This window comes from Nocardia sp. NPDC004604 (genome assembly GCF_040609795.1).
Lineage (GTDB): Bacteria > Actinomycetota > Actinomycetes > Mycobacteriales > Mycobacteriaceae > Nocardia.
Window position 1 is genome coordinate 1 of the sequence record NZ_JBEXLC010000065.1, and the last position, 48,507, is coordinate 48,507.

The 48,507-nt window shown below is 65.8% G+C and carries 46 protein-coding genes, 1 tRNA gene, 1 rRNA gene and 6 pseudogenes; 34 read left to right on the forward strand and 20 right to left on the reverse strand.

Features of this window, described 5'->3' with window-relative positions; translation table 11 throughout:
• Together rrf and ABZW16_RS23200 are read left to right on the forward strand one after the other, a co-directional pair.
• Positions 1–88 (forward strand): 5S ribosomal RNA (gene rrf, locus ABZW16_RS23195); the annotation flags it as partial.
• A gap of 812 nt (positions 89–900) precedes the next feature.
• Positions 901–1,890: pseudogene (locus ABZW16_RS23200) on the forward strand (hypothetical protein); the annotation flags it as partial.
• A 233-nt stretch (positions 1,891–2,123) separates the two neighbouring features.
• On the opposite strand, the gene ABZW16_RS23205 reads toward ABZW16_RS23200, so the two are convergent.
• Positions 2,124–2,558 (reverse strand): hypothetical protein, encoded by a 435-nt coding sequence (locus ABZW16_RS23205; protein ID WP_354958058.1) that lies wholly within the window; start codon positions 2,556–2,558, stop codon positions 2,124–2,126.
• Positions 2,559–3,279: 721 nt separating this feature from the next.
• Between ABZW16_RS23205 and ABZW16_RS23210 the strand changes: the two genes are divergently transcribed.
• From ABZW16_RS23210 to recN, 5 genes are read left to right on the forward strand one after another with little or no spacing between them, the layout of a single operon-like run.
• On the forward strand, positions 3,280–4,176 hold the full coding sequence (locus tag ABZW16_RS23210; protein ID WP_354958098.1) for an HAD-IIA family hydrolase: 897 nt from the start codon (positions 3,280–3,282) through the stop codon (positions 4,174–4,176).
• Between the two features lie 13 nt (positions 4,177–4,189).
• Positions 4,190–4,534: a hypothetical protein gene (locus tag ABZW16_RS23215; RefSeq protein WP_354958059.1), complete on the forward strand. Its 345-nt coding sequence runs from the start codon at positions 4,190–4,192 to the stop codon at positions 4,532–4,534.
• A 1-nt stretch (position 4,535) separates the two neighbouring features.
• The gene (locus ABZW16_RS23220) at positions 4,536–5,357 is read left to right on the forward strand and encodes a TlyA family RNA methyltransferase (RefSeq protein ID WP_354958060.1); all 822 of its coding nucleotides are present in this window, start codon (positions 4,536–4,538) and stop codon (positions 5,355–5,357) included.
• Positions 5,354–6,343, forward strand: a complete 990-nt coding sequence (locus ABZW16_RS23225) for an NAD kinase (protein ID WP_354958061.1) — start codon at positions 5,354–5,356, stop codon at positions 6,341–6,343. The genes ABZW16_RS23220 and ABZW16_RS23225 overlap by 4 nt, the downstream gene beginning before the upstream one ends.
• Complete coding sequence (recN, locus tag ABZW16_RS23230; RefSeq protein ID WP_354958062.1) at positions 6,321–8,090, forward strand: DNA repair protein RecN; 1,770 nt, start codon at positions 6,321–6,323, stop codon at positions 8,088–8,090. Before ABZW16_RS23225 ends, recN begins: the two co-directional genes overlap by 23 nt.
• A gap of 7 nt (positions 8,091–8,097) precedes the next feature.
• Here the strand turns inward: recN and ABZW16_RS23235 are convergent, their stop codons facing one another.
• Positions 8,098–8,517, reverse strand: coding sequence for an SRPBCC family protein (locus tag ABZW16_RS23235; RefSeq protein ID WP_354958063.1), 420 nt, complete (start codon positions 8,515–8,517; stop codon positions 8,098–8,100).
• 110 nt (positions 8,518–8,627) lie between these two features.
• On the reverse strand, positions 8,628–9,044 hold the full coding sequence (locus ABZW16_RS23240) for a hypothetical protein (protein WP_354958064.1): 417 nt from the start codon (positions 9,042–9,044) through the stop codon (positions 8,628–8,630).
• On the opposite strand from ABZW16_RS23240, the gene steA reads away from it, so the two are divergent.
• The 8 genes from steA (at position 9,013) to scpB (ending at position 18,451) form a co-directional block, all read left to right on the forward strand.
• Entirely contained in the window at positions 9,013–10,227 is a 1,215-nt protein-coding gene (steA, locus tag ABZW16_RS23245) for a putative cytokinetic ring protein SteA (protein ID WP_354958065.1), read from the forward strand. The genes ABZW16_RS23240 and steA overlap by 32 nt on opposite strands.
• Positions 10,224–11,171 carry a copper transporter gene (locus tag ABZW16_RS23250; protein ID WP_354958066.1) on the forward strand — a complete coding sequence of 316 codons (948 nt, stop codon included), beginning with the start codon at positions 10,224–10,226 and terminating at the stop codon, positions 11,169–11,171. Before steA ends, ABZW16_RS23250 begins: the two co-directional genes overlap by 4 nt.
• Positions 11,172–11,437: 266 nt before the next feature.
• Entirely contained in the window at positions 11,438–13,159 is a 1,722-nt protein-coding gene (locus ABZW16_RS23255; protein WP_354958067.1) for a CTP synthase, read from the forward strand.
• Positions 13,160–13,822: an NUDIX hydrolase gene (locus ABZW16_RS23260; protein WP_354958068.1), complete on the forward strand. Its 663-nt coding sequence runs from the start codon at positions 13,160–13,162 to the stop codon at positions 13,820–13,822.
• Between the two features lie 5 nt (positions 13,823–13,827).
• Entirely contained in the window at positions 13,828–14,784 is a 957-nt protein-coding gene (xerD, locus tag ABZW16_RS23265; RefSeq protein WP_354958069.1) for a site-specific tyrosine recombinase XerD, read from the forward strand.
• A 397-nt stretch (positions 14,785–15,181) separates the two neighbouring features.
• Complete coding sequence (locus ABZW16_RS23270) at positions 15,182–16,090, forward strand: ParA family protein (protein WP_354958099.1); 909 nt, start codon at positions 15,182–15,184, stop codon at positions 16,088–16,090.
• Between the two features lie 527 nt (positions 16,091–16,617).
• Positions 16,618–17,424, forward strand: a complete 807-nt coding sequence (locus ABZW16_RS23275) for a segregation/condensation protein A (protein WP_354958100.1) — start codon at positions 16,618–16,620, stop codon at positions 17,422–17,424.
• 379 nt (positions 17,425–17,803) lie between these two features.
• Positions 17,804–18,451 (forward strand): SMC-Scp complex subunit ScpB, encoded by a 648-nt coding sequence (gene scpB, locus ABZW16_RS23280; protein ID WP_354958101.1) that lies wholly within the window; start codon positions 17,804–17,806, stop codon positions 18,449–18,451.
• 186 nt (positions 18,452–18,637) lie between these two features.
• On the opposite strand, the gene ABZW16_RS23285 is transcribed toward scpB, so the two are convergent.
• On the reverse strand, positions 18,638–19,039 hold the full coding sequence (locus tag ABZW16_RS23285) for a hypothetical protein (protein WP_354958070.1): 402 nt from the start codon (positions 19,037–19,039) through the stop codon (positions 18,638–18,640).
• A gap of 168 nt (positions 19,040–19,207) precedes the next feature.
• Between ABZW16_RS23285 and ABZW16_RS23290 the strand changes: the two are divergent.
• The 5 genes and pseudogenes from ABZW16_RS23290 to ABZW16_RS23310 all read left to right on the forward strand — a co-directional run.
• Positions 19,208–20,071 (forward strand): annotated as a pseudogene (locus ABZW16_RS23290) (pseudouridine synthase); the annotation flags it as partial.
• A gap of 32 nt (positions 20,072–20,103) precedes the next feature.
• A complete protein-coding gene (gene cmk, locus ABZW16_RS23295; RefSeq protein ID WP_354958071.1) occupies positions 20,104–20,814 on the forward strand; it encodes a (d)CMP kinase in 711 nt (236 codons plus the stop codon).
• A complete protein-coding gene (gene der, locus ABZW16_RS23300; protein ID WP_354958072.1) occupies positions 20,811–22,223 on the forward strand; it encodes a ribosome biogenesis GTPase Der in 1,413 nt (470 codons plus the stop codon). Before cmk ends, der begins: the two co-directional genes overlap by 4 nt.
• 321 nt (positions 22,224–22,544) lie before the next feature.
• The gene (gene sigK / locus ABZW16_RS23305; RefSeq protein ID WP_354958073.1) at positions 22,545–23,204 is read left to right on the forward strand and encodes an ECF RNA polymerase sigma factor SigK; all 660 of its coding nucleotides are present in this window, start codon (positions 22,545–22,547) and stop codon (positions 23,202–23,204) included.
• Entirely contained in the window at positions 23,204–23,926 is a 723-nt protein-coding gene (locus ABZW16_RS23310) for an anti-sigma factor (protein WP_354958074.1), read from the forward strand. Before sigK ends, ABZW16_RS23310 begins: the two co-directional genes overlap by 1 nt.
• Positions 23,927–23,960: 34 nt before the next feature.
• Here the strand turns inward: ABZW16_RS23310 and ABZW16_RS23315 are convergent, their stop codons facing one another.
• Complete coding sequence (locus tag ABZW16_RS23315) at positions 23,961–24,791, reverse strand: NAD(P)H-binding protein (RefSeq protein ID WP_354958075.1); 831 nt, start codon at positions 24,789–24,791, stop codon at positions 23,961–23,963.
• 81 nt (positions 24,792–24,872) lie between these two features.
• Between ABZW16_RS23315 and ABZW16_RS23320 the strand changes: the two genes are divergently transcribed.
• The 3 genes from ABZW16_RS23320 to ABZW16_RS23330 all read left to right on the forward strand — a co-directional run bounded on the left by ABZW16_RS23320 (position 24,873) and on the right by ABZW16_RS23330 (position 27,234).
• Positions 24,873–25,826, forward strand: a complete 954-nt coding sequence (locus ABZW16_RS23320; protein ID WP_354958076.1) for an Lrp/AsnC family transcriptional regulator — start codon at positions 24,873–24,875, stop codon at positions 25,824–25,826.
• Between the two features lie 85 nt (positions 25,827–25,911).
• Positions 25,912–26,205 (forward strand): metalloregulator ArsR/SmtB family transcription factor, encoded by a 294-nt coding sequence (locus ABZW16_RS23325; RefSeq protein ID WP_354958077.1) that lies wholly within the window; start codon positions 25,912–25,914, stop codon positions 26,203–26,205.
• Positions 26,206–26,226: 21 nt separating this feature from the next.
• Positions 26,227–27,234 (forward strand): LLM class flavin-dependent oxidoreductase, encoded by a 1,008-nt coding sequence (locus ABZW16_RS23330; protein ID WP_354958078.1) that lies wholly within the window; start codon positions 26,227–26,229, stop codon positions 27,232–27,234.
• 7 nt (positions 27,235–27,241) lie between these two features.
• Here ABZW16_RS23330 and ABZW16_RS23335 read toward each other — a convergent pair whose 3' ends face one another.
• On the reverse strand, positions 27,242–27,739 hold the full coding sequence (locus tag ABZW16_RS23335) for a hypothetical protein (protein WP_354958079.1): 498 nt from the start codon (positions 27,737–27,739) through the stop codon (positions 27,242–27,244).
• Between the two features lie 137 nt (positions 27,740–27,876).
• Between ABZW16_RS23335 and ABZW16_RS23340 the strand changes: the two genes are divergently transcribed.
• The 6 genes from ABZW16_RS23340 to ABZW16_RS23365 all read left to right on the forward strand — a co-directional run bounded on the left by ABZW16_RS23340 (position 27,877) and on the right by ABZW16_RS23365 (position 31,469).
• Positions 27,877–28,629, forward strand: a complete 753-nt coding sequence (locus ABZW16_RS23340; protein ID WP_354958081.1) for an acyl-ACP thioesterase domain-containing protein — start codon at positions 27,877–27,879, stop codon at positions 28,627–28,629.
• A 94-nt stretch (positions 28,630–28,723) separates the two neighbouring features.
• Positions 28,724–28,800: transfer RNA gene (locus ABZW16_RS23345), tRNA-Pro, on the forward strand.
• Positions 28,801–28,988: 188 nt separating this feature from the next.
• Positions 28,989–29,156: a hypothetical protein gene (locus ABZW16_RS23350; RefSeq protein WP_354958082.1), complete on the forward strand. Its 168-nt coding sequence runs from the start codon at positions 28,989–28,991 to the stop codon at positions 29,154–29,156.
• A 328-nt stretch (positions 29,157–29,484) separates the two neighbouring features.
• Positions 29,485–29,895: a hypothetical protein gene (locus ABZW16_RS23355; RefSeq protein ID WP_122192048.1), complete on the forward strand. Its 411-nt coding sequence runs from the start codon at positions 29,485–29,487 to the stop codon at positions 29,893–29,895.
• Positions 29,896–29,910: 15 nt separating this feature from the next.
• Positions 29,911–30,279, forward strand: coding sequence for a YciI family protein (locus ABZW16_RS23360; protein WP_354958083.1), 369 nt, complete (start codon positions 29,911–29,913; stop codon positions 30,277–30,279).
• Complete coding sequence (locus tag ABZW16_RS23365) at positions 30,276–31,469, forward strand: DUF6596 domain-containing protein (RefSeq protein ID WP_213555476.1); 1,194 nt, start codon at positions 30,276–30,278, stop codon at positions 31,467–31,469. The genes ABZW16_RS23360 and ABZW16_RS23365 overlap by 4 nt, the downstream gene beginning before the upstream one ends.
• A gap of 118 nt (positions 31,470–31,587) precedes the next feature.
• Here the strand turns inward: ABZW16_RS23365 and ABZW16_RS23370 are convergent, their stop codons facing one another.
• From ABZW16_RS23370 to ABZW16_RS23390, 5 genes and pseudogenes are all read right to left on the reverse strand, one after another.
• Positions 31,588–32,868, reverse strand: a complete 1,281-nt coding sequence (locus ABZW16_RS23370) for an IS256 family transposase (RefSeq protein WP_354958084.1) — start codon at positions 32,866–32,868, stop codon at positions 31,588–31,590.
• Positions 32,869–33,533: 665 nt separating this feature from the next.
• Complete coding sequence (locus ABZW16_RS23375; protein ID WP_354958085.1) at positions 33,534–33,893, reverse strand: hypothetical protein; 360 nt, start codon at positions 33,891–33,893, stop codon at positions 33,534–33,536.
• A gap of 253 nt (positions 33,894–34,146) precedes the next feature.
• Positions 34,147–34,347: pseudogene (locus ABZW16_RS23380) on the reverse strand (TerD family protein); the annotation flags it as partial.
• Between the two features lie 517 nt (positions 34,348–34,864).
• On the reverse strand, positions 34,865–35,944 hold the full coding sequence (locus tag ABZW16_RS23385; protein ID WP_354958086.1) for a ParB/Srx family N-terminal domain-containing protein: 1,080 nt from the start codon (positions 35,942–35,944) through the stop codon (positions 34,865–34,867).
• A gap of 143 nt (positions 35,945–36,087) precedes the next feature.
• On the reverse strand, positions 36,088–36,336 hold the full coding sequence (locus tag ABZW16_RS23390; RefSeq protein ID WP_354958087.1) for a universal stress protein: 249 nt from the start codon (positions 36,334–36,336) through the stop codon (positions 36,088–36,090).
• Between ABZW16_RS23390 and ABZW16_RS23395 the strand changes: the two genes are divergently transcribed.
• Positions 36,275–36,472, forward strand: coding sequence for a histidine phosphatase family protein (locus ABZW16_RS23395; protein ID WP_354958088.1), 198 nt, complete (start codon positions 36,275–36,277; stop codon positions 36,470–36,472). The two genes, ABZW16_RS23390 and ABZW16_RS23395, sit on opposite strands and share 62 nt — an antisense overlap.
• The gene (locus tag ABZW16_RS23400; protein WP_354958089.1) at positions 36,459–36,668 is read left to right on the forward strand and encodes a histidine phosphatase family protein; all 210 of its coding nucleotides are present in this window, start codon (positions 36,459–36,461) and stop codon (positions 36,666–36,668) included. The genes ABZW16_RS23395 and ABZW16_RS23400 overlap by 14 nt, the downstream gene beginning before the upstream one ends.
• Here ABZW16_RS23400 and ABZW16_RS23405 read toward each other — a convergent pair.
• Entirely contained in the window at positions 36,665–37,366 is a 702-nt protein-coding gene (locus tag ABZW16_RS23405; protein ID WP_354958102.1) for an alpha/beta hydrolase, read from the reverse strand. The genes ABZW16_RS23400 and ABZW16_RS23405 overlap by 4 nt on opposite strands.
• A gap of 50 nt (positions 37,367–37,416) precedes the next feature.
• Positions 37,417–37,605, reverse strand: a complete 189-nt coding sequence (locus ABZW16_RS23410; protein ID WP_354958090.1) for a hypothetical protein — start codon at positions 37,603–37,605, stop codon at positions 37,417–37,419.
• Between the two features lie 189 nt (positions 37,606–37,794).
• Between ABZW16_RS23410 and ABZW16_RS23415 the strand changes: the two genes are divergently transcribed.
• Positions 37,795–39,045 (forward strand): cytochrome P450, encoded by a 1,251-nt coding sequence (locus ABZW16_RS23415; RefSeq protein ID WP_354958091.1) that lies wholly within the window; start codon positions 37,795–37,797, stop codon positions 39,043–39,045.
• A 13-nt stretch (positions 39,046–39,058) separates the two neighbouring features.
• Here the strand turns inward: ABZW16_RS23415 and ABZW16_RS23420 are convergent, their stop codons facing one another.
• Positions 39,059–40,171 (reverse strand): styrene monooxygenase/indole monooxygenase family protein, encoded by a 1,113-nt coding sequence (locus ABZW16_RS23420; RefSeq protein WP_354958093.1) that lies wholly within the window; start codon positions 40,169–40,171, stop codon positions 39,059–39,061.
• Between the two features lie 216 nt (positions 40,172–40,387).
• Between ABZW16_RS23420 and ABZW16_RS23425 the strand changes: the two genes are divergently transcribed.
• Positions 40,388–42,988 (forward strand): AAA family ATPase, encoded by a 2,601-nt coding sequence (locus tag ABZW16_RS23425; protein ID WP_354958094.1) that lies wholly within the window; start codon positions 40,388–40,390, stop codon positions 42,986–42,988.
• A 42-nt stretch (positions 42,989–43,030) separates the two neighbouring features.
• On the opposite strand, the pseudogene ABZW16_RS23430 reads toward ABZW16_RS23425, so the two are convergent.
• The 3 genes and pseudogenes from ABZW16_RS23430 to ABZW16_RS23440 all read right to left on the reverse strand — a co-directional run.
• Positions 43,031–43,219, reverse strand: a pseudogene (locus ABZW16_RS23430) (IS3 family transposase); the annotation flags it as partial.
• A 671-nt stretch (positions 43,220–43,890) separates the two neighbouring features.
• Positions 43,891–45,027, reverse strand: coding sequence for an IS701 family transposase (locus tag ABZW16_RS23435; protein WP_354958103.1), 1,137 nt, complete (start codon positions 45,025–45,027; stop codon positions 43,891–43,893).
• A 117-nt stretch (positions 45,028–45,144) separates the two neighbouring features.
• Positions 45,145–46,017 (reverse strand): IS982 family transposase, encoded by an 873-nt coding sequence (locus tag ABZW16_RS23440; RefSeq protein WP_354958095.1) that lies wholly within the window; start codon positions 46,015–46,017, stop codon positions 45,145–45,147.
• Positions 46,018–46,956: 939 nt separating this feature from the next.
• On the opposite strand from ABZW16_RS23440, the pseudogene ABZW16_RS23445 reads away from it, so the two are divergent.
• Positions 46,957–47,195: pseudogene (locus ABZW16_RS23445) on the forward strand (GntR family transcriptional regulator); the annotation flags it as partial.
• 63 nt (positions 47,196–47,258) lie between these two features.
• Here the strand turns inward: ABZW16_RS23445 and ABZW16_RS23450 are convergent.
• From ABZW16_RS23450 to ABZW16_RS23460, 3 genes and pseudogenes are all read right to left on the reverse strand, one after another.
• Positions 47,259–47,639, reverse strand: a complete 381-nt coding sequence (locus ABZW16_RS23450) for a phage tail protein (protein WP_354958096.1) — start codon at positions 47,637–47,639, stop codon at positions 47,259–47,261.
• Between the two features lie 253 nt (positions 47,640–47,892).
• Positions 47,893–48,420: a lipase family protein gene (locus tag ABZW16_RS23455; protein WP_354958097.1), complete on the reverse strand. Its 528-nt coding sequence runs from the start codon at positions 48,418–48,420 to the stop codon at positions 47,893–47,895.
• Positions 48,413–48,507 (reverse strand): annotated as a pseudogene (locus ABZW16_RS23460) (hypothetical protein); the annotation flags it as partial. The pseudogene ABZW16_RS23460 and the gene ABZW16_RS23455, both read right to left, overlap by 8 nt.

The window sequence follows — 48,507 nt, forward strand, 5'->3', positions numbered from 1 at the left end:
CGGTCCCATTCCGAACCCGGAAGCTAAGGCCACCAGCGCCGATGGTACTGCACTCGACAGGGTGTGGGAGAGTAGGACACCGCCGGAACATCCTTCACGATAGGGGACCCAAACTTGGGTCCCCTATCGTCGTTTATGCACCTAAATCTAAGCCGTGCTCGGGGGCCGACCGCCGACACGTGATTGAATTCAGGGGTTCGACTACCTCTGGCAGAACCTAGAAAGGGGGCCACCGTGTCGGAACAGAACGACGGCCGGAAGTCCTTCCGGCGGGGCGGTCCCGAGCGCGGCCCCGGCCAGCGCAACGAGGGTCCTGACCGCGATCGAGGCAGTGCTTCTCGCGGCGACTCCACCGACCGAGGTAACTCCGACGAACGCGCTGGCTTCAAACGCAGCGGCGACTCGAGCGCTCGAAGCAGCTCGGGTGACCGTGGCAGTTTGAACCGCAGCGGCTCGGGCGAGCGCGGTGGCTTCAAACGCGGCGGCACCGGTGGCCGCAGCAGCTTCAATCGCGGTGACTCCGACCAGCGCGGCGATTCCGGCGACCGCGGCTTTGCTCGCGGCGGTTCCGGTGAGCGCGGTGGCTTCAAGCGAAGTGGCGATTCTGGTGAGCGGCGCGGATTCGGCCGTAGTGACGCGGGTGGCCGCGGTGGATCCCAGGACCGTGGTGGCTTCAATCGCCGCGAAGACTCGGGACAGCGTGGCGGTGGTTCCGGTGAGCGCGGTGGCTTCAAACGCGGTGGTGATGCCGGTCAGCGCAGTGACTCCGGTGACCGTGGCTACCGTCGCAGCTCGGGGGAGCGAGGCGATTCGGGCCGGGGTAGCTCCGGTGATCGCGGCAGTTTCAGCCGTGGTGATTCGGGTGATCGTGGTGGCTATGGCCGCGGTGGCTCGGGCGAGCGCGGTGGCTTCAGCCGCGGTGACTCCGGTGATCGTGGTGGCTTCAGTCGAGGTGGCTCCGGCGAGCGTGGGGGTTTCAAGCGGGGTGGCGACTCGGGTCAGCGCGGCGACGCCGGTGAGCGCGGCGGGTTCAAGCGGCGTGAGGATGCTGGTCAGCGTGGCGGTTTTGGTCGGGGCGGTGACTCCGGTGGCCGTGGCGGTTCGGGTCAGCGTGGCGGCTGGACGCAGGGCGGCGATGACTCGCAGGACCGCCGACGGGGCGGCGAAGGCGCACGCGCCGGGGGCGGCTCGGCGGATCGTCGTGCGCCGCGCCCAGAAGAGCCGGATCTGCCCGATGACGTTCAGGCGACCGATCTCGAAGTCGAGGTGCGCCGCGATCTGCTGAGCCTGGATAAAGGCAATGCCGAAACGGTCGCCCGCCACCTCGTGATGGCGGCTCGACTGATCGATGACGACCCGCGTCTTGCTCTGGCCCACGCGCGAGCCGCGCGCCAACGTGCCGGTCGCATTGCCGTGGTCCGCGAAACCGCTGGTGTCACCGCTTACCACGCGGGTGAATGGGCCGAGGCCCTTTCCGAACTACGTACCGCCCGCCGGATGTCCGGCGGCTCCGGTCTGCTTGCCGTGATGGCCGACTGTGAGCGCGGCCTCGGCCGCCCCGAACGCGCCATCGAATTGGGCCGCAGCGACGAGGCCCGCGCCCTGCGCGGTGATGAGGCCACCGAACTGCGCATTGTCGTCGCGGGCGCTCGCATGGACCTCGGCCAATACGACCAGGCCGTGGTCACCTTGCAGACCTCGGAACTGGACCCGTCCCGCACGGGCTCGGCCGCCGCGCGCCTTTTCTACGCTTACGCTGACGCATTGGTCGCCGCAGGCCGCACTGCCGAGGGGCTCACTTGGTTCCTGAACGCCGCCTCCGCCGACCTCGACGGTGAAACCGATGCCGAGGAACGCGCCGAAGAACTAACCGGCGATACCGACCTGTAGAGAATCGGGACGTCTGATACCGAGCCGCTGGTATCTAGACGTCCCGTCGACACGCGTCCCGCTCGGGGCTGTAGCCCGCGACGAACAGTCGTCCGCCACCTTTGCTTCGAGCGCACGATCGAGCCACTTTTCCAATTGGTTCAGATCTCTACGCGCAAGAATTCGATCAACGACATCACCGAGCACCGCTACTTCGCGTCGGTTGCTCTGCGCCAGGGCGTGTGGTCGACGCCTCAGGACTCGTTGCTGAACAAGTCGATGGCGTCAGTTGCGGTGAGGGCGCGATCGAACCACTGGTCAAGGAGCGCGTTATCTGTGCACGTCAACACACGAGTACGAATCTCATCGGATACGGGGATTCCGTGTCGATCCAGTACTCGCAGAATGTAGTTGGCTCCAACTTCGGCGCGCATGGCTTGGGAGGTGGGGGAACGGAAGAACGAGAGATCCAGGCTCATCAGCTTTCTCCAGATGTCGGCGGCTGGGCTGTCGCCGAGCCCTAGTTCGGTGAGCTCGGCGAAGATGTTGTGTTCGGGGGTTCCTCCAGTGCTCCGCAGTGCTGCGGCCAGCGTCTCCAGTATCGCACCGGCACATTCCTCCTTGGCATGCGTGATCGCCGACAATGTGGCGAGCGGGATGTCGGAGGCGGCGACCGCTACCTCGGTCACCGGTGGCACGTTGTGCGGCCCGAGAACCAGTGGATGAACGGTCAGGCTGGTCCATTGCGACATACCGATCGGGAGCGGGCCTCGTGCCCAGCTCGCGGTTACTCGGTCCTGGCACACGACGAGGAGGACGATCGGTAGGACGTATTTCGCGTGCAGGAAGGCTACGTAATACGCCCAGGCTGCTGGTCTGGTCGGGTCGTGTTTGCTTTGAGCCTCGACGAGAAGCAGGAACTGTCCTTGTGCGGATGAGACTCGCAGTACGGTGTCGGCTCTTCGCTCGACCGGGGCGGTTCGGTCAGGTCCGTGGACAGTAGGAGCACTTCGAGCGGCTCGGGGAAGGGTAGTCCGAGGGCGCGGAAGGCGCGGGCGAATGTGCCCGGGTCGTGCTGGAAGAGGCGGTGCATTGCCTCGTGTTGAGAGCTGACCATGGCAGCCAACGTACGCTGGGAAATCGAAAGTTTGTTCGATAGCGACCGGTGGGCAAGGTGACGGCGGCGAGTTGCTTCGACACGGTTGGCGATGTCGCGCAACGCGCTGGCGATCTGGGCGAGGGTTCGGAAAGTGCTTGGGGTGCACTGCCGGTCGATGCCCTCATTCTCCTGTCGGCGGGCTGGCGTAGGGTTCGAATGACTCGGTCGCTGCCGAGGAACCGTGGGCCCAGCGATCGAGCCCGCCCGGGAACACGGCAAGGTGCCGGTCGGTGACATGGAGTGAGAGTGGTGTGAAGCGGCTACGAGATCGGTATGAGGCCCTGCTGCTGGATCTGGATGGCACGCTGTATCGCGGGCCCGAGGTGATCGAGGGCGCACCGGAGGCTTTGGCGGATTCCGTTGTGCCGCAGCGACTTGTGTATGTCACGAATAATGCGAGTCGCGGTCCGGACGTGGTGGCCCGGCATTTGGTCGAATTGGGATTCGTGGCTGATACCGATGACGTCGTGACGAGTGCGCAGGCGGCGGCGCGGTTGTTGGCGGAGCGGCTCGATCCCGGCGCGATCGTATTGATCGTCGGCACCGATGACCTGGCCAAGGAAGTGGACGCCGTTGGGCTGCGCTCGATCCGGCGCTTCAATGGCGCCGCGCCCGACGCTGTCGTACAAGGACATTCGCCCGAAACCGCCTGGCCGGACCTGGCCGAGGCGGCCTATGCATTGAGCGCAGACGCGCTGTGGGTCGCCGCCAATACCGATAAGACGCTGCCGAACGAGCGCGGACTGGCACCGGGCAACGGCGCCATGGTCGCCGCATTGCGCGCTGCCTCCGGTCGCGAGCCGCTGGTGGCGGGCAAACCCTATGCGCCACTGCTCGAGGATGCCCTGGTGCGCGCCGGAACGCGCAGCGCGCTGGTGGTGGGCGATCGCCTGGACACCGATATCGAGGGCGCCAACCGCGTCGGCCTCGAATCCCTACTGGTCCTGACCGGCGTCAGCACCCTCGACGAACTGCGCGACGCCCCTGCGGACCGGATCCCGACCTATATCTCGGAGTCGTTGGACGCACTGAATCACCCGCCGGTCGACGACGACCCGAGCGAGGGCGCCGCCGACTTGGCGGAACGCTTACGGCGTAACCCGGGACGAGCCGTAACGGTGTGCGCGTCCGGTTCGGAAATCCGATAGCGTTGAACCCACGATGACTACTCCGATGCCTCGCCCGAACGGACCCGGTACGCCCCAGCCCCATGGCCCCGGTACCTACGGTCCCGGCTCGAACGGACCCCGTCCCGGGCCGCCGCTGCCCGGCCAGCATCTGCCGGGCGGACCGGGCCGCCAGGAGCCTGCCGACCCCGCGAAGATTCGCGCCGAGATCGACGGGCTGCTGGCCGAACTCGATGCGCGTAAGGCCTGGACCGGAGTGGCGGCGACCCCGCCGACGACCGACTCCGATTCCGGTGCCGATATCACCCGGCGCGCCCGCATCCTGGAGCAGGCACACGAGGTGCTCGTCCAGGCCCTGGCCACGGTGGACAAGATCTGAGGTGGCCAGACGCGCGCGGGTGGACGCCGAATTGGTTCGCCGCGGATTGGCGCGATCGCGAGAACACGCGGTCGAGCTGATCGGTGCGGGCCGCGTCCTGATTGCTGGAACGGTCGCGGTGAAGCCGGCGACCGCTGTGGAGGCGGGCACGCCGTTGATCGTGCGCGAGGAGCCCGATGAAGTGTCGTGGGCATCACGCGGTGCGCACAAGCTGCTCGGAGCGCTGGCGGCGTTCGAACCGCAGGGATTGACCGTCGCGGGTAAACGCTGCCTGGATGCCGGTGCGTCGACCGGTGGCTTCACCGATGTGCTGCTCTCGAGGCAGGCGCGGGAGGTCGTTGCGGTCGATGTCGGCTACGGCCAACTGATCTGGCGCTTGCAGAACGATGACCGGGTGCGAGTCCACGACCGCACCAATGTCCGCGCCATCACCCCCGAATCCATCGGTGGCACCGTTGAACTGGTGGTCGGTGATCTGTCGTTCATCTCGCTGACTCTGGTGCTGCCCGCGCTCGCGGCCTGCAGCGCACCGGGCGCCGATCTGCTGCCCATGGTGAAGCCGCAGTTCGAGGTCGGCAAGGAGCGGGTAGGCTCCGGCGGTGTGGTGCGTGATCCCGCACTGCGCGCGGAAGTGGTGTGCGATGTCGCGGCCGCGGCCGCCGAGTTGGGGTTGCGCACCGCCGGGGTGGCGGCCAGCCCGCTGCCCGGTCCCTCGGGCAATGTCGAATACTTTCTGTGGCTGCGTAAGGACGGGCAGTTCGAGTACGACGGTGAGCAGGTCGCGGCTCTCGTTGAGCGTGCGGTTGAGGAGGGTCCACAGTGAACGCGCTGACACCGGCCGAATCCAGGGAGATTCTGCTGGTTTCGCATCCGGGTCGGGCGGAGATCATCGAGACCGCCCATCGCGTCGCGAAGATCTTCGCCGACGCGGGCATCGGATTGCGCGTGCTCGCGGACGAGGCGGACAGTACCCGGTTCGACACCGACTGTGCGCCGGGCGCGACGGCGGTGGCGGAACCGGGCGGATATCCCGCGAGTGTGGTCGAGCACTGCCCGGACGCGGCGGTTGGTTGTGAGATGGTGCTATCGCTCGGTGGTGACGGCACTTTCCTGCGTGCGGCCGAATTGGCCAGGCCCGCCGGGGTGCCGGTGCTGGGAATCAACTTGGGTCGCATCGGATTTCTCACCGAGGCCGAGGCCGAACATCTCGATGAGGCATTGGCGAGCGTGGTCCGCGGTGACTATCGCCTCGAACACCGGATGACCATCGATGTCACCGTTCGGGTGGACGACGAGATCGTCGAAACCGGGTGGGCGCTCAACGAAGCCAGCATCGAGAACGCTGCGCGGATGGGTGTGCTCGAGGTTGTCCTCGAGGTCGACGGGCGTCCGGTCTCGCAATTCGGCTGCGACGGCATCCTCATCTCCACACCGACCGGATCGACCGCCTACGCGTTCTCCGCGGGTGGCCCGGTGGTGTGGCCGGAACTCGAAGCGCTGCTGGTAATTCCGAGCAATGCGCACGCCCTGTTCGCGCGGCCGCTGGTGACCAGTCCGGAGTCCAGGATCGCTGTCGAATCGGTTGCGGCGGGCCATGATGCGATAGTTTTCCTGGATGGCAGGCGGACCCTCGCATTGCCCAAGGGCGGGCGGCTCGAGGCGGTCCGCGGCGCCGAACCGGTGCGCTGGGTGCGATTGGATTCCGCGCCGTTCGCCGACCGGATGGTGCGCAAGTTCCAATTGCCCGTGACAGGCTGGCGTGGCCGACGGCGAACGGAGAGCACACGTGCTGACAGAGATCAGGATTGACGGCCTTGGCGTCATATCGACGGCCACCGCGCAATTCCATGCCGGGCTCACGGTTCTGACCGGTGAGACCGGTGCCGGTAAGACCATGGTGGTGACCAGCCTGCACCTGCTCAGCGGGGCGCGGGCCGATGCGGGCCGGGTCAGGTTGGGTGCGGCGCGCGCCGTGGTCGAGGGACGGTTCACCGTCGACGAGGTGAATACGACCGCGCAGAAGCAAGTGCAGGAAGTGCTGGAATCGGCTGCGGCCGAACGCGATGACGACGGCAGCATCATCGCGATCCGCACTGTCGGCAGTGACGGACGCTCCCGCGCGCATCTGGGCGGGCGCGGTGTACCTGCCTCGGTGCTCGCCGATTTCACCGCACCGCTGCTGACCGTGCACGGCCAGAACGACCAACTGCGGCTGCAGCGTCCGGATCAGCAGTTGTCCGCGCTGGACCAGTTCGCGGCCGATGCGGTCGGCCCGCTGCTGCGTAAGTACCAGGTGCAGCGGCGATCCTGGCTGGCTGCCCGCACCGAACTGCTCGAACGCACGGCGCACAGTAGGGAACTCGCGCTGGAGGCCGACCGGCTCAAGTATGCGCTGGCCGAAATCGACGCCATCGCACCGGAGCCCGGTGAGGATGTGCGCATTGTCGACGAGGTGCGCAGGCTCAGCGATCTGGATTCGCTGCGTGAGGCCGCCGCGGTGGCGCACGACGCATTGGCCGGTCCCGCCGATTCGCCCGAGGATGGTTCGGGCGCACTGGAATTGCTCGGCGCCGCGCGGGCCCGCATCGAATCGGCCGATGATCCGGCGCTGACCGGACTCGGTCCGCGACTCGGTGACGCGATTGCGGTGATCGTCGATCTGACCACCGAACTCAGTGGCTATCTCGCGGATCTGCCTTCGGACCCCGGCGCTTTGGATTCGCTGCTCACCCGGCAGGCCGAATTGAAGTCGTTGACTCGCAAGTACGCGCCGGATATCGATGGGGTGATCGCATGGGCCGATGAGGCGCGCACGCGTCTGAGCTCGCTCGATGTCTCCGAAGAGGCCTTGGCCGCATTGGCGGCGGAGGTGGATATCGCCGCGGAACGGGTTCGTGAGGCGGCCCGCAAATTGACTGCCGCGCGTACGAAGTCGGCCGGCAAGCTCGCCTCGGCGGTGAGCGCCGAACTCGGCGGCCTGGCAATGGGCAAGGCGAAACTCGAGGTCGTGGTGCGGCCGCTGCCCGCAAGCCCGCAGGACTCGGCGCCGCTGACGGTGGACGGTACGGAACTGCACGCGGGGTCGACCGGTGTCGACGAAGTGGAGTTCCGGCTCTCGGCGCATTCCGGCGCGCAGTCATTGCCCTTGAGCAAGAGCGCATCCGGCGGTGAGCTCTCCCGCGTGATGCTGGCACTCGAAGTGGTGCTCGCGAGTTCGGATCACGGCGCAACCATGGTTTTCGACGAGGTCGATGCCGGTGTCGGCGGCCGGGCCGCGGTCGAGATCGGTCGCCGATTGGCCCGGCTGGCCCGCACCCATCAGGTGATCGTGGTGACCCACCTACCGCAGGTGGCCGCTTTCGCCGACACCCATCTGGTGGTGGACAAATCCGATGACGGCAAGGGCAAGGTCAACAGCGGTGTCCGCGCCCTGACCAAGGACGAGCGCGTCATCGAACTGGCCCGCATGCTGGCCGGTCTCGACGACACCGAAACCGGCCGAGCCCATGCCGAGGAACTTCTGGAAACGGCCCGCGCCGAGCGCGCTCTCGCCTGACGACTGTTCAGCACAGGGCTTTTTGCGCGCCCTTGATGAACTGGTTGATGAGGTTCTTGAGGCCCAATTCGACGACCTTGGCGGGGACAGGAAGGCTGGGCTCGGACTCCATCGTGTAGGAGACCAGGGTGCCGTCATTGGCGTCGGCGAAGGTGATGGTGCCGACGTGGCGCTTTACCGGCGCGCCTTTGACGATCTTGTACTCCATCAGCTCGCCGGGGACCAGCTTGGTGGTCTCTTCGACGATGCCGACTCCGCCCTTGCCGATCAGGTACTGCGCGCCGACGCCGTTCGGTGCAGGGGTGCCGGGCCTCTTCAATGTGAAGTCCACCGGAACGTACGGGTTGATACCCTCCCGCTCGGTGAAGAACTTGTAGACGACATCGCGCGGTGCCGCGATGACGACGTCGACGGTGCTGCTGGCCATAGTGTCTCCTCTTCGAGATATCTGTGACCGGCAGCATACGGGTACTGTCCGAGTTCGTCGTGAGCCCTGTCACACGGATCACATTGTGTCGGGCTTCTGTCGACTTCGAATCACGGCGGTGCCATCGTCACGCTTGCGTGGGGCGCCATCCAACTGCCCGTATGGTGAACTCTGCGTCTCGGCTTGGCCATCGGCTGGCTCTTCCTGGTGGCCGCGGAGCTGATCGATTCATGGCGGGGCGGGGTTTTGCTGATTGATAGCCATAAAGTGGGCGAACCGACATCATGTTGCTGGCAATAGTGTTGCTCGCACTGCTCGGCAAGATCGGCGATGCCGTCTTCGCCTTCGTGGAACGCCGATTGGTTGCCGGCTGCTTCTGAGCAGGGCCCGAGTTGGTAGCCGGGGGCGTGCCGCCTGTTATCACAGTGACGAATGTGGTAGATGGTGCGGCGCGCCTCCATTAATGGTTGAGAGTTTGCGGCGAAGATCGGGCCCATGAAGATGTTGGCGTTGTTGTCGAAGAACACCGAAGCGCTGCCCGGGCTAACCGGAATAGCTCGGGTTGACCGCAACACCAGACGTTTGCTGAAGCGGGTCGGGCCCGGTGATGTCGTAATACTCGATGAGATGGATCTGGATCGGCTCACCGCCGATCGGCTGGTCGAGGCGGGCGTGGTCGCGGTGGTGAATACCTCGCCATCGATCTCGGGCCGCTACCCCAATCTGGGACCGGAAGTGTTGGTCGCCAACGGGATTCTGCTGCTGGACACCGTGAGTTCGGATGCGTTCAAGATCAAGGACGGCACCAAGGTCCGCATCGACGAGGGCGTCGTCTACGCCGACAAATTGGTCAAGAAGGTGCCCGAGGTTCTGGTCACGGGCATCGAGCTGACCGAATCCGATATCGCCGAGCGGATGATCGAGGCCCGCAACGGCCTGGCCGATCATCTGGAGGCCTTCGCGGGCAATACGATCGAGTTCATCCGCACCGAGAGCGCGCTGCTCATCGACGGCATCGGTGTGCCGGAACTCGAGCTGGAGATGAAGCATCGCCATGTGGTCGTGGTGGCCGACGGCCCGGACCATGCGCACGATCTCAAACGTCTGAAGCCGTTCATCAAGGAGTACGTGCCGATCATGGTGGGGGTCGGTCGTGGCGCGGATACGTTGATGAAGCAGGGGTACCGCCCCGATCTGATCGTCGGCGACCCCGACGAAATCACCACCGCCACCTTGAAATGTGGCGCCGAGATGATCCTGCCCGCCGATACCGACGGCCAGGCCAAGGGGCTGGAACGCATTCAGGATCTCGGCATTGGCGCGATGACATTCCCATCGTCCGGCGCAGCCTCCGATCTGGCCCTGCTGCTCGCCCACCACCATGGTGCGGCGCTGATCGTGACCGCGGGCGCCGCCGCCTCGCTGGACGACTTCTTCGATCGGGGCCGCCGCGACAGCAATCCGGCGACCTTCCTGACGCGACTAAAGATCGGCACCGAACTCGTGGATGCCAAGGCCGTCGCAACGCTCTACCGAAACCGGGTCTCCGGAACCGCCATCGCGATGGTCGTACTAGCCGCCCTACTAGCGGTGATCGTGGTCATGCTCGCCTCGAATACCGGTGCCGAGGCATTGGACTGGGCCACCGACATCTGGAATCGGTTCGCGCTATGGGCCCAGGGCCAGATAGGCGCGGGAGGGAACCGATGATTTCGTTTCGGCAGCATGCGGTTTCGATCGTCGCGATCTTCCTGGCCCTCGCCCTCGGCGTGGTGCTCGGCTCACAGACCGTGGCGGCGGACCTGCTGTCCGGACTGCGCGCGGATAAATCAGATCTGCGCAAGCAACTCGATGTGGCCACCGATCGGAACCGACGGCTCACCGATGAAATGACTGCCGCGGACCGGTTCATAGCCGGTTCGGCGGGCCGGATCCTCGGCGGCACCCTCACCGACCGCAGCGCCATCGTCTTCACGACCCCCGACGCCGAACCCGCCGATGTCGAGGCGGTGGCGAAGGATCTGGAAACCTCCGGCGGCACCGTAACCGGCCGCATCGCACTCACCGACCCGTTCATCGATGCCGCCGAGGGCGACCGGATGCGCACCGCGATCACCAATGTCATTCCGGCGGGCGCGCAGCTCCGCACCGGACAGGTCGATCAGGGCAGTATGGCGGGCGATCTGCTCGGCCTGGTGCTGCTGCTAGACCCCGCGAACGCGCAACCGCGCAGCACCCCGCAGGAGCTGAGCCTGGTGCTGGAGACATTGCGTGGCGGCGGTTTCCTTGCCTATGGCGACACTCCGGCGCACCCCGCCAACCTCGCGGTGGTCGTCACCGGCGCTGGCGCGAAGTCCAGCGAAAACGGTCAGGGCAGCAATATCGCCCGGTTCACCGGCGCGCTGCGCGGCCGCGGCGCGGGTGTGGTGCTCGCTGGCCGATCTGGTGCCGCCGACAATCCGGGCCCCATCGCGATCATCCGCTCCGATGCCGCGCTGGCCACCGCGGTCACCACCGTCGACAATCTGGACCGCGAGATCGGGCGCGTCACCACCGTCCTCGGACTGAGCGAACAGCTCAACGGCGGCGCGGGCCGATACGGAACCGGAACCAAGGCGACCTCCCTCACAATCAACACCTCTCCGCAGAGCTGATCCGCGCTCTGGTTAGCCCGAGACCGATCCGGATTCGGCCGATTCGACCACTGTGCACGAGATCTCCGAGCGCCGTTCACAATCCGGCTCATTTCCGAGTGGCCGCAGCGCATCCGAGGTAAGCGGCGAGCCGCGGTCGCTCGGAACGGGGCACAATCGGGGCGCGCGGACGGCACCGGACGCTCGGCCGAGCCAAGGCAGCGACTTGGTGGCAAACGTGCGTGGCGGGTGATCAGACCAGCATTTTCGTGTTACCGTGAAGACCCGTGGGTCATACACGGAATCAGGCGCGAACGGCCACGAAGCACATCTTCGTCAGCGGTGGTGTCGCCTCCTCATTGGGTAAGGGTCTTACCGCCTCCAGCCTCGGTCAGCTGCTGACCGCGCGCGGACTGCGGGTGACCATGCAGAAACTCGACCCGTACTTGAACGTCGATCCGGGCACCATGAATCCGTTCCAGCACGGAGAAGTGTTCGTCACCGAAGACGGCGCCGAGACCGATCTCGATGTCGGTCACTACGAACGGTTCCTCGATCGGGACCTGTCCCGGGACGCGAATGTGACTACCGGGCAAATCTATTCGTCGGTGATCGCCAAGGAGCGGCGCGGCGAATATCTCGGTGACACGGTCCAGGTGATTCCGCACATCACCGACGAGATCAAGAGTCGCATACTCGCCATGCAGGGCCCGGATTTGCAAGGGCAGGTGCCCGATGTGGTGATCACCGAAATCGGTGGCACCGTCGGCGATATCGAATCGCAGCCCTTCCTCGAGGCGGCTCGGCAGATCCGCCACGATGTGGGCCGGGACAATGTGTTCTTCCTGCACGTATCGCTGGTGCCCTACCTCGCGCCCTCGGGTGAGCTCAAGACCAAGCCGACCCAGCACTCGGTGGCCGCGCTGCGCAATATCGGTATCCAGCCCGACGCGCTGATCCTGCGCTGCGATCGTGACGTGCCCCAGGCGCTCAAGAGCAAGATTGCGCTGATGTGTGACGTCGATGTCGACGCCTGCATCTCTACCCCGGACGCGCCGTCGATCTACGACATTCCCAAGGTGCTGCACCGCGAGGGCCTGGACGCCTATGTGGTGCGCAGGCTCGGGCTGCCGTTCCGGGACGTGGACTGGACGGTATGGGGCGATCTGCTCGATCGGGTGCATCAGCCGCGGGAGACGGTCGAGGTCGCATTGGTCGGCAAGTACGTCGATCTGCCCGATGCGTACCTGTCGGTCACCGAGGCATTGCGCGCGGGCGGGTTCGCCTCGCGGGCCAAGGTGAATATCCACTGGGTGCAATCCGACGAGTGCGCGACCCCGGCGGGCGCGCAGGCCGCTTTGCGCGATGTGGATGCGGTGCTCATTCCCGGTGGATTCGGTATTCGCGGCATCGAGGGCAAGGTCGGCGCGATCACCTACGCCCGCACCCGCGGGCTGCCATTGCTCGGGCTCTGCCTCGGTTTGCAGTGTGTGGTCATCGAGGCCGCGCGCTCGGTCGGTCTGGCCGAGGCCAATTCGGCCGAATTCGAGCCGGACACACCACATCCGGTGATCTCCACCATGGCCGACCAGAAGGACATCGTGGCCGGTGAGGCCGATCTCGGTGGCACCATGCGCCTCGGCGCCTACCCGGCCACGCTGCTGAAGGGGTCGGTTGTCGCGCAGGCCTACGGCACCGAGCAGGTCTCGGAGCGGCACCGGCATCGCTATGAGGTGAACAACGCCTACCGCGACAAGATCGCCACCAGCGGTCTGAAGTTCAGCGGCACCTCGCCCGACGGGCATCTGGTCGAATTCGTCGAGCTGCCCGCGGACAAGCACCCGTTCTTCGTGGCCACCCAGGCCCATCCCGAACTCAAGAGCCGCCCGACCCGGCCGCACCCACTGTTCGCGGCGCTGATCTCCGCGGCGTTGAAATATAAACTGGCCGAGCGGCTTCCGGTCGATATCCCGGACGAAGAGTTCGCGAACGCAGATCAGGCATCGTAAATGAGTGATAACGGGGGAGCCCGGCCGGGCAGTCACGATTTCGAGACAGTGGCGAGCAAGACCGTGTACAGCGGCGCGATTCTCGCATTGCGGCTGGACGAGGTGGCCATGCCGGGCGGGCGGGTGGTCGAACGCGAGGTGATCGAGCACCATGCCGCGGTCGCGGTCGCGGCCATCGATGACGCCGACAATGTGGTGTTGATCAGGCAGTATCGGCATCCGATCGGCGTTCGACTGCTCGAGTTGCCCGCGGGTCTGCTCGACGTACCCGGTGAGGATCCGCTCGAAGCGGCCAAGCGCGAATTGGCCGAGGAGACCGGATTGGCCGCCAGGGAATGGGCGGTGCTGGTGGATGTCGCGCTCTCGCCCGGCTTCACCGATGAGGCGTTGCGGGTGTACTTCGCGCGCGGCCTGTACGAAACCGACCGGCCCGAACCGGAGTTGGAGGAGGCGGATCTCGAACTGGTCCGCATGCCGGTCGGGGAGGCAGTGCGGGCCGCGTTGGCCGGTGAGATCGTTAATGCCACGGCGGTTGCCGGTGTGTTCGCCCTTGCCGCCGCCCGGGCGGGCGGGACCGAACTGCGTCCCGCCGACGCGCCGTGGCCGGGACAGTCGACCGCGTTCCTGCGCCGCAAGGCGGCGCGGCAACAGTCCGAAGACTGACGAGGGTGCTCGCGCGCGAACTAGAGGCCTATCTCGACCATCTCGCGGTCGAGCGCGGCGCCGCGCGCAACACCCTCGGCGCCTATCGCCGTGATCTCGACCGGTATCGGGATTTCCTGACCGGACGCGGCATTACGGCGCTCGAGCAGGTCGGCGAATCCGATGTCGCGGAATTCACCATGGTGCTGCGGGCGGGTGGGGCAGCCCACCCGCCGCTGGCCGCCAGTTCGGTCGCCCGTGCGCTGATCGCGGTGCGTGGGCTGCATCGTTTTGCTGCCGCAGAGGGAATGACGAGCACCGATGTCGCACGTACGGTGAAACCGCCCGCGCCGGGCCGCCGGTTGCCGAAAGCCCTACCGTACGACCAGGTTCTGCGGTTGCTGGAGGCCGCGGGAGGCGGGCCGATCGGCGATGCCGAGGCGAATGGGGCCGGAACCGATGGCGGGCCACGCGGATTGCGCGACCGCGCATTGCTCGAGTTGCTGTATTCGACCGGTGCGCGGATCTCGGAGATGGTCGGACTCGATGTGGACGACCTCGACACCGAGGAGCGTGCGGTGGTCTTGCATGGTAAGGGTGGCAAGCAGCGGATGGTCCCGATCGGCAGGCCCGCGCTCGCCGCGGTCGAGGCGTACCTGGTGCGCGGGCGTCCGGTGCTCGCCGCCAATGGAAGAGGCACTGCGGGTGCGCTGTTTCTCAACGCACGCGGCGGACGGCTGTCGCGGCAGAGTGCCTGGCAGGTGCTGCAGACCGCCGCCGAACGTGCTGGTATCGGCGCCACCGTATCCCCGCACACCCTGCGTCATTCCTTCGCAACACATCTACTCGACGGCGGCGCCGATGTGCGTGTGGTCCAAGAACTTCTGGGGCATGCCTCGGTGACCACCACGCAGATCTACACCCTCGTCACCGTGAACACCCTGCGCGAGGTCTGGGCCACCGCCCACCCGCGTGCCCGCTAGCCAAGAGCGCTTTTCGGTGTGGCTTTGTCCGATGAATCCGGGCGCGGCGAACAAGTAAGGTGTGCGGGGCGGGTCCGCGCACCGGGTATCGTCCGGGTCGATATCGGTTTCGACGGCGAACCGGATCGGTGTCAGGGGAGTGAACGCTCGTGCAGGTAAACGTGGGTGTCGCGTGTCCGAGCGTGGGTCTTGCGCTGTCAAGCGGTAGCGTCTATCGAGAGCTGGACCGTACGAAAGCGAGGTCGGGCCTGATCGGCCTCGCTACGCTCGGGCAGATGATGCCGGAGTCGGGCGAAGGCAACGGGCAGGAACGTATAAGGAGCAGCGGATCGTGACGACAGCCGGTGCGGCAGAGCCGCCGATGGGTGCTGGGGCGCAGCCGCTTACGGGTCCCCGGATGGGTCCGTACTCGGAGGCCGCGGCGGAGACGCTGTGGGGCAACGGCGCCGAACCCGTCCCTGAAGACGCGACGCTCGGTCCCACCGGGCGTCCGCTGCGTATCGTGCCCGAGCCGCCACCGGTCGAGCGGCACGGCGATGCCCTCATCGTGGCTATGTGCAATCAGAAAGGTGGTGTCGGCAAGACCACCTCGACCATCAACCTCGGTGCGGCGCTCGCGGAGTTCGGCCGTCGGGTGCTGCTGGTCGACCTGGATCCGCAGGGTGCGCTGTCGGCGGGACTGGGTGTTGCCCACCACGATCTCGATCTGACCGTGCACAACCTGCTGATCGGATCCAAGGTCTCCATCGACGAGGTCCTCATGGAGACCCGCGTCGAGAATCTGCATCTGCTGCCGAGCAATATCGATCTGTCGGCCGCGGAGATCCAGCTGGTCAACGAGGTCGGGCGGGAACAGACCCTGGGCCGTGCACTGGAACCGGTGCGCGACCGCTACGACTACATCCTCATCGACTGCCAGCCCTCGCTCGGGCTGCTGACGGTGAATGCGCTGGCGTGTTCCGATGGCGTGATCATTCCGATGGAATGCGAATACTTCTCGCTGCGTGGGCTGGCGCTGCTCAATGACACCGTGGAGAAGGTGCGCGACCGCCTCAACCAGCGGCTGAGCCTGTACGGCATCGTGGTGACCATGTTCGATGCGCGGCTACTACATTCGCGCCAGGTCATGGCGCGCGTCGTCGAGGTCTTCGGCGATCTGGTGTACGACACGGCGATCGCACGGACCGTGCGCTTTCCCGACGCGAGCGTCGCGGGTGAACCGATCACCACATGGGCACCCAAATCCGGTGGGGCCGAAGCATATCGGGCGATGGCGCGGGAAGTCATCCACCGGTCCGGCCGGTGATCGGCGGTACTGAACCGGCGCCATCGACGAATGCGGATACGCTCGGCTCGGAGTCTGGTGAGTTCGCCGATCAGGGCTCCGGCGCCGGGCGTGCCGTGTCGGCCGACCATGCGGGTGCGCGTGATTCCGCCGCCGCACAAGATGATCTCCCTGGTAGAGCTGGAAATGCGGGGGAGTCGGCGGTAGTGCAGGGGGGTTCCGAGACGGCGCTGGGGGCACTTGGTGCTGCGCAGGTTGATGCGGCTGCGCACGAGGTTCCCGGGGATGAGCGTGATTCCGATGTCGCGCAGCAGGATCATGTCGGCAGACCGAGCGGCGGTGAGGACGCGTCGCGCGGTGATACCAATGCCGGGCGTGCTGCAGAAGCGGGTGCGGACGATGTTCCTGCGGCGCGGCGCGCTTCCGGTGACGCACCGGGCACGGCCTCGGCACCGGGCGATTCCGGCGTTGTTCCTGGTGATCCGGTTGCTGGATCGGCCGACCCGGCTGGCGCCGATGCGGCATCGGCGCGGCAGGCGGGGTTTCAGCTGCGGCTGAGCAACTTTCAAGGGCCGTTCGATCTGCTGTTGAATCTGATCAGTTCGCGCAAGCTCGATGTCACCGAGGTTGCGCTGCATCAGGTGACCGATGAGTTCATCGCCTACACCAAGGCCTTGACCGCGAGCATCGGGCAGCAGGACACGCTGCGCGCCGACAAGATTCTGGATCAGACCACCGAATTCCTGGTCGTTGCGGCCACATTGCTCGATCTCAAGGCGGCCCGGCTGCTGCCATCGGGTGAGGTGACCGACGCCGAAGATCTCCAACTCCTCGAGGCGCGCGACCTGCTCTTCGCCCGGCTGCTGCAATACCGCGCGTTCAAGCAGGTCGCCGAACTGCTCGGCGAATTGGAAGCGGTCGCGCTGCGCCGCTACCCGCGCGCGGTCGGTCTGGAGGAGCGCTTCGCCGACCTGCTGCCCGAGGTTACGCTAGGGGTGGACGCACACGAATTCGCCGCGATCGCCGCCGCGGCCTTCCGGCCCCGACCGGCGCCCAAGGTCGGACTCGACCATCTGCACCAGCACGCCTTCTCGGTTGCCGAACAGGCCGCGCTCGTGCTCGAACAGCTCAAACTGCGCGGACCGGGCGGTTGGACGACCTTCGGCGAACTGGTCGCCGACTGCGAAGTGCCGATCCAGATCGTCGCCCGCTTCCTGGCCCTGCTCGAGCTGTACCGAGGCAAGACCATCGAGTTCGACCAACCCGACCCGCTCGGCCCGCTCTCGGTGAGCTGGACAGGCGACCCGAAGGACGAGACCGCCGACACTGTGACCATCGAGGAGGACTACGGGTGAGCGAGCGCACCATGTCGCAGCGCACGACGGAACCGGGCGCTAGCGAGGCGCGGTCGTGAGCGAGGAGTTCGGCGAGCGCACTACGGACGCCGCGGCATCGGTGGAGTACGACGGTGTCGCCGTTGGCGAGAGTGTGGGGACAAGTGATGCCCAGGAGAGCGCGGCGATCGTGCCGGGCAAGCGCTCCGAGGACGCGGCGCCCACTGATGATGAGGCGACGAGTGCGGACGAGTTGTCGTCGAGTGGCCCTGGCGGACGAACCGATGGTGACGCACCGTCGAATGCACCAAATGATGTGCCGTCCGGTGCGAGCGCCGAAGGCGGGAAATCGGCCGTGGCGGCGCGATCGACCGAGAATGTGTCGGCTTCGGACGAGACAGTGGCGGACCTCACGCCGGAGCCGTTGGACGATGACGAATTCCGATCGGCGTTGGAGGCGATGCTGCTCATCGTGGATGCTCCGGCGCCGGTAGAACTGCTGGCCGACGCGTTGCGGGACAGTCCGGCGCGGGTGGAGCGGGCACTGCTCGCGATGTCGGCGGAACTGTCCGCGCGGGCCAGTGGCATCGACCTGCGTTTCGTGGGTGACGGCTGGCGCTTCTATACTCGCAGCGAGTACGCGCCATATGTGGAACGGATGCTGCTCGACGGTGCGCGTTCGAAATTGACACGGGCGGCATTGGAAACACTGGCGGTGGTGGCATACCGCCAACCGGTGACCCGGACCAGGGTCAGCGCGGTGCGCGGCGTGAACGTCGACGGCGTGATGCGAACCCTGCTGGCTCGCGGACTGATCGCCGAGGCCGGGGTGGACCCGGAGACGAACGGCACGCAGTACCGCACGACCGAACTGTTCCTGGAACGGATCGGACTCGCATCGCTGACCGACCTGCCGCCACTGGCGCCCCTACTGCCGGGCGTCGACCTGATCGACGAGATCAACGAGAGCCTGGAGACGGACCCCCGTTACACCAGGTTAAAGAAATCCGCCGAGACCAATTTGGATCTCGGTACCGAAGAAGACTGACAGGACAACATGAATACGCCCGCTCGCCGAGATGGCACACCGGATCGTAGGAACAGAAGCGACCAGCCCCGACGGGGCGGCGCAGACCGAAGCACACGCGACGCGCGTTCGCCGCAACGGGGAGGTACGCGGCGCGGGGCCGAATGGGGCGGCTCCTCGCACGGGGGCAGTGGCTACCGGGGAGATTCAGACAGCGGCGGCGATCGCGGCTACCGCGGTTCGTCCCGAGACGACAGCGGCTACCGCGGCTCCGCACGCGGCTCGGACTCCCGCGCCTCGTCGCAGGGCGATCAGCGTGGCGGCGGTTACCGCGGTGCCGCGCAGGACGACGGCTACCGTGGCTCCGCACGCGGCTCCGGCTCCCGCGGTTCGTCGCAGGGCGATCAGCGTGGCGGCGGTTACCGCGGTGCCGCACCGAGCGGCGGATACGGTTCCACGCGAGGTGGCGGCGATCGGCGTGGCTCCTCGTCGCAGGGCGGCGGCTACCGCGGCTCGACGCAAGGAGACAGCGGCTACCGCGGTTCCTCCCAGGACAGCGGCTACCGCGGTTCGTCGCAGGGCGGTTCGGGTTACCGCGGTTCGTCGCACGGCGCCAGCTCCGATCAGCGCGGTTCGCGTGGTGACGCCTATCGCGGTGCCGCACAGGGCGGCTCGGCCCCGCGTGCCACCGGTTCGCGCAGTTACACATCGGGAAGCGCTGCGCAGCAAGGTAATCCGTCGCGTCGCCCGGCTTCGGCCGCGATGTCCGCACCCGTCGGTAAGAAGGCCAAGGCCTCGAAGCCGCAGAAGAAGGTCGTCGCCGGCCCGCTGCTGAGCAATGCCAAGCCCGCCAAGCGCCAGCATGTCGATCAGCCCGCCGAGGGCGGCCACGAGAAGATGCCGTGGGGCGAGGGCGAGCGGCTGCAGAAGGTGCTGGCCAAGGCCGGTGTCGCCTCGCGCCGCGCGGCCGAGGAGATGATCGCCCAAGGCCGAGTCGAGGTAGACGGCGCGATCGTCACCGAACAGGGCCTGCGGATCGATCCGCAGCAGGCGGTGGTTCGCGTCGACGGCACCCGCGTCATGGTGCGCGAGGAGTTGGTCCACCTCGCGCTGAACAAGCCCAAGGGCTGGCAGTCCACCATGTCCGACGATCTGGGCCGTCCGTGTGTCGGCGATATTGTTGCCGAACGCATCGCGGCCGGTCAGCGCCTGTTCCACGTCGGTCGGCTCGACGCCGACACCGAGGGCCTGCTGCTGCTCACCAATGACGGCGATCTCGCGCATCGGCTTATGCACCCGTCGTTCCAGGTGGAGAAGACCTATCTGGCGACGGTCAATGGTGAGGTCCACAAGGGGATCGGCAAGCGCCTCAGGGACGGTGTCGAACTCGAGGACGGTCCGGCCAAGGTGGACAAGTTCCAGGTGCTGGAGATCAATGAGGGACGTTCGCTGGTCAAGATCGTGTTGCACGAAGGGCGCAAGCACATCGTGCGCCGACTGCTGGACGCGGTCGGCCATCCGGTGACCCGGTTGGTGCGCACCAATATCGGTCCGGTCGCGCTCGGCGATCAACGGCCTGGCACGCTGCGCGTGATCGGTCGCGATGAAGTCGGCAAACTCTATGAGGCGGTGTCGTTGTGAACGGTGTAGAGATTCCCGTGGAGGTCCCTGCGATGGTTGATGGCACCACGCCGCTGGTCGTAGCCATGGACGGGCCTTCGGGCACCGGCAAATCCAGCGTCTCGCGTCGACTGGCCACCCGGCTCGGCGCCAGCTATCTGGATACCGGTGCCATGTACCGCGTCGCGACGCTGCGCGTGCTGCGTGCCGGTGTCGAGCTGAGCGACGCGGCCGAGATCAGTGCCGCGGTCAAGGAGTTGCCGCTGACCATCGGCACCGATCCCAGCCGCGAGGTGATCCTGCTCGATGGTGAGGACGTCTCCTCGGAGATCCGCGGCAATGCCGTCACCAAGGCGGTCTCCGCGGTGTCCGCGGTGGCCGAGGTGCGCGATCTGCTGGTCGCGATGCAGCGTGAAATCGCTTCTGCCGCATCGCGAATCGTGGTCGAGGGACGCGATATCGGCACCGTCGTGCTGCCGGAGGCGGACGCCAAGATCTACCTCACCGCCTCCGCCGAGGCCCGCGCCCAGCGCCGCAACCAGCAGAACATCGCCGAAGGCCGCGGCGACGACTACGAGGCCGTGCTCGCCGATGTGCAGCGGCGCGACACCCTCGACTCCACCCGCACGGTGTCCCCACTGCGTCCGGCCGACGACGCAGTGCTGGTCGACACCAGCGAGCTGAATATGGATGAGGTCATCGACGAGCTGTATCGCGTTGTGGTGCGGCAGGTTTCGGTTGGCCGGACGGGAAGTGCACAGTGACTGAGGACGTGCTCGCGGGCGACGGCGTCTGGAGCGACGAATCCGATTGGGAGATGGCCGATCTCGACGAGTTCGGTGACGAAGAACATATCGCCATGCCGACCGTCGCGGTGGTCGGGCGCCCGAATGTCGGCAAGTCGACCCTGGTGAACCGGATTCTCGGACGCCGCGAGGCCGTCGTCGAGGATATTCCGGGAGTGACCCGCGACCGCATCTCCTACGAGGCGAGTTGGGCGGGTCGGCGTTTCCTGGTGCAGGACACCGGTGGCTGGGAGCCCGATGCCAAGGGCCTGCAGCAGTCGGTCGCCCGCCAGGCCGAACTGGCCATGGCGACCGCCGACGCCATCCTGCTGGTGGTCGACGCCGTCGTCGGCGCGACCGCGACCGACGAGGCCGCGGTGAAGAAGCTGCGCCGCTCCAAGATCCCGGTGCTCCTGGTCGCCAATAAGGTCGACGACGAGCGCGTCGAGGCCGAAGCGGCCGCGTTGTGGTCGCTGGGCCTCGGCCAACCGCGCATGGTCAGTGCCTCGCACGGCCGCGGCACCGGCGACCTGCTCGATGACGTACTGGAGGTCCTTCCGGAGACGCCGCGCGAGGGCACCGGCGGCACCGGCCCACGCCGGGTCTCGCTCGTCGGCAAGCCGAACGTCGGCAAGTCCAGCCTGCTCAATAAGCTCTCCGGCGACGAGCGCTCGGTGGTGCACGATGTCGCGGGCACGACCGTCGACCCGGTCGACTCGCTGGTCGAGTTGGGCGGCAGGATCTGGAAGTTCGTCGACACCGCGGGGCTGCGGCGCAAGGTTTCCCATGCCAGCGGTATGGAGTTCTACGCGTCGCTGCGCACCAAGGCGGCATTGGAGGCCTCCGAGGTCGCGATCATGCTGATCGATGCTTCCGAGCCGATCACCGAACAGGACCTGCGGGTGATCAGCATGGTCGCCGATTCCGGTCGCGCGCTCGTGCTCGCCTTCAATAAGTGGGATCTGGTCGACGAGGACCGCCGACTGCAGTTGGACCGGGAAGTGGACCGCGACCTGGTCCGGGTGCCGTGGGCGCAGCGCGTCAATATTTCCGCGCATACCGGCCGCGCCGTTCAAAAACTGGTGCCCGCCATGGAGACCGCGCTGGAATCCTGGGATAAGCGCATCCCCACCGGTCGCCTGAACAACTGGCTCAAGGAAGTCATCGCGGCCACACCGCCGCCGATGCGCGGCGGCCGCCTGCCCCGCGTCCTGTTCGCCACCCAGGCGACCACCCGCCCGCCGACCTTCGTGCTCTTCACGACGGGCTTCCTGGAGGCCGGATACCGCCGCTTCCTGGAGCGCCGTCTGCGCGAGGAATTCGGCTTCGATGGATCCCCGGTCCGCATCTCGGTGCGCGTCCGGGAAAAGCGCGACCGCAAGAAATAACCTCCGCACCTCGCCGACAGAACGGACGCCGCTGCGAAGCAACGGCGTCCGTTCTGGTCTCTCGCGCATGCGAAACACCTGACTTCGGCAAACCTCGAGTGAACTTTGGTACTCGGGTTTAGTTTGGTATTCGACCAATCTGCTTCGTGTAGCGACGCGAACTCCTTTGAGTTCGAATGCCGAGGCCTGCCCCGGACCGTTCGACCAGCAGGCCATCTCAAATACGGCCCCGACCTGGTCAGGAGTCGAGTTCAGAGTGTTGCCGCAGTCGATCCATCCGATGTCCATAGTGCCCCGCCAACTACCAGGTAGGAGGTGCCCATGACTCGTGATTCGGAGTTCATCGTCATCCCCCTGCGCACCGATGCCGCCGACGGAGATTCGCCCATCGGTTACTGTCCATTGCATCGGGGGGCCGAGCAGGCCGAGCACAATCGGAAATTGATCGATCTGCTCGGGGCGGTGGCGGCGGGGGATCGCGACGCCTTCACCGAGTTCTATCGCGAGACCAGTCACCGCGTTTTCGGTATGGCGGTGCGCGTCCTGCGCAGCCACGCCGAGGCCGAAGAGGTTGTGCAGGAGGTATATCTGCAGGTGTGGTCGCAGGCCGAACGGTACAACCACACCCTGTCCAGCCCGATGGGCTGGTTGATGACGTTGGCGCATCGGCGCGCGGTGGACCGCGTTCGCCGCGAGCGCGCCGCGTCGACCCGCGACATCGTCTACGGGCATACGCATTTGGGACGCGATCACGACGTCGTCGCCGAAGCGGTCGATCAGCATCTCGATGCGGAGGCCGTGCTCGGCTGTCTGCAGACCTTGACCGAGATGCAGCGGGAGGCGCTGGCGTTGGCGTACTACAGCGGACGAACCTATCCCGAGGTGGCCGAACAGCTGGCGGTCCCGCTGCCCACAATCAAGAGCCGGATCAGGGACGGGCTCAAACGTCTCGCACACTGTCTGTCCGGAGGTGACAATTGATGAGCGACCACGACCGACCGGCCGCGGACTTGCTCGACCTGGCTTACCCGTATGCACTGGATTCGCTGGACACGATCGAGCGCAGACGTATCGAACGCCGGTTGGAGGATGTGGACGAGGCCATCGCCGCCGAGTTCGCCACCACGGTGTACGACCTGCGGGAAGTGCTGGCTTCGCTCACCGTTGTCGACGCCATGGCGCCGCCGCCAGAGCTCGAGAATGCACTGCTGCGGGCGCTCGACCAATCTCTGGGTACCGATCACCACCCTGTCCGCCACCGCTGGCGCGGGCGGTTGGGCTGGGTGACGGCGGCCGCCGCGGTGATCATCACGCTCGGTGCGGGCGTCGCGATGGTGATGCTGCACACCACAGCTCCTGCGCGCGGCGTGAGCACGGAGTTGATGCTCGCGCAGCCCGATTTGCGGACGCGGTTGATCCCGGTGTCCTTCGGCGGCGCGCTCACGGTACGGACTTCCGCCGGGATCGCCACCGCGATGGTGAGTTTCGACGGTATTCCGGCACCACCGGATGGGCGCACCTATCAGGTCTGGCTGGTGTCCGCGGACGGGGTGCCGCATTCGGTCGCGGTGGTGGTGTCGGCCGCCGCTCCGTCGGTGCTCACCCGCTTCGATACCGTCGATACCCTGGCCATGACGGTCGAACCCGCAGGTGGTTCCGCCCGGCCGACCAGCACACCGATCGTGAGCCTCGGACTCGCCTGAGTTTCGCCGAGTGGGGTGTTGCGCCGCCGTGCGGTCAGCGGAAGTCGGCGCGGTGGTCGGATACCCATTCGGCCAGGGATCGCGCCGGGCGACCGGTGAGGTCGGCGACAGTAGCGGTGGTTCGTGGTCGTGGTGCGCTCATCATCTTGTCGTAGCCGTCGAGCAGGACCTCGACGAATGAGTCGGGAAAGGATTCGTCGGCGAGCAGCCGCTGCCGGGCCTGTTCACGGGTGAGTTCGGCCCAGCGCAACGGTCGCCCGAGTACTTCGCCGATGACCCGCACCTGCTCGACCCGGGTGAGCACTTCCGGTCCGGTCAGCGTGTAAGTGGTTCCGGCATGGCCGTTTTCGGTGAGCGCCCGGGCCGCTACGGCCGCCATATCGGCCTCGTGGATCAGGCTCATCGGCAACGCGCCATGGCTGCCGTGCACGATGTCGCCGGTGCGGATCTGATCGGCCCACCAGAGCGTGTTGACGGCGAAAGCGCTCGGCCGGATCACCACCGATTCGATGCCGCAGCCGTGCACCAGCCTTTCCTGGTCCTCGAAACTCAGGTCCGGGATGCCGCCGGTGCCGAGGAACACCACGCGATGGGCGTACTCGGCGATGATGTCGAGCGCTTTCGGTAGTTGTGCGCCGGTATGCAGCGGCCATAACAGGAAGACCGCGTCGATTTCGTCGAGGCAGCCGATCAGGGTTTCGGGTTGGGACAATTCGGCGCGTACTACCTGCACGTCGGCCGGGAATTCGACGGTCGCCGGGTTACGTGTACCTGCGCGCACGTGGTGACCGGCCGCGCAGAGTTGGGCGACGAGTTGCTTGCCGACATTTCCGCTGGCGGCGAGGACGAGGATGTTCTTGGCCATGCCACGATCGTGCGGACGGGGGAGTGGTATTCACCAGAGTTAGGGCTAATATCACTGGAAACCGTCAGAAATGGAGATCTGATGATGGATACCGTCGATCGCGGCATTGTCCACGCGCTGCAGATCGATGGCCGGTCGTCCTTTCGAACCATTGCCGAAGTTCTCGACATCTCCGAGAACACCGTCGCCCGTCGCTATCGTCAGCTCCGCAATACCCATGCGCTCAGGGTGATCGGACTGGTCGACGGCCGTCGTCTCGGCTACGTCCAATGGACGATCCGATTGCGCTGCACTCCGGACGCCGCCGGATCGGTCGCAAAAGCCCTTGCGGCCCGTGACGATACGTCGTTTGTCTATCTGCTCTCTGCCGGGACCGAGGTGTCCTGCACGGTGCAGACCCGCAGTACCGAAGAGCAGGAAACCCTACTGCTGCAAAAACTTCCACGCACCAGTCGAATCGTTGGCATGTCCGCCCACCTGCTGTTGCGCGGGTTCATGCTGCCCGACCGCTGGCAAGGCCTCGCCGCATTGACCTCCGATCAGGTCGACCACCTGCGCCCCGCTCCGGCCGACCCTGAAGACGGCCCCCTGCACCTCGGCGAAGGCGATAGAACCCTCCTGCGCGCCCTCAACCACGACGGCCGCACCCCCTACTCCGACCTGGCCACCGCCACCCAATGGTCCGAAACCAAGGTTCGCCGCCGCATGGACACCATGCGCCGCAATGGAATCCTGCGCTACCAACTCGATATCCCTTCCGTCGCACTCGATTTCGGCACCGAAGCCCGTCTCTGGATCGCCACCCGACCGGCCGCCGCCGTCACCGTCGGACAAGCCATGGCCTGCCACCCCGAAGTTTCCTTCGCCGCGCTCACCACCGGCGCCACCAACCTGGTGGCGGCCGTCAACTGCCGCGACCCGCACGATCTCGGCCGCTACCTCACCGAACGCATCGCCGAGCTACCCGGAATCGCCACTGTCGAATCGGCTCCGGTCATTCGGACCGTCAAACGCGCGGGATCCCTGGTTCTCTGACACCCGGCGTGGTCTGTGTCACGGTGCTGAGCCGTCGTCGGCGGCGTAAGTTCGTTAATTAGCGAAATACCGAAGGGAGGTGGATGTGCTCGACGCGTGCAAGGCGCTGGCGAACGAGACTCGGCTGAACATCTTGACGTGGCTCAAGGATCCCGATGCGAACTTCCCGGAACGCGGGCCGGATACGGCCGAGCTCGGCGTGTGCGTCGGCCTCATCCAGCAGAAGGCGGGGACCTCGGCGTCGACCATCTCGGCGCATCTGGCGATCCTGCAGCGCGCCGGATTCCTCAGCGCCACCCGGCGCGGCCAGTGGACGTACTACCGCCGCGACGATGCCCGTATCCGGGCCTTCACCGAAGAACTCCACCGCGTTCTCTGACTTTTCGAAAGGCAGCGTCTTATGCCCACCGCACTGTCGATCCTCGACTTGGCGTCGATCGCACCCGGCCGGACCGCGCGCGACAGCTTCGATAACAGCGTCGCGCTGGCCCGGGTCGCCGAGCGCAGCGGTTACCGACGCGTCTGGTACGCCGAACACCACAACATGCGCTCGATCGCATCCAGCGCCACCAGTGTTCTCATCGGTCACGTCGCGGCGCACACCGACACCATTCGGCTCGGGGCGGGCGGCATCATGCTGCCCAACCATTCGCCACTGGTGATCGCGGAGCAGTTCGGCACCTTGGAGACGCTGTATCCCGGACGGATCGACCTCGGACTCGGCCGCGCACCGGGCAGCGACCAGAAGACCATGTTCGCGCTGCGCCGGGACCCGGCATCGGCGGACTCCTTCCCCAAGGACGTACTGGAGCTGCAGGGCTACCTGACGGGGAACTCGCGAGTGCCGGGAGTGCAGGCCGTGCCGCGGGCGGAAGGCGTTGTGCCGCTTTACATTCTGGGTTCGTCACTGTTCGGCGCGCAGCTCGCCGCGCAGCTCGGCCTGCCGTACGCCTTCGCATCGCATTTCGCGCCCGACGCGCTGCACCAGGCGGTGGCCGTCTACCGCGACAATTTTCGGTCGTCGGAGCAACTGGCCGAGCCGTATGTGATGGCCGGAGTCAATGTGTTCGCCGCCGAGGACCACGACGCGGCGGCGGAGCAGAAGGCGGTCGCCTACCGTGCGCGCGCACGGGCCATGATCAGGCGAGGTGCGGCGGGCGCCGAATTCAGCGACGAGGAGATCGACGCATTCCTCGCCTCGCCCAACGGCAGCCAGCTCAGCGCGATGACCCGGTACACCGCGGTCGGCACACCCGCTGAAGTTCGGGACTACCTGGCGGATTTTGCGGGATCCATCGCCGCAGACGAACTCATCGTCGCCCACCACGCGACCGAAATCGACGATCGACTCCGGTCCGTCGAACTCACCGGTGCGGCCATGGCCGCGGACGAGCCGGTCGTTCGCTAACCGCTGTTCACAGCTCGGCGCCGACGATCAAATTCGCGGTGATGGAGCCGTCGGCCTCCTTGTTGCCGTGGATGACGACCGCGGCGCCGACCTTCACAGCCGACACGCTGGTGGCGCTCAGGACCAGTACCTGGGTATCGGCGTTGATGTGTACTTTGGTTTTCGCCCCGAGTAGCCCGGCCACGGTCACCGTCTTGCCGTCGTTGGCCGTGACCTCGCCGACGGTCAGCCCGCGGTTGGCCTGGATCGCGCTCGCTGGCATGGCGGTGCTGGTGGCTGTTGTCGAATCTCCTGATCGGCCCGTCAGCAGGAAGCCGACCAGCAACACCAGCGCGACCGCGAGGGTGGTTCCGGTGAGCATGCCGATATCGGGTCGGCGCCGCTGATCAGACGGGATCGCGATGGCGGCGAGTACTACTCGGTCGACTGCCAGCTCGTTGCCGCTGGACTCCTTGGCAGGCAGGCCCTTGGGCTGGTTCGACCACGGGTTGGCCGGTGGACTCATACCTTCAACGTTAGGTAACCGAGTGCGACCGGCTATCACCACTGACGGGAGCATCTCGACACGGTGATCGCGACGCGGGCGCTCGCGACGGCGGGTCGGCGCGGACTTGGACGACCAGTACCTGGCATTATCCGTTCATGGTCATTCCCAGTGTGTTGCCGGAACGCCCTGGCACCGGAACCCCGTTCGAAACAGGCTGGCCGGTCCGCCTCGCCGACACCGACCGCGACCAACGCCTGCGCCTCGACGCCATTGCCCGCTACCTCCAGGACATCGGTTTCGAACACCTCGGCGCCGTCGAGGACGGTGACAGCCACCGCGGTTGGGTGGTCCGTCGCACCGTCATCGATGTTCTCGAGCCCGTCGAATTCGGCGAACACGTCACCCTGCGCCGCTGGTGCTCGGCCCTGTCCAACCGCTGGTGCAATATGCGCGTCCAAATCTGCGGTAGCAAGGGCGGATTGGTCGAAACCGAGGGATTTCTCATCCATTTCGGCACCGAATCCGGTGTCCCCGCCCGCATGAGCGACCGCTTCATGGCACCCATGCTCGCAGGCACCACCGAACACCGCCTGCGCTGGAAAGCGGCCCTCACCGACTCGCTACCCACCGGCCCCGGAACCCAGGAGCTACCCTTCCCGCTCCGCATCGCCGATATCGACTGGTTCGACCATGTCAACAACGCTGTCTATCTCAGCGCACTGGAAGAAATGCTGGCCGCCCACACCGACCTCAAATCCGGCCCGCACCGCACCGTCGTCGAATACACCAAACCATTGCAAGCGGGTGAGCAGGTCCGCGTCATCGGCCGCCGCGACGACACCGCCCTCGACGTCTGGTTCGCCGTCGGTGACGAGTCCCGAGCCGCCGCCCGCGTCACCCCGCGCTGACCCACCTACCCCACCCGCCACACCGATAACCAGGCGATTCGGCGTCTCGCCCACCCCTGAGGTAATCTTTTCGAGCGCCCACAACCGGGCGCAACGGGATGTGGCGCAGCTTGGTAGCGCACCTGACTGGGGGTCAGGTGGTCGCAGGTTCAAATCCTGTCATCCCGACCAGGTCAGAGGCGGTTTTTCCGCCTCTGCTCGGCGTTTTTCAACCCCCCAGCTTGCCTAGAGGTGGGCGCATTCGTGCCGCCTGCGCCGGGATTGCCGAATCGTTACCCGCCGCCACCTGTGGTGTGGAATTTTGTCGTTGGTCGCGTGATTTCCGGTTACGGCAGGTGTGCTCGGTGACCATGTAGCGCATGGATTCGAGGAACGCCGCTGCGCGGTTGCCCGCAGAGATCCTTGCCGCCGGGGTCACCGTGGATGGGTTCATCCGCTTCCTGCGGGTCGACCCGACCGCTGACACCGCGGTGCTACCGCCATCATCTGGTCAGTGGCGGATACCTCCGCCGGGGCACAGCTACTGACCCCGTACGCACTGGGCGAACCTTTTGCCGTGCGTCGATCGTGCGGCGTCTGGTGGTGACCATCTTGGGGTGCATCGTCGACGTGTCGAGCGGTCGATTCTCACCGGCATAGGTGCGCGCAGTTGCTGCTGGAGCAATTGTCAAGACCTGTGGATCAAGATCACCTTTTGGGCGTTTCCTCGGTTGTCTGGTCGGGGCGTTCGAGCTTGCTGTTGTCGAAGCTGTGTGCGCGGCGCCGCCGCGCACGGTTCGACGACCGAATGTCGAAGACCGTCCGCTGGCTCCGTGGTACCGGCGAAGGAACCATCAACCGAAAGGAACTCTCGTCATGAGTACCTCGATCTCCGACCTCGACTGTCTCGTCGGCACCTGGCGGGTGTCCGGCGGCGCCGACGGCACCACGACCTACGCGTGGCTCGACGGCCGCGCCTTCTTGTCCCAGCGCGTGGACATGGACCACGATGGGCACCACGTCTCCGGACTCGAAGTCATCGGCCACGAACGGCCGTTCGGCGGTGAGGCGAGTGAGGCGGTCACGTCACGCTTCTACTCGAGCGACGGCGAAACGCTCGACTACGAGTACGAACTCGACGGCGACGTGCTGACGATCTGGGGTGGCCGTAAGGGCTCGCCGGCGTACTGCCGGACCACGTTCAGCGCCGACGGCAACATGCTGTCCGGCGCGTGGGTGTGGCCCGGTGGCGGTTACGAGGCGACGATGACGCGCGTCGGTGGATAGCGGGAGGATGGAGCCGTGAAGTACATCCTGCTGGCCTACACCAACACGGCGGACTGGGCGTCGGTCGACTACTCGAGTCCCGAGTTCGCCGCGATGTGCAAGTTCTACGAGGAGCTCGGTGCCGAGCTGACCGAGTCCGGCGAGTTGGTCACGACGATGGGGCTCGCCGATCCGTCGTTGACCTGGACCGTGCGGAAGTCGGCTTCGGGTCCGGTCGCCAGCGACGGGCCGTACGCCGAGGTGAAGGAGGTTCTTGCGAGCTTCTCGGTCGTCGACGTCGACTCCCACGACCGCGCGATGGCAATCGCCGCACGTGTCGCCGACAACACCGGCGACACGGTCGAGGTCCGGCCGCTACCCGACGGACCGCCGGCCGATCTGTGATCGCTCGCGAGATCGAGGACCTGCTGCGCGACCTGGCGCCGCAGGTCCTCGGTGCGCTCGTCCGGCGGTACGGGCACTTCGACCTTGCCGAGGACGCGGTACAGGAGGCATTGCTTGCGGCGACGACACAGTGGCCCCCGTTGCCGGACGAACCACGCACCTGGCTGATCCGGGTGGCCTCGCGGAAATTGATCGACCTGCTGCGCAGCGAGCAGGCCCGCCGTGAGCGGGAGGAAGTGCCGGTTGCACCGTCCGGACCCGTTTCGGCACAGGATGATTCGTTGATACTGCTGTTCATGTGCTGCCATCCCGCGTTGCCGCGCACCGGTCAGATCGCGCTCACCCTGCGCGCGGTCGGCGGCCTCACGACGGGAGAGATCGCCCGCGCGCTGTTCGCGCCCGAAGCGACGATGGGGCAGCGGATCAGCCGCGCCAAGAAGACGATCAAGCAGTCCGGCGTGTCGTTCGCGATGCCGGCCGAGCACGCCGAACGCCTCGACGCCGTGCTGCAGGTGCTGTACCTGATCTTCAACGAGGGCTACACGAGCACCTCGGGGCCGGTGCTTGCGCGGGTCGAATTGTCGACCGAGGCCGTCAGACTCGCCCGGATGCTGCACCGCAGCCTGCCCGGCGACGGCGAAGTTGCCGGCCTGCTCGCGCTGATGCTGCTGACCGACGCCCGCCGTGCCGCGCGGACCGGGCCAGGTGACATGCTGATTCCGATGGCCGAGCAGGACCGGACGTTGTGGGACCGCGCGCAGATCGCCGAAGGAGCTGCGCTGGTAACTGCCGCGATGTCACGAAACAAGCCCGGTCCCTACCAGATTCAGGCAGCGATCGCGGCAGTCCACGACGAGGCGCCGACACCGGACGCGACCGACTGGGAGCAGATTCTCGCGCTCTACACCTTGCTCGACCAGATGTCGGACAATCCGATGGTGACGCTGAATCGTGTTGTCGCCCTGGCGATGGCACGTGGCGTGCCCACCGGGCTCACGTTGCTCGAGCAACTGCGGACCGACCGGATCCTTGCCGAGCATCATCGTTTCGCCGCAGTCGAAGCGCATCTCGCGGAACTCGCAGGCGATCTGGAACTGGCCGCCGAGCAATACCGTTCGGCAGCACACAGGACACTTAGCGAACCCGAGCGGCGCTATCTCGTCACGAAGGCAGCGCGGCTCGAATCATGACCGAATGGATCTGTACCTCGACCCGAGCAGTTCTCAGCCGCGGTCGAGAAAGCGGCGCAGACACGAATTGCGTGACATGCCTGCTGGAGACTTGTCAAATCCTGTGAATGGGTGAGTTTCAGGCGGCCTCCTGCTCGGACGAGTCGGCCGGTCGTTCTTTGAGTTTGCCTCTCTCGAAGGTGGCTCCGGCGCGGACAAGGGCGACCAGGTGTGGGGCGTTGACTGCGCGCCAGCGGGCCTGAGCGGACTCGATCAGCTTGAACACCATCGCGATGCCGGCGGCGCGCGAGCCCGGCCCCTTGGTGACCTTGCTCCTCAATCGCACTGTCGCGAACGTGGATTCGATCGGATTCGTCGTGCGCAGGTGTACCCAATGGTCGGCCGGGTAGTTGTAGAACTCCAGCAGCACATCGGCGTCGTCGACGACCTTCGCCACGGCTTTGGGGAACTTCGCGCCGTAGTCCCGCTCGAACGCCTTGATCGCCGTGCGGGCCATGTCGGCGTCCTCGGCGTTGTAGATCTCCTTCATCGCCGCGAGCGCGCCCGGATGCGCCGACTTCGGCAGCGCCGCAAGAACATTGCCCTGTTTGTGCCACCAGCAACGCTGCTCCTTCGTGGCGGGGAACACCTCGCGCAGCGCCTTCCAGAACCCCAGCGCGCCGTCGCCGACGGCCAGGACCGGGGCACGCATGCCACGGCGGCGGGCATCGCGCAGCAGATCCGCCCACGACTCACTCGACTCTCGGAACCCGTCGGTCAACGCGACGAGCTCCTTGCGGCCGTCGGCGCGCACCCCGATCATCACCAGTAGGCAGAGTTTCTCCTGCTCCAGGCGTATCTTCAGGTGGATGCCGTCGACCCACAGGTACACGTAGTCCACACTCGACAGATCCCGCTGCCCGAAAGCGCGGGCCTCGTCCTGCCACTGCGCGGTCAACCGGGTGATCGAGGAGGCCGACAGGCCCGCGCCGGTGCCCAGGAACTGCTCGAGCGCGGGCGCGAAGTCACCCGAGGACAATCCGTGCAGGTACAGCAGCGGCAACACCTCGCTCATCTGCGGCGACTTCCGTGCCCACGCCGGCAGGATCGCCGAGGAGAACCGCTTGCGCTCACCGGTTTCGATGTCCGTCCGCTTGTCGTTCACCCGCGGCGCCCTCACCTCGACCGCGCCCGCCCTGGTCACCACGGTCCGCGGCTCGTGGTAACCGTTACGCACCACCAACCGGTGGCCGTTCTCGTCGACCTGGCCGGCGAACTGCTCGACATACGCCGCAACCTCGGCCTGCAACGCCGCCGCCAGCATCTGCCGCGCACCATCACGCACGATCTCATCGAGCAGCGACCGAAACCCGGCCGCACCGCCGTTGGGCTCCTCGCCACCTTGGACTACCTTGAGCATCGGGACGTACCTTCCCACCCGGCGTTGGCGCGCCAGGCTGATCAAAACCGTTGATTTCTAGATCATCCGGGAAGGTACTCCCTCCCCGGTCATCCACAGGTTTTGATCATGGCTCTTGCTGCTGCCTGTAGCCGTTCCAGGGGATAGCCGGGCTTCGGGGAATCGCGCCTGTTTCCATGGCCCATTCGGATCGGTGTTCATCACTGCTTCACGCGGTAACCGGTCCGGTGCTGACTACGGCATCCCACCACAGATGGCTGCGAGCCAGTCTCCGTGAGATTTCCGAACGGCGCTGACAACTGGAGCGATACGCCGTCGGGAGCGGATCCCGAAAACTTTTGGGGCAGAGCCCTGAACGCCTGGGCGCGACGCTCAGATTCGGGAGCGACTCCCGGAAGCTAATGCTATAGCGCACTATGCCCGAAACGGGCACCCAGCCTTACGCAGGGCATCCCCGCCCGCAACGGGCAAATGGGTGAAGGGCGTGCGCAGAGCGGACACCCTCACCGCATTCAAGGGCCGAAACACCTACTGCGAGCCCCCTGCTCTATCGGGGTGAAGACGACCGGGCCGCATGGAATCGGTCGCCGGACTGCCGAGGGCAACGTGATAGCTGGCCGAAACCCGTATACCCGGTCGGCGGGATCTCCGTGCCGCCGATGCGGTTACATTCCCGAGCTGGGGTAGGCCGAGTCGAAGCCGTCGGCCTGCCCGCTGTCGGTGACCGGAATGGCCCAGCCACGGGTCGGGTCGAAGCGCCGCAGCCGAGTGGTAGTGAACAGCCGTTGGGCAAGGGCGCTCTTCCAGCCGTGATACTTGTAGGCGAAGATCCAATGCCCGATCAGCCACAGGAGCAGCCCGATCGCGGCCATGACGGCCCCGCGCACGAGGCCGCCGATCATGTAGCCGACCCCGGCGACGGCGAGCAGCATCCCTGACCATCGGGCGATGATGTCGCCGAGTAGCCAGATCCCGGTCACGACCGCGATCGCGATGCCTGCGGTGCTGAGAATGGTGGTCACCATGGTCCCCCTTGGAACGGCTGTCCTGTCACGGCGGTGGTTACTCCGGAGGCCTCCCCGGGGCAGCCGCAACCGGATCGCCCCAGAGCCTATCTTGCTGAGAGTCGTTGTCGGCAAGCATTGTTGGCGTCCGCCGGGCGGGTTGCCGAGCTGGTGCCGATATCGTCTGGCCACCTCCGGGGGCGGCGGCCAGCTCGCGCGCGTAGGCGCGGGTCGCGGCGGCGAGGTGGCGGCGCTCGCGGATCGGGCGCGGGGTGATCGTCGGTGGGGTCGCGGTGAGGTCGACGTTGATCACCTCGTCGTCGCCTTCGCCTTCACCGGTGAGGTTGTCGCCGGTGTGTTCGATCGTGCCTTCGGGGGAGCGCAGGTTGTTGTAGAACACGAAATGCCGATCCGAGAGCACCTTCTGGGTCGGGCCGGTCTCCAGTGCGCTGGCGTCCAGATCGAAATCACCGCCCGGATTTCTGCGATATGGTATTTCGGTTCTTCGGACCTTGGACGTTCGCAGCTGCGGCTGTGAACGCCGCCGTCTGTAATTCGAAGGTGAGGGCAGTGACAACGACGGTGTCACCTCTGCGGGCGGACGCCTCCTGAACCCACCGCGGCGGAGGTCCACCGACGGCAGGACCAAAATATTTGCAGTGCAGCAGTAACGGGCCACGGCTCAGCCGACAAGGTCGATCCAAGGAGATTGACCGTCCCGGGTCAGCGTGTCCGCGTGGTCCTGGTCACAGGTGCGCCTATCGACAGCGCACTCTCCCCGGTACGTGCGTCGGTTCGCAGTTGGGGTGTACGGTGCCGAAAACTCGAGGGCCGGCGGCATCCGACAGCGGTGCTGCGGGAATGCTGAGAACGGCAATCCGTCCGTAGCGCACCGTGGTTGCCGGGTGGGCGCACTTGCTTCGGTGCGCCCACCCGGGGAGATGGATAGCGAATACGATTCGGCGGTCGCCGAGCCCGCGCCGTGCGGTTGACTACTTTCCGTGAATGGCTTTGTATTCCAGGGAATAGGCGATCTTGCCAGGCTTGGGGTCGGAGTAGGGCTTGGAGATGTTGGCGAATTCGCCTTTGTCGGTGGACTTTCCGTCATTCCACTGTGCCAGGGCCCCGAGTTGGGCGGCGGTCAGACCACTATCGACCACCGCGTCGCCCGGTAATGCGCTCTGGGCCATGGTCGCTCGCGCCAGGGTGTCGAGATAGCTGGTCAAGTCGTTGGCGTTCCAGGCGCTAAGGTCGGCGGCACCGGTGTCGCGCAGCCAGGAGCCCCAATAGAATTCCTGGAACGGTGTGCGGTTTTCGGTGTAGCCGATATCGCGCGCGAAGTACATCAGGCTGCGGTATTTGTCGTCGGCATAGTTCGACAGTCCCACGCTGGCGGGCAGTTGCTCGTAGGGCACGACATTGCCGTCGACATCGCGGTTCCACACCCACCCGTTGCGCGCCATTTCGGCCCAGAAGGCGTTGCCGGAGTACTGGCTGAGGTTACCGAGCACGTTCAGGCGCAGGTGCAGGTTCGGGCCGCCATCGGGCAGTTCGTAGAACGAAGTCAACGTGTGATGGCCGTCGGCCAAATACAGGGTCCCGCCCGGCCCGATCACGACGGTCTTCATCGGGGCGATACTCGCCGCGGTCTCCTGCCCAATCGGCAGATCACAGGTGAACGAACCCCGGTCTGCCAGAGTTGCATTCGCAGCAACAGTCGCGGCTTTGACCTGACCGTTGGCTTCGCACCAGTCGTCGAACTTCTTGTTGATCGCGTCCTTGCCGAGGGTGTAGCGGCCGAGCTTGTAAAACACCTCGTCGCGCCCGAGAGAGGGTTGAGTGCCATGCACGTCACCGATACGGACATCGATGAGATCACCGGCTTGGGCACACAGATACGCGGAGACCGCCGACCCCGACGGTAGCAGGCCGGCGAGCGCGCCGCCGGCTTGGGCGCACGCCGAATTCGGTTGAGCGGAAGCGGGGTTGGAGGTGGTCAGAGCGCTGACGCTGGCGCCGAGGACAGCGACAACGGCCAGCGTCGTGAACGCGGCGCGTGCAGTGTGGAGCATGAAGGGACCGGCCTCTTGGTCGAAAACTGTTGGAGCAGAGCGCGGTCACTGTCCTAGCCGCAGGTGGCCACCCGGTGACCGAGAGGGATACGGACACCGACGGTGTGGACAACGACCAGCACGCGAATCCGACGTCCCTGGTTTCACGTCGCGATGAGGACCGAGCATTCGACGTGGCGAGCGACTTGTTCTGCGGTGGTGCCGATGAATCGGCCCCAGATCGCGGCGTGTCCGCTGCGTCCGAGGACGAGTAGGTCGGCGTCCTGGTCGTGGGTGACTCGCAGGAGTTCTTGTGCGGGGTGTCCAGCGCGGATTTCGGTGTGCAGTGCGATGCCGCGTTCGTCGGCGCTGGCGGTGGCGGTGACCGCGGCGCTGCTGGACGAGGTCGGCATCGCTGAAGCGCAGCGATTGGCGAACGTGCTCGCTGCTGCGCATCCAGTTGCGGTCCTGTCGAGTCTGCTGCGGCGTGCGGTGTCGACCGCACAGGACGATCGCGACCGCGCTGGGGTTGACGGTGACCGTCGATGAGCGGCTCAACGACCGTGACTACGGTCCGTGGACCGGTCATCCTCGCGCGGAGGTGCTGCAACGTTTCCGCAGCATCGATGCCGCACCTGGCGTCGAAACCAGTGCGGAGGCGCGGTTTCGGGCTCGCACCGCATTCCTCGACATCGTCGCCGAATACTGCCTGGTCCTGCTCGGAGCGATCTACCGCTTCCGTTAGGGGCAGGTGGCGGTCAGCGGTGTGCCGCGTAAGGCGGCGTCGACCAGTTGCTGAAGTACGGCATCGACGGGCTCGTTGCCGTGGGAGACCTCGCGGCTGGGGCAGAACGACTGGATGCTGGCGTTGATTGCGCCGGTTAACGGAAGTTTCTCTGCGCCTGCGTTTTCGGAGAAGAGATGGTAGGCGGGCAGGCCCGGCGGTACTGCTGGGTCGGCGTTGAGTGCGGTCAGGAAGGGTGAGCCCGGCGACATATCGCGGCATCCTGGATAGGTGGAGCACAGTGCTCCGAGGAGTTCGCCCTGCTCGGGCGTGCCGAAATCTACGTAGGTGCCGACCAGATCGCGCCCGTTGAGGAACTTCACGAAGTGACGCTGAGCGAGTCCGCCCATGGAATGACCTACGAGGTCGACCCGGGCGGATCCGGTCGTGCGCCGGATCTCCGCGACCTTGTCGGCCACTGCCCGGGCTGATTCCGGAATGGGCGCGGTTGCCGTGGGGTCGCCGGGCAGCACCATCGAATAGGCGGTGTAGCCGCGGGAATCCAGCCACGCTCGCATGGTGTCGAGTTTCGTGACATCGGCATCGAATCCGCCGATCACCAGCACCGGATTCGGTCCGCCCAGGGGACCGGGTTCGGCGGTGACGGGACATGCCGTCCATCCGGCCCCTAGGCAGAGCGTGAGGACTGCCAACAACATACGCACGCTCACCATCCTGCCTGATCCAGTTGGCTCTCAGGCGGTTCCCGTCATGGCTGATCCGGTGATATACCCAACGCCAGCATTTCCTTCGTGATCGCATCGGCCGCGAAATTCATTCCTGTGGAACGCAATTCGTCGATACGTCGATGCAGTGCGCGGATGCCGTCCGACTGGGCCGCGATATCGGCGACACTGATCGGTCTCGTGCCGGAGGCCCTTGTCGACGGAGACGTCATGTCATCTCACCTTCCCCGGATATGTCGGTCTCCTTCTGAGACGCCCCAGCCTGAGGATGCCGCTATAGGTAGGCGCCGGGCATCGGTAGTTGCCCGGCGCTACCGATGCCCGGCACCTACCTATTGCGTGACCCTTACGGCGACCCGCCTCGTGCTTATGCGACACAGCCAGCGTTTGGAGTTCCGCAGTTGACCACGCCGCAGTCCTCATCACAACACGCGAAATGTCCGGTTCCACATCACTCCTCGCCCGTCGACATCGACGAAGCCGCAGTGCCGATGTACTCGCCGGAATTCGCGGCCGATCCGCACCGGGCCTATCAGGAGATGCGCCGCCGTTACGGCTCGATGGCACCGGTCGAACTCGCGCCCGGAGTGCCCGCGACCCTGGTGCTCGATTACCGCAGCGCGGTGCGAATCCTCAACGACCCCGAGCATTTTCCCGCCGACCCGCGCACCTGGCAGCAGACCGTTCCCGTGGATTGTCCGGTGTTGCCGATACTCGAGTGGCGTCCGAACGCGCTGCGCAGCGCCGGTGCGGAACATGCGCGCTATCGGCAGGTCATCGCCGACAGCATCGGCGCCGTCGATCTGCATGCCCTGCACACCACCGTGGAGGAGATCGCGGTTCCGCTGATCGATGGTTTCCGTGCGTCCGGTGCGGCCGACCTGGTCCGCCAATACGCGTTTCCGCTCGCATTCGACGCGGTCAACGCGATGCTCGGCTGTCCGCCGGAGATCGGCCGACAGGTGGCCACCGCCACCGCGGCGGTATTCGAGGGCAGTGACGCGGAGGAGGGCAATCGGTTGCTGTCGGCGGCGCTGGGGGAGTTGGTGGCGCTCAAACGAGCCGAACCCGGTGACGACATCACCACGCGACTGCTGGCGCATCCGACCCGACTCGACGAGTCGGAATTGATCCATCAGCTGGTCATCCTGTACGGCGCGGGGATCGAACCGCAGCAGAATCTGATCGTCAACACCCTGCTGCTGATGCTTGCCGATGCCCGGTTCGCGGGCAACGTCCTCGGTGGGAGTCTGTCTACTCGCGATGCCCTCGACGAGGTCTTGTTCACCGATCCGCCCATGGCGAACTTCTGCGTCACCTATCCCCGCCAGCCGATTCTGCTCGACGAGATCTGGCTGCCCGCAAACGAACCGGTCGTGATCAGCATGGCCGCCTGCAATAACGACCCCGCAGTCAGCGCCGGTGACCTCACCGGCAACCGTTCACATCTGGCGTGGAGTGCAGGACCGCACACTTGCCCCGCCAAATCCGCGGCCTACCTGATCGCCCAGGACGCCATCGACCAACTCCTCGACGTACTGCCCGATGTAGAGCTGGCCGTGCCGGTCGAGGAACTGGTGTGGCGTCCCGGTCCATTCCATCGGGCGCTCACCGCGCTGCCTGTCGTCTTTCCTCCGCTGCCTACCGCATGACGCAGTCCCCAGGTCAGTGCGCAGCGGCGGCGAAACGGGACATATTCGCTGGTCGGGCGAAGGTGTCGGCCAAGGCGTCGGCGAGCGCCGGGTCCTGCTGTGCGGCTTGCATCAGTGCCTGCATCTCGGGTGGCGGCGCGAGCATCGCCATCGTCCAGCGCGCCGCGGGGTGGGCGATATCGGTCAGCCAGGGCTGTGCTGTCGAATTCATCCAGGCGCGGTCGTAGGGGCCGTCGGGATTGCCGAGAATCGCTGCGCTGTAGTGGAATGCGCAGTGGACGGCATTGTTGGCGCCCTGCGCGCCGCCGGGGTCCATCCGGCATACGACATCGCCGCCGCCGAGCACGGGTGCGCCGGATGGCAGGGTGCCGACCGGCTGCCGCATGGTCGGCGTCACGGCACCGACCAAAGTGGCTCCGCTATCGGTCAGTTCGGCATAACGGTACCGATCGGCCAGTGCTGGGGGCAGATAGCGATTCAGCAGCAGTTTGGCCTGCCGCAACCGTTCGCCAGCGTTGTCGAGCGGGCCGAACATATCCAGTCCACCCTGCGGCAGTGCCTCGAAAAGCAATATCTCGCAGGGCTTTTCCTGTCCCGACGGGCCGGTGAGTCCCGGATAGGAGATCACCTCACCGTATCCGGGCAGCGATACATAGGTCCCCAAGCCGTCCGGGTCGGTCGGCACCCCGTCGAGATACAGCACCGCCAGGCTGCGCAGCGGACCGGGTGTCGGCGGCCACGTCGGGTCGGCCGGGAAGCATGCGGCGAGTTCCCGTGATGCTCGGGTGACGATCGTCAGGTCGAAGTCGTCGGCGCGCCGATCGATTTCCGGCAGCGACAGGTCGGTGATCTCCAGATCGCCACCCGCGGCAACGTAGTCGGTGAGCAGCCGAGCGAGTACCGTCCGCTGGTCGACGCTGCGGGCGGGGCGACTGAAGTGTCCGGCCCAGCCCGCCACCGGATTGCAGTCGATGGCCATGGTGAATCGGATGCCCTGGATCCGCGGCGCCGTCGCGTCCCAGAACCCGAGACCGGCTTGCGATTCGAGATCCAAGGTCGCGGGGAACTTCACTTGCGTGCTCGTCACGGAGCCGGACAGGACGGCTTCGGCGCTGCGATCGGTCACCAGGGTGACCGATGTGTTGCTTCGTCTGAGTTGGTGAGCCAGGGGCAGGCCGCACTCGCCCGCTCCGAGTATCTGTACTCGTCGCACCTTGGATCCTTCCGGGTCGTGTATTCGCCTATGACGCTGGGGAAATCGTCTGCGGATAGGTAGGGCCCACACATCGGTAGCCACGGTGCCCGCGCGCTCACGGTCGATCGGCGACTAAGCTGCATTGCTGTGTCTAGGCGGCGGTCCTCGAATACTGGCGCTCTGCCAGCGGCTACCAGTGATTTCGTCGGTCGAGAACGCGAGCTGGAAAAGATCGCTACGCTGCTGCTGGATTCGGCGCGCCTGATCACCCTGATCGGTGCGGGTGGTATCGGCAAGACTCGCCTGGCCGCCGAGGCAGTCCACCGATACCAGAAGGCCCGGCGGGTCCCGGTGTATTGGGTCCGGCTGGCCCGGCTGTCGAAGGGCTCCGACGCGACGGCAATCGAGGACGAGGTCGCGCAGGCGATCGTCGATGCCGACTTCTCCGGCCGATCGGCGTGGGCCGCGTTGGTCGACACGCTCACCCGCTCCGATGCGGTCGGCCGCATGTTGCAGACAGTGCTGGTGATGGACAACTGCGAGCATGTGCTGGACGGGACCGGCCGACTGATCGACGAACTACTCGACGAAGTGCCGGGCCTGACCGTGCTGGCGACGAGTCGCGAGGCGATCGGATGGGTCGACGAACAATTGCTGCCCGTCGGGTCGCTGCCCCAGGAACAGGCCCTGACACTGTTCCGCAAACGAGCCGAGCTGACCGGGCACGCCGTCGCGGAAGACCAACTCACGCTGGCGGATTCGATCTGCCGCCATCTGCACAACCACCCGCTGTACATCCGGCTGGCGGCGGCCCGGCTGCCGCGCCAGCCGCTGCCGATGATCCTGCGCGATCTCAACGGTGGAGTGACCGATCGGCGGCTGGGGTGGTCGCACGGTCCGCGCGTCGGCGCCGATGAACGGCATCAAGGCATTCGCGATGTCATCGCTTGGTCGTTCGATCTGTGCCGGGCTAAGGAACGGCTGCTCTTCGAGCGGATGTCGGTGTTCGCCGCGGGCTACGACGCCGATCCGGACGATGCGCGCGCACCCGCGGGCGACGTGGGAGCTGAGTTGGCGGCGATCGAGGGGGTGTGCGCCGACCTCGACGCGGTCGCGGGCGACGCCGAAGTGTGCATCGCCAGAGCGGAAGTCGAGGCTTTACTCGAGCGCCTGGTGGATCAATCGCTCGTTTCGCTCCACCTGAGCGCGACCTCGGTGCGCTATTCGCTGCTCGAGAGCTTCCAGGTGTTCGCGCAGCAGCGACTGCGCGAGCGCTCGGGCGGCGCGGAATGGATGCGGCTGACCCGCGCGCATCGTCGCTACTACCGAGACAAGGTCGCGCGAGCGCGCAGTGAGTGGTTCGGGTCCTCGGAACAGGATCTGCTGAGCTGGGCGCGTGCGGAATGGAACAACCTGCTCTGCGCGATCGACGGAAGTCTCGAGACATCCGGGGAAGCGGCGATCGGTATGGAGATCGCGATCGGTCTGATCGCGCTGCGTGTTCCGTTCTTCAAGGGCTCGTTGCGTGAATCCCGGCGCTGGGCCGAGCAGACATTGGCGGCCACTCGTGAGCTCGAATCACCGCCGGTCGAGCTCCAGATATCGGCGATGGCATTGATCGGCTGGATCAGCATGTGCCAGGGCGTGCCGAAGGATGCCGAGCGGATGCTCGACGAATGTGTCGCGGCCTGTGTCGTCGACCCGGAAGTACGGGCGAACTGGCGTGCGGATCCCGAGACCGATCTCGGTCTGCCCGCACCAGTGGAATACACCCGAGGTTGTGAGCTGCTGCTGGTGCAGTGTGACGCGCGCGCGATCGCGGTGCTGGGCAACGCGCGCGAGAAGTTCACCGCCCATGGTGATCTCGGTGCAGCGGCCATGAGCGAGTTGTTCGAAGCGCTGGCCGCCGGGTTTGTCGGCACCGCGGCGCAGGCGCTGGACATCGCGCGGCGACATCTCGACAATGTCACCGTCGCGGGCGCGGGGTGGGCAAAGTCGTGGGCCGAATTGGCTTGGGCGATAGCGCTCACCAAACATGGTGATCCGAACGGGGCGCTCGCCGTGGGACGTACGGCCCTGGCCGATCAACTCGCGATGCATGACCAGTGGGGTGTCATCTGGGCGGTGCATATTCGGGCGTGGACGTTGGCGCGAATGGTCGACGATGCGCGGGCGGCGAAGAGCGCCCCGGCGGATCGGGTGCGGGCATGGGCCGTGGAGATTGCGCAGCTCAGCGGTGGCGCATCGACGATGCGACAGCGGTTGGGGGTGGATATCGCGAATTTGGGGCCCTTCGGTATCGAAACCTCCGAGGCCATCGAATCGGCACGAGATGTGCTCGGGCACAAGGACTTCGTCGCAGCCGAGCGCGAGGGCGCGATGCTGCGGCCCGAATACGACGAGGTCGCTCGGCTGGCACTGGGCACCTTATCCCTGGACCGGCTGGCCGCGGATCATCCGGTCCGGCAGAACCGTCCGTCGCGGTGGTACGAGCTGACGAACGCCGAGCAAGAGGTGGCTACGCTGGCCGCGGCCGGCTGGACCAACACCGCGATCGCCGCCCGCCGCGGCAGCTCGTTCAAAACCGTTGACGCACAGATGGTCACGATCTTCCAGAAGCTGATGATCACCACCCGAGCTGATCTCACCCCGCTCGTTCCGGCGGACCGGCGCGACGAGGTGGCACGGGCAGCCGCGGCCCGGCCGCGGAGTCCAGAGCAACACAACCCTCGGCCGCGGAGATCCTGAGCGAGTCAGCTGCCTGCATGCCTTCCTGCCGGGCATGTGCGCGGCTACCCCGAACCCGAGCCCGATGCTCGGCAATGAACGCGCAGATCGCTTCTGTCGCGGGCCGCTTGCTCGCGCGAAGAAACTCGTTGCCGCCGAAAGAATTTCGACCGCTTGCTCGAGTTCGACGATCTTGCGCTTCTGCTCCCGGATGATCCGGGCCGTCTCGATCGAGACACCGTCGGCCTCACCGATGCCGAACGCAGCGTGGCAGACTTTCGAACGATTTTCATCCGATGTCCCATCGGGTTCGTGAGAGACTTGCACTGCCCATCGTGGCCGGGTAATCGAGAGACCTAGTGGGCTGACACCCAGGGCAAATGTGGTCGGAAATCCACTGATCGGCTATGAGCGCGCTTTGCAGCCCAACACGTGCGTCAATCAGCAAGATGCGTTGGCGTGCAAACGATAAGCGGTATGCGCGGATGTTCCAGCCCACCCATGCAGCACGAACGGCAATCTTTCGTGTTGGTTAAGGATTCGGCAAATCGCGGTCGGCGTTGCGCTGGCAGCGCGGCGGCGGATGGTCAGGTCTCTGGAGGATTCCTGGGTCTGATGGCTTACCCTGCGCCGAAAGGTTAAGGGGGACAAGAGCATGCCATGTGAAACCAGCGGCGGGGTCCAGGAGTCAGGGACGGTGCGCTGGGAGACCCGCGCGACATGGTGAAGGGCTGGATTGCTTGAATCCCAATCTCCAGCGATGGAACTGACTTCGAAGACGACGTCTAGCTAGCACGACAGTTGTATTTCGTTGTTTCATAATCGGTTTCGTTGATGTCGCAGCTGCCGCGCGTGTGCTTGGTGTCGGCGTCGCCAGTTGCAGGCGGCGAGTGCGTGGGTGAGGGTGCGGGCGGGGCGCAGGATTATCGCCAGGAGACGGCGGACGTCGGCGACTGTGATTCGGCCCAGCCCGCGTGGGCTTTTGGGTCGGTGGCGGCGGTGACGGCGAGGAAGGCGTGGGCGAGCATGGCGAGGGTGATGTGGCGGTACCAGGGTTCCCATTTACGGACCTGGTAGTGGTCCAGGCCGCATTGGTCCTTGGCGGCTTGGAAACATTCCTCGACCGCCCATCTGGCTCCGGCCACGGCGACGACCTGCTCGCGGGTGATGGTGGCGGGGTGAAAGCACAGGTAGTAGGCGATATCGTCGGGGTCGTCGAGGCTGCGGCGAGCCAGCAGGGTTCGCACGAACCCGGCCGGGAGGTCACCGAAGGATGGCAGCGTGGCCCAGGCCCAGTCGTATTCGCGTTCGCCGCGCTCGCCGAGCCCGGCAGAGGCTAGGTGCCAGGCGTCTTCGGGCGCGCGACTGACGAGGGTGTCCACGCGGCGACGGCCGTCCAGATCGGGCACCATCTGCCGCACTGGCACCTCGAGGACATAGGACAGCCGACGGGTCTCACAAAAGGCTCGGAAGCGCCCATCGCGCCCGTAGGCGGCATCCGCGGCGATCCATCCGGCGGCTACTCCCGCGTCCAGGGCGCGGGCGATCATCGTCTCCGCCAACCGTGGCTTCGTCAAAACTCCTTGGCTGCAACGGTTCTCGGGTATTCCCGCTTCGATGCAACGATTTCGGTCGCCGATCCAAGCCTCGGGTAGGTAGAGCTCGCGGTCGATCAGCGCCCGCCCGACCTTTCCCGCATATGCCAGAAACACCCCGAGCTGACAATTCTCCACACGCCCCGCCGTGCCGGAATACTGCCGCTGCACGCCGGCCGACTTCACCCCCTTCTTGAGAAATCCCGTCTCGTCCACGACCAGAACACCATCCGGGCAGGCCAATGCCCCTACCACATACGCGCGCAGCCGATCCCGCAGCTCGTCGGCATCCCACCGCGACCGGTTCAGGAAATGCTGCAACCCGTCCGGCTCCACCACACCCGCAGCATCGGCCAGCTGCCAGGAGTTCTTGCGCTCCACCGGCGCCAGCAACCCCGTCAGATACGACCGGGCCCACCCACGCGACTCGGCCCGATAGAACATCCCCGCGATCCGCGCGAACATATCATCGAACGCCGCACGCCAGGCCGAAACATCCTCGGCCACAACATCATCCAGCACAGCCGAACAAGCTACCGCAGGATCAACCATCCTGCAGCACAACGAAATACAACTGTCGTGCTAGGCAATCGGTGACCGGGTGACCGGGGCTGCGGTCAGGTTGTTGTGCCAGATGGCGGTGGCCATCGCGAGGATGCGCTGGGCGACACGGATGGCAACGCCTGCGTAGCTGCGTCCGCCGTGATCTTCCAGATCGAGTTGGCCTTTGAGGGTGTCGTTGACCGACTCGATCAGCTGCTGGACCTTCTTTAGCATGGGTTCGCCGTAGCGTTGCTTCTCCCGCTTGAAAGAGGGCCGAAGCAGCGTGATCCCGTAGTTGGCCAACCGTTTTTCGAAGTCCTTGCTGGCAAAGCCCTTGTCGGAGATCAGCAGTATGGCTTCATGCTCTGCTGCGACACCGGCCTCGACCTCCAGGATCGCGGCCAGCACTTCGCGCTCGCCGAGCTTGGGGTCGGCCAGCGCCCACAGGATCGGCATCCCCGCCGGGGTGCACACCAGATACAGACGTAGCCCCCAAAAGAACCGGGAGTGGCTGGCGCAGTATCCATACCCGGCCCATCCGGCCAGGTCGGAACGCTTGACCGTGGGCCGCGACATCCCGCACGGCACCGGGGTGGAGTCCACGATCCAGCAGTCGTCGAGCCAGAAGTCGCTCGATTTGACCAGCATCCGGATGACCCGCTTGACCAGACCAAGTGCCGCGCGCAGCCGCTTGTTGTAGCCGGACTGCTGCGGCAGATAGGGGAACATCCCGGTCAGGTGCTTGCGGGCATAGCGCAGCCAGTGGGCCCCGAGCAGCGACTGGGCGACCGCGACGCACACCAGCTCGGAATCGGTCAGCACAGGTGGCCTGCCCGTCCATTGTGGTCCTCCCAACTCGTCGTCGATCTTCACATACAGTGTGGTGAGAAGGGTCTCGATGTCGTTCGTCACACAACGGCCAACGAGGCCCTTCGCCTTTTCGTTTGCGCGCCAAGGACTTCGGACCTACTACGTTTAGTAGCGATCGGCACGAATAGTGCGGTCAGGAGGGCGTCCAGATCGTCTGCCACACAGTGGTTTTGAGTTCGATGACATGCCCAGGGAGATCAGGCTGGATCTCCTTAGTGGTATTCCGCAGATTGCCAACCACTCTCGTGGGCTCGGGCGTATCGTCTTTTCATGGGATTGTTCGACCGCCTGCTAGGCCGGGAACTGACCGATTCTGAGCGCGGCACGGTCACTCGTTGGGCTCCAAAGCTAGGGTTCTCCGCCAGCGAGTTCGAGGCTCATGCTAAGACTGCCAAACGACATGGAATTTCTCTTGAGCAGCTCATTCCTCAACTTCGGGCCTTCCAGCTAGAAGGCCAGGACCCTCGCGAAGTTGTCAAGATGCTGACAAATCCCGCAGTCGCCAATAATCTCTTTCGAGATCTACCGCCCGGTCCGCGAAGTTCGTAGCGGTCACATGCGCGGCAGGGTGGTACAAGGTGTCTGACGCCGGCCGTCCATCCCGGCAGCACTAGGACTTCGGACTTACTCGTCTAGACCGGGGATGGACGGTTCTGTCGGGCCGTAGCATCGTCTGCTGCGATGTGGGGGTTTGTCTGGTGACGGTTCGGGGGCGGTCGTGTTGTGCGCGCTGGAGCGGCACAACGAGTGTCCCGGATCAGTTCGGCCACGCCGGTGGATGCTCATCACCAAGGCGACACAATATGCATGTGAGTGCGGATGCCGAGAACGATCACGGCGGCGCAGCGCCGGTGATCGCGCCGATCAGCTTGCCGGTGAACTCGATGGCCTGAAGCCAGATGACAAGGCCGGGACCATAACTCACGATGCACCTCTGGACACGCAGCAATAAGGGCGGGAGAACCCCCGACGATAGCGAGGGCGGAAAGCCCACGCCTCGTCCGCGCCGCCCGCACCCTGCTCATCGAGACCCGAATGTGCCTGGGCGCCTTGCAGACACATATCCAGTCCTGCGCGAGCAAGCCCAAGAGCACGTCGAGTTGCGCGACGCGATCGGATCCGGACCCGCACGCCGCGCCCGCTCACTGCTGGTTGAGCATATGGACGACGCGGTACAGCGGTTGCGCCGTCAATACTCCGGCGGTGCGCCCACTACGTAGCCAGCTGGCGAGGGTGGTGCGTCATTGCACACCTCGACCCCCGTCAGCTGCTCGCGAAGAAATTCAGGCGTTCTCGACCTCGACGCCCTCGTAGGTGATCGTCACCGCTTCGGTCGCCAACTCGTCCGCTCCGCCCTGCCGCGACTGTCCATGCCAATCCGACGCCCATGCGCGCGATAAGCGAATCCGCTTGACCGGATTCTTGTTCAGGTCCATCACCGTCACCGTGATGTCCTGGCGAGCGTCATCCGCGGCACCCTTGGTAAAGGTTGTGTGGATCCAGTCGGTGAACACCCTGCTCCGGTCCAACCCGCGAATGATCGTGATCTCACCACCGCGTACGGGCGCCGACTGCAGCTCGCTGATCTGCTGAACCGTTTCCACCGGGAACATTCCCAGATCGATAACGAAGGTGGATCCACTCATGGTGTCGCCGATAGCCATGGAAACTCCTTGCCTGTCGGGGCGCTACGCAGACCTCGCCACGAGACCCGCGCGTACTGTCGCGCCATCGTCTACGTCATGGAGAACACAACGAACTCGGCCGGGACCGCGGATGCGATACCGATGCCACATATCATCTGGCTATGACCGGCGGCTCCGCAGCCAAACGGACAGATCCTCGCCACCAATAGCCTCCTCGGCTGCCTGCCGAATCAGCGGGGGTGGCACCCTGGCGCTCCCGCATGACCCATCGTCATGCGGTTTCGAAGCCCGTAATCGGGGGCGTCCCTGTGTCGTTCGCGCGATGGTCGGCTATGTGCGCGCTGAGCCACGGCAGCGCGGTGCGGATGTGCGCGACCGCGGCGGTGAGGTGTTCGAGTCCGCGATAGCCGCGGAAGGTCACATCGACGCCGAGGCGCGACCAGTCGTCGTGCAACTGAATTGCCTGCGCGTAGCCGACCGCCTGGTCGGCGCTGCCGTGGGTGAGCAGCACCGACGCGGCCGGGGCCAGTGCACCGAGCCGGTTCTCGCGCATCCGGGCCAGCCAGCCAGGGTCGGTGAGCGGATCGGTGACGACATAGCGCGTCCGGTCGAATCTGTATGGCATGCGGGCGATTATCTGGCCGACGATGTGGGTGTCGATCAGCTTCGGGTACATGCGATGGCCGTGATCGTTGAGATAGTGCGCCAGCCTCAGCTCGGGATAGGCGATATCGAGACCGGCCGCCGCATACGCCTGCAACCAGGCGAAGCGGCCGCCGGTCAGGAAGTCGTAAAGCAATCTTTCCTTCGGGAATCACTACAATTGCTTTTAAACCTGCACGTGCAGCATAAGCTGCTGCTGAGGCAGAAGTGTTTCCTGTTGAAG

What these genes read in the sequence shown, in the direction of transcription:
- ABZW16_RS23215 (WP_354958059.1), top strand. Translation starts at nt 4,190, where the DNA reads ATGACTACTCCGATGCCTCGCCCGAACGGACCCGGTACGCCCCAGCCC.
- ABZW16_RS23435 (WP_354958103.1), bottom strand. Translation starts at nt 45,027, where the DNA reads ATGTTCGCGCGGATCGCGGGGATGTTCTATCGGGCCGAGTCGCGTGGG.
- ABZW16_RS23250 (WP_354958066.1), top strand. Translation starts at nt 10,224, where the DNA reads ATGATTTCGTTTCGGCAGCATGCGGTTTCGATCGTCGCGATCTTCCTG.
- ABZW16_RS23375 (WP_354958085.1), bottom strand. Translation starts at nt 33,893, where the DNA reads ATGGTGACCACCATTCTCAGCACCGCAGGCATCGCGATCGCGGTCGTG.
- ABZW16_RS23395 (WP_354958088.1), top strand. Translation starts at nt 36,275, where the DNA reads ATGCCGCGTTCGTCGGCGCTGGCGGTGGCGGTGACCGCGGCGCTGCTG.
- ABZW16_RS23340 (WP_354958081.1), top strand. Translation starts at nt 27,877, where the DNA reads ATGGTCATTCCCAGTGTGTTGCCGGAACGCCCTGGCACCGGAACCCCG.
- ABZW16_RS23350 (WP_354958082.1), top strand. Translation starts at nt 28,989, where the DNA reads ATGGATTCGAGGAACGCCGCTGCGCGGTTGCCCGCAGAGATCCTTGCC.
- ABZW16_RS23410 (WP_354958090.1), bottom strand. Translation starts at nt 37,605, where the DNA reads ATGACGTCTCCGTCGACAAGGGCCTCCGGCACGAGACCGATCAGTGTC.
- ABZW16_RS23260 (WP_354958068.1), top strand. Translation starts at nt 13,160, where the DNA reads ATGAGTGATAACGGGGGAGCCCGGCCGGGCAGTCACGATTTCGAGACA.
- ABZW16_RS23270 (WP_354958099.1), top strand. Translation starts at nt 15,182, where the DNA reads ATGGGTCCGTACTCGGAGGCCGCGGCGGAGACGCTGTGGGGCAACGGC.
- ABZW16_RS23405 (WP_354958102.1), bottom strand. Translation starts at nt 37,366, where the DNA reads ATGTTGTTGGCAGTCCTCACGCTCTGCCTAGGGGCCGGATGGACGGCA.
- ABZW16_RS23335 (WP_354958079.1), bottom strand. Translation starts at nt 27,739, where the DNA reads ATGAGTCCACCGGCCAACCCGTGGTCGAACCAGCCCAAGGGCCTGCCT.
- cmk (WP_354958071.1), top strand. Translation starts at nt 20,104, where the DNA reads ATGGTTGATGGCACCACGCCGCTGGTCGTAGCCATGGACGGGCCTTCG.
- ABZW16_RS23310 (WP_354958074.1), top strand. Translation starts at nt 23,204, where the DNA reads ATGAGCGACCACGACCGACCGGCCGCGGACTTGCTCGACCTGGCTTAC.
- ABZW16_RS23450 (WP_354958096.1), bottom strand. Translation starts at nt 47,639, where the DNA reads ATGGCTATCGGCGACACCATGAGTGGATCCACCTTCGTTATCGATCTG.
- ABZW16_RS23315 (WP_354958075.1), bottom strand. Translation starts at nt 24,791, where the DNA reads ATGGCCAAGAACATCCTCGTCCTCGCCGCCAGCGGAAATGTCGGCAAG.
- ABZW16_RS23355 (WP_122192048.1), top strand. Translation starts at nt 29,485, where the DNA reads ATGAGTACCTCGATCTCCGACCTCGACTGTCTCGTCGGCACCTGGCGG.
- ABZW16_RS23320 (WP_354958076.1), top strand. Translation starts at nt 24,873, where the DNA reads ATGATGGATACCGTCGATCGCGGCATTGTCCACGCGCTGCAGATCGAT.
- ABZW16_RS23390 (WP_354958087.1), bottom strand. Translation starts at nt 36,336, where the DNA reads ATGCCGACCTCGTCCAGCAGCGCCGCGGTCACCGCCACCGCCAGCGCC.
- ABZW16_RS23370 (WP_354958084.1), bottom strand. Translation starts at nt 32,868, where the DNA reads ATGCTCAAGGTAGTCCAAGGTGGCGAGGAGCCCAACGGCGGTGCGGCC.
- steA (WP_354958065.1), top strand. Translation starts at nt 9,013, where the DNA reads ATGAAGATGTTGGCGTTGTTGTCGAAGAACACCGAAGCGCTGCCCGGG.
- ABZW16_RS23330 (WP_354958078.1), top strand. Translation starts at nt 26,227, where the DNA reads ATGCCCACCGCACTGTCGATCCTCGACTTGGCGTCGATCGCACCCGGC.
- ABZW16_RS23385 (WP_354958086.1), bottom strand. Translation starts at nt 35,944, where the DNA reads ATGCTCCACACTGCACGCGCCGCGTTCACGACGCTGGCCGTTGTCGCT.
- ABZW16_RS23235 (WP_354958063.1), bottom strand. Translation starts at nt 8,517, where the DNA reads ATGGCCAGCAGCACCGTCGACGTCGTCATCGCGGCACCGCGCGATGTC.
- sigK (WP_354958073.1), top strand. Translation starts at nt 22,545, where the DNA reads ATGACTCGTGATTCGGAGTTCATCGTCATCCCCCTGCGCACCGATGCC.